47 protein-coding genes and 1 tRNA gene (2 of these 48 running past the window's edge) are annotated in these 57048 nt (G+C 67.7%); 19 read left to right on the top strand and 29 right to left on the bottom strand.

What is annotated here, in order from left to right; translation table 11 throughout:
- The 5 genes from FHS98_RS11830 to FHS98_RS11810 form a co-directional block, all read right to left on the bottom strand.
- Positions 1–150, bottom strand: the 5' end (the start) of a protein-coding gene (locus FHS98_RS11830) for a TlpA family protein disulfide reductase (RefSeq protein ID WP_167104866.1). 345 nt of this gene lie to the left of the window's left edge; only the first 150 of its 495 coding nucleotides appear in the window; the start codon lies at positions 148–150; the stop codon falls past the left edge of the window.
- Between the two features lie 42 nt (positions 151–192).
- Complete coding sequence (gene hslU, locus FHS98_RS11825) at positions 193–1497, bottom strand: ATP-dependent protease ATPase subunit HslU (protein WP_167104863.1); 1305 nt, start codon at positions 1495–1497, stop codon at positions 193–195.
- Positions 1498–1617: 120 nt separating this feature from the next.
- On the bottom strand, positions 1618–2172 hold the full coding sequence (gene hslV / locus FHS98_RS11820; protein ID WP_167104860.1) for an ATP-dependent protease subunit HslV: 555 nt from the start codon (positions 2170–2172) through the stop codon (positions 1618–1620).
- Between the two features lie 206 nt (positions 2173–2378).
- Positions 2379–3050, bottom strand: coding sequence for an SAM-dependent methyltransferase (locus FHS98_RS11815; RefSeq protein WP_167105428.1), 672 nt, complete (start codon positions 3048–3050; stop codon positions 2379–2381).
- Positions 3051–3069: 19 nt separating this feature from the next.
- Positions 3070–4119, bottom strand: a complete 1050-nt coding sequence (locus FHS98_RS11810; RefSeq protein ID WP_167104857.1) for a Ppx/GppA phosphatase family protein — start codon at positions 4117–4119, stop codon at positions 3070–3072.
- A gap of 153 nt (positions 4120–4272) precedes the next feature.
- On the opposite strand from FHS98_RS11810, the gene FHS98_RS11805 reads away from it, so the two are divergent.
- Both FHS98_RS11805 and FHS98_RS11800 read left to right on the top strand, forming a co-directional pair.
- Positions 4273–4346, top strand: a tRNA-Gln gene (locus FHS98_RS11805).
- Positions 4347–4443: 97 nt separating this feature from the next.
- On the top strand, positions 4444–5157 hold the full coding sequence (locus tag FHS98_RS11800; RefSeq protein ID WP_208402219.1) for an EI24 domain-containing protein: 714 nt from the start codon (positions 4444–4446) through the stop codon (positions 5155–5157).
- 9 nt (positions 5158–5166) lie between these two features.
- Here the strand turns inward: FHS98_RS11800 and FHS98_RS11795 are convergent, their stop codons facing one another.
- From FHS98_RS11795 to FHS98_RS11785, 3 genes are all read right to left on the bottom strand, one after another.
- Positions 5167–5889 carry a hypothetical protein gene (locus FHS98_RS11795; protein ID WP_243847991.1) on the bottom strand — a complete coding sequence of 241 codons (723 nt, stop codon included), beginning with the start codon at positions 5887–5889 and terminating at the stop codon, positions 5167–5169.
- Positions 5886–7088: a toxic anion resistance protein gene (locus FHS98_RS11790; protein ID WP_167104854.1), complete on the bottom strand. Its 1203-nt coding sequence runs from the start codon at positions 7086–7088 to the stop codon at positions 5886–5888. Before FHS98_RS11790 ends, FHS98_RS11795 begins: the two co-directional genes overlap by 4 nt.
- Before the next feature lie 184 nt (positions 7089–7272).
- Entirely contained in the window at positions 7273–8832 is a 1560-nt protein-coding gene (locus tag FHS98_RS11785; protein ID WP_167104851.1) for an alkaline phosphatase D family protein, read from the bottom strand.
- A 154-nt stretch (positions 8833–8986) separates the two neighbouring features.
- Between FHS98_RS11785 and FHS98_RS11780 the strand changes: the two genes are divergently transcribed.
- The 5 genes from FHS98_RS11780 to typA all read left to right on the top strand — a co-directional run bounded on the left by FHS98_RS11780 (position 8987) and on the right by typA (position 14020).
- Positions 8987–10387, top strand: a complete 1401-nt coding sequence (locus tag FHS98_RS11780) for a cytochrome ubiquinol oxidase subunit I (RefSeq protein WP_167104848.1) — start codon at positions 8987–8989, stop codon at positions 10385–10387.
- The gene (cydB, locus tag FHS98_RS11775; RefSeq protein ID WP_167104845.1) at positions 10384–11394 is read left to right on the top strand and encodes a cytochrome d ubiquinol oxidase subunit II; all 1011 of its coding nucleotides are present in this window, start codon (positions 10384–10386) and stop codon (positions 11392–11394) included. Before FHS98_RS11780 ends, cydB begins: the two co-directional genes overlap by 4 nt.
- A 1-nt stretch (position 11395) precedes the next feature.
- Complete coding sequence (locus tag FHS98_RS11770) at positions 11396–11497, top strand: DUF2474 family protein (protein ID WP_167104842.1); 102 nt, start codon at positions 11396–11398, stop codon at positions 11495–11497.
- Positions 11494–12129 carry a LysE family translocator gene (locus tag FHS98_RS11765; RefSeq protein ID WP_167104839.1) on the top strand — a complete coding sequence of 212 codons (636 nt, stop codon included), beginning with the start codon at positions 11494–11496 and terminating at the stop codon, positions 12127–12129. The genes FHS98_RS11770 and FHS98_RS11765 overlap by 4 nt, the downstream gene beginning before the upstream one ends.
- Positions 12130–12202: 73 nt before the next feature.
- Positions 12203–14020 (top strand): translational GTPase TypA, encoded by a 1818-nt coding sequence (gene typA, locus FHS98_RS11760; RefSeq protein WP_167104836.1) that lies wholly within the window; start codon positions 12203–12205, stop codon positions 14018–14020.
- Positions 14021–14126: 106 nt separating this feature from the next.
- On the opposite strand, the gene FHS98_RS11755 is transcribed toward typA, so the two are convergent.
- The 3 genes from FHS98_RS11755 to FHS98_RS11745 are packed head-to-tail and all read right to left on the bottom strand — an operon-like array spanning position 14127 to position 15395.
- Positions 14127–14528, bottom strand: a complete 402-nt coding sequence (locus FHS98_RS11755) for an EVE domain-containing protein (protein ID WP_167104833.1) — start codon at positions 14526–14528, stop codon at positions 14127–14129.
- Between the two features lies 1 nt (position 14529).
- Positions 14530–14940, bottom strand: a complete 411-nt coding sequence (locus tag FHS98_RS11750; RefSeq protein ID WP_167104830.1) for a PaaI family thioesterase — start codon at positions 14938–14940, stop codon at positions 14530–14532.
- 5 nt (positions 14941–14945) lie between these two features.
- Positions 14946–15395, bottom strand: a complete 450-nt coding sequence (locus FHS98_RS11745; protein ID WP_167104827.1) for a PaaI family thioesterase — start codon at positions 15393–15395, stop codon at positions 14946–14948.
- A 163-nt stretch (positions 15396–15558) separates the two neighbouring features.
- On the opposite strand from FHS98_RS11745, the gene FHS98_RS11740 reads away from it, so the two are divergent.
- Positions 15559–17298, top strand: coding sequence for a DUF885 domain-containing protein (locus tag FHS98_RS11740; RefSeq protein ID WP_167104824.1), 1740 nt, complete (start codon positions 15559–15561; stop codon positions 17296–17298).
- 19 nt (positions 17299–17317) lie between these two features.
- Entirely contained in the window at positions 17318–18724 is a 1407-nt protein-coding gene (locus FHS98_RS11735; protein ID WP_167104821.1) for an amino acid permease, read from the top strand.
- A 19-nt stretch (positions 18725–18743) separates the two neighbouring features.
- Here FHS98_RS11735 and eda read toward each other — a convergent pair whose 3' ends face one another.
- Complete coding sequence (gene eda / locus FHS98_RS11730; protein ID WP_167104818.1) at positions 18744–19358, bottom strand: bifunctional 4-hydroxy-2-oxoglutarate aldolase/2-dehydro-3-deoxy-phosphogluconate aldolase; 615 nt, start codon at positions 19356–19358, stop codon at positions 18744–18746.
- 276 nt (positions 19359–19634) lie between these two features.
- Here eda and FHS98_RS11725 point away from each other — a divergent pair, with 276 nt between their 5' ends.
- The 6 genes from FHS98_RS11725 (at position 19635) to FHS98_RS11700 (ending at position 29237) form a co-directional block, all read left to right on the top strand.
- Positions 19635–20804, top strand: a complete 1170-nt coding sequence (locus FHS98_RS11725) for an efflux RND transporter periplasmic adaptor subunit (protein ID WP_243847990.1) — start codon at positions 19635–19637, stop codon at positions 20802–20804.
- A gap of 10 nt (positions 20805–20814) precedes the next feature.
- Positions 20815–24012: an efflux RND transporter permease subunit gene (locus tag FHS98_RS11720; protein WP_167104812.1), complete on the top strand. Its 3198-nt coding sequence runs from the start codon at positions 20815–20817 to the stop codon at positions 24010–24012.
- Positions 24009–25541, top strand: coding sequence for an efflux transporter outer membrane subunit (locus FHS98_RS11715; RefSeq protein WP_167104809.1), 1533 nt, complete (start codon positions 24009–24011; stop codon positions 25539–25541). Before FHS98_RS11720 ends, FHS98_RS11715 begins: the two co-directional genes overlap by 4 nt.
- A 122-nt stretch (positions 25542–25663) precedes the next feature.
- A complete protein-coding gene (locus FHS98_RS11710) occupies positions 25664–26935 on the top strand; it encodes a thiamine pyrophosphate-dependent enzyme (protein WP_167104806.1) in 1272 nt (423 codons plus the stop codon).
- Positions 26936–26940: 5 nt separating this feature from the next.
- Positions 26941–27945 carry an alpha-ketoacid dehydrogenase subunit beta gene (locus FHS98_RS11705; RefSeq protein WP_167104803.1) on the top strand — a complete coding sequence of 335 codons (1005 nt, stop codon included), beginning with the start codon at positions 26941–26943 and terminating at the stop codon, positions 27943–27945.
- Between the two features lie 5 nt (positions 27946–27950).
- Positions 27951–29237 carry a dihydrolipoamide acetyltransferase family protein gene (locus FHS98_RS11700; protein ID WP_167104800.1) on the top strand — a complete coding sequence of 429 codons (1287 nt, stop codon included), beginning with the start codon at positions 27951–27953 and terminating at the stop codon, positions 29235–29237.
- Between the two features lie 50 nt (positions 29238–29287).
- On the opposite strand, the gene FHS98_RS11695 is transcribed toward FHS98_RS11700, so the two are convergent.
- Positions 29288–30550 carry a multidrug effflux MFS transporter gene (locus FHS98_RS11695; protein ID WP_167104798.1) on the bottom strand — a complete coding sequence of 421 codons (1263 nt, stop codon included), beginning with the start codon at positions 30548–30550 and terminating at the stop codon, positions 29288–29290.
- 74 nt (positions 30551–30624) lie between these two features.
- Positions 30625–31599, bottom strand: a complete 975-nt coding sequence (gene glk / locus FHS98_RS11690) for a glucokinase (RefSeq protein ID WP_167104795.1) — start codon at positions 31597–31599, stop codon at positions 30625–30627.
- 178 nt (positions 31600–31777) lie between these two features.
- Here glk and FHS98_RS11685 point away from each other — a divergent pair, with 178 nt between their 5' ends.
- Positions 31778–34249 carry a glycoside hydrolase family 3 protein gene (locus FHS98_RS11685; protein ID WP_167104792.1) on the top strand — a complete coding sequence of 824 codons (2472 nt, stop codon included), beginning with the start codon at positions 31778–31780 and terminating at the stop codon, positions 34247–34249.
- A gap of 48 nt (positions 34250–34297) precedes the next feature.
- Here the strand turns inward: FHS98_RS11685 and FHS98_RS11680 are convergent, their stop codons facing one another.
- From FHS98_RS11680 to FHS98_RS11670, 3 genes are read right to left on the bottom strand one after another with little or no spacing between them, the layout of a single operon-like run.
- Positions 34298–35038: a FadR/GntR family transcriptional regulator gene (locus FHS98_RS11680; protein WP_167104790.1), complete on the bottom strand. Its 741-nt coding sequence runs from the start codon at positions 35036–35038 to the stop codon at positions 34298–34300.
- A 46-nt stretch (positions 35039–35084) separates the two neighbouring features.
- On the bottom strand, positions 35085–36206 hold the full coding sequence (locus FHS98_RS11675) for a glycerophosphodiester phosphodiesterase (RefSeq protein WP_167104787.1): 1122 nt from the start codon (positions 36204–36206) through the stop codon (positions 35085–35087).
- A 17-nt stretch (positions 36207–36223) separates the two neighbouring features.
- Positions 36224–38683: a TonB-dependent receptor gene (locus tag FHS98_RS11670; protein ID WP_167104784.1), complete on the bottom strand. Its 2460-nt coding sequence runs from the start codon at positions 38681–38683 to the stop codon at positions 36224–36226.
- A gap of 233 nt (positions 38684–38916) precedes the next feature.
- Between FHS98_RS11670 and FHS98_RS11665 the strand changes: the two genes are divergently transcribed.
- Complete coding sequence (locus FHS98_RS11665; protein ID WP_167105419.1) at positions 38917–39600, top strand: Fe2+-dependent dioxygenase; 684 nt, start codon at positions 38917–38919, stop codon at positions 39598–39600.
- A gap of 27 nt (positions 39601–39627) precedes the next feature.
- On the opposite strand, the gene FHS98_RS11660 is transcribed toward FHS98_RS11665, so the two are convergent.
- Together FHS98_RS11660 and FHS98_RS11655 are read right to left on the bottom strand one after the other, a co-directional pair.
- The gene (locus FHS98_RS11660; protein WP_167104781.1) at positions 39628–40395 is read right to left on the bottom strand and encodes a VOC family protein; all 768 of its coding nucleotides are present in this window, start codon (positions 40393–40395) and stop codon (positions 39628–39630) included.
- 41 nt (positions 40396–40436) lie between these two features.
- On the bottom strand, positions 40437–41189 hold the full coding sequence (locus tag FHS98_RS11655; RefSeq protein WP_167104778.1) for a DUF899 domain-containing protein: 753 nt from the start codon (positions 41187–41189) through the stop codon (positions 40437–40439).
- Between the two features lie 74 nt (positions 41190–41263).
- Between FHS98_RS11655 and FHS98_RS11650 the strand changes: the two genes are divergently transcribed.
- Positions 41264–41698 carry a MarR family winged helix-turn-helix transcriptional regulator gene (locus tag FHS98_RS11650; protein ID WP_167105416.1) on the top strand — a complete coding sequence of 145 codons (435 nt, stop codon included), beginning with the start codon at positions 41264–41266 and terminating at the stop codon, positions 41696–41698.
- 3 nt (positions 41699–41701) lie between these two features.
- Here the strand turns inward: FHS98_RS11650 and FHS98_RS11645 are convergent, their stop codons facing one another.
- The 7 genes from FHS98_RS11645 to FHS98_RS11615 all read right to left on the bottom strand — a co-directional run bounded on the left by FHS98_RS11645 (position 41702) and on the right by FHS98_RS11615 (position 51170).
- A complete protein-coding gene (locus FHS98_RS11645) occupies positions 41702–42526 on the bottom strand; it encodes an HAD family hydrolase (protein ID WP_167104775.1) in 825 nt (274 codons plus the stop codon).
- 14 nt (positions 42527–42540) lie between these two features.
- Entirely contained in the window at positions 42541–44019 is a 1479-nt protein-coding gene (zwf, locus tag FHS98_RS11640; RefSeq protein WP_167104772.1) for a glucose-6-phosphate dehydrogenase, read from the bottom strand.
- The gene (gnd, locus tag FHS98_RS11635) at positions 44019–44996 is read right to left on the bottom strand and encodes a phosphogluconate dehydrogenase (NAD(+)-dependent, decarboxylating) (RefSeq protein ID WP_167104769.1); all 978 of its coding nucleotides are present in this window, start codon (positions 44994–44996) and stop codon (positions 44019–44021) included. Before gnd ends, zwf begins: the two co-directional genes overlap by 1 nt.
- Positions 44997–45011: 15 nt before the next feature.
- On the bottom strand, positions 45012–47813 hold the full coding sequence (locus FHS98_RS11630) for a bifunctional transaldolase/phosoglucose isomerase (protein ID WP_167104765.1): 2802 nt from the start codon (positions 47811–47813) through the stop codon (positions 45012–45014).
- Between the two features lie 4 nt (positions 47814–47817).
- Entirely contained in the window at positions 47818–49899 is a 2082-nt protein-coding gene (tkt, locus tag FHS98_RS11625) for a transketolase (RefSeq protein WP_167104762.1), read from the bottom strand.
- Positions 49900–49977: 78 nt separating this feature from the next.
- On the bottom strand, positions 49978–50670 hold the full coding sequence (gene rpiA, locus FHS98_RS11620) for a ribose-5-phosphate isomerase RpiA (RefSeq protein ID WP_167104759.1): 693 nt from the start codon (positions 50668–50670) through the stop codon (positions 49978–49980).
- A gap of 14 nt (positions 50671–50684) precedes the next feature.
- Positions 50685–51170: a Ros/MucR family transcriptional regulator gene (locus FHS98_RS11615; RefSeq protein ID WP_167104756.1), complete on the bottom strand. Its 486-nt coding sequence runs from the start codon at positions 51168–51170 to the stop codon at positions 50685–50687.
- A gap of 288 nt (positions 51171–51458) precedes the next feature.
- On the opposite strand from FHS98_RS11615, the gene FHS98_RS11610 reads away from it, so the two are divergent.
- On the top strand, positions 51459–52568 hold the full coding sequence (locus FHS98_RS11610; RefSeq protein ID WP_167104753.1) for an aldose epimerase family protein: 1110 nt from the start codon (positions 51459–51461) through the stop codon (positions 52566–52568).
- A 52-nt stretch (positions 52569–52620) separates the two neighbouring features.
- On the opposite strand, the gene FHS98_RS11605 is transcribed toward FHS98_RS11610, so the two are convergent.
- The 3 genes from FHS98_RS11605 to FHS98_RS11595 form a co-directional block, all read right to left on the bottom strand.
- The gene (locus FHS98_RS11605) at positions 52621–53844 is read right to left on the bottom strand and encodes an SGNH/GDSL hydrolase family protein (protein ID WP_167104750.1); all 1224 of its coding nucleotides are present in this window, start codon (positions 53842–53844) and stop codon (positions 52621–52623) included.
- Positions 53841–55115, bottom strand: coding sequence for an MFS transporter (locus FHS98_RS11600; protein WP_341786056.1), 1275 nt, complete (start codon positions 55113–55115; stop codon positions 53841–53843). Before FHS98_RS11600 ends, FHS98_RS11605 begins: the two co-directional genes overlap by 4 nt.
- Before the next feature lie 91 nt (positions 55116–55206).
- Positions 55207–57048, bottom strand: the 3' portion of a protein-coding gene (locus tag FHS98_RS11595; protein WP_167104747.1) for a glycoside hydrolase family 3 N-terminal domain-containing protein. It continues 573 nt past the right edge of the window; only the last 1842 of its 2415 coding nucleotides appear in the window; the start codon falls outside the window, past its right edge; its stop codon occupies positions 55207–55209.

The raw sequence follows: 57048 nt of genomic DNA, 5'->3' as shown, positions 1-57048 counted from the left end.
GAGCTGCTCCGAGCCGATCTTCGTCTTGTCGAAGGCGGTGAGCGTATAGGCCGGCGCCGGCTGGCCGGGCCTGACCCGCGCCGCGGCAACGGGCGCGGCGAACAGCAGGCCGATGGCCGCAACGGCGGCCGCGCGACGCGACAGGATCATGCCTCGTATCCCCGTCGCGTCGGCGGCCGCATCCTCACGTCGTTACAGGATGTAGCGGCTGAGATCGGTGTTCTTCGCGACGCCCGAAAGCTGCGCCTCGACATAGGCGCCGTCAATTGTGAGCGTCTCGCCCTTGCGATCCTCGGCGTCGAAGCTGACGTCTTCGAGCAGCTTCTCCATCACGGTCTGGAGGCGGCGGGCGCCGATATTCTCGACCGTCTCGTTCACCTGGGCGGCGATGCGTGCGATGGCGCGGATGCCTTCGTCGGTGAAGCGGATGGTGACGCCTTCGGTGCCGATCAGACCGACATATTGCTGCGTCAGGCTGGCGCGCGTGTCGGTGAGGATCGAGACGAAATCCTCCTCGGTCAGCGCCTTCAGCTCGACGCGGATCGGCAGGCGGCCCTGAAGCTCGGGCAGCAGGTCGGCGGGCTTGGCGACATGGAAGGCGCCCGATGCGATGAAGAGCACATGGTCCGTCTTCATCGGGCCGTATTTGGTGGCGACCGTGGTCCCCTCGATCAGCGGCAGCAGGTCGCGCTGCACGCCCTCGCGGGAGACGGAGCCGCCGCGCACGTCGGAAACGGCGATCTTGTCGATCTCGTCGAGGAAGACGATGCCGTTGCCCTCGGCATCGGCCAGCGCGGCGCGGTTGAGATCGTCGGTGTCGAGCCGCTTGTCGCTCTCCTCCTCGACCAGCTTGGCCCAGGCGGCGCTGACGGCGAGCTTGCGGCGCTTGACCGGCTTGTTGCCGCCGAACGCCTTGCCCATCATGTCGGACAGGTTAATCATGCCGACCTGACCGCCCATGCCGGGAATCTCGAACGGCGTCTGCGGCGTGTCCTCCACCTCGATCTCGATCTCCTTGTCGTCGAGCTGGCCGTCGTGGAAACGCTGCTGGAAGGCGATGCGCGTCGCCTCCGACGCATCCTTGCCGACGAGCGCGTCGAGCAGGCGGGCGAGCGCGGCCTCCTCGGCCTTGTCCTTGACGGCGGTGCGGCGGCGCTCGCGCTCCAGACGGATCGCCTCCTCGACGAGATCGCGGGCGATCTGCTCGACGTCGCGGCCGACATAGCCGACCTCGGTGAACTTGGTGGCTTCCACCTTCACGAACGGCGCGTCGGCGAGCTTGGCCAGACGGCGGCTGATCTCGGTCTTGCCGCAGCCGGTGGGGCCGATCATCAGGATGTTCTTGGGGGAAACCTCGTCGCGCAGGTCCGCGCCGAGGCGCTGGCGGCGCCAGCGGTTGCGCAGCGCCACCGCGACGGCGCGCTTGGCGTCGGCCTGGCCGATGATGTGCTCGTCCAGCGCGCGGACGATGGCTTTCGGGGTGAGGGCGTCGTTCATGTCAGTCCTTCTCCCCTCCCGGAAAGGGAGGGGCCGGGGGTGGGTTTATGTGGGGCGGGTGCCGGGGTATCGGCCAGGAACCCACCCCAACCCCTCCCTTTCCGGGAGGGGCTTTCCAGATCAGTTCGCGGAATCCAGCGTTTCGATCGTCAGGCGATCGTTGGTGAAGACGCAGACCTCGGCCGCGATCGCCATCGCCTTGCGGCAGATGGTCTCGGCGTCGGGCTCGTAATCGACCAGCGCGCGGGCGGCGGAGAGGGCGTAGTTGCCGCCCGATCCGATCGCCGCGACGCCATGCTCCGGCTCCAGCACGTCGCCGTTTCCGGTGAGGATGAGGGTCACGTCCTTGTCCGCGACGATCATCAGCGCTTCGAGGTTGCGCAGATATTTGTCGGTGCGCCAGTCCTTCGCCAGCTCGACGGCGGCGCGCATGAGCTGGCCCGAATGCCGCTCCAGCTTGGCTTCCAGCCGCTCGAACAAAGTGAAGGCGTCGGCGGTGGCGCCGGCGAAGCCGCCGATGACGCTGCCGTCGTGGAGGCGCCGCACCTTGCGCGCATTGGGCTTCATCACGGTGTTGCCCATGGAGACCTGGCCATCGCCGACGATCACCACCTTGCCGCCCCGCCGCACCGAGAGAATCGTGGTGCCGTGCCAGCCGATCTTGTCTTCGCTCATGAAAGTCCCGCTACTCAGGTTACGAGCCGGGATATGGGGCGCGGGCCGAGGAGCGCAACTCCCGCGTCGCGATCGTCTGGACGTCCTGTCTCGTCACCCCGGCGAATGCCGGGGTCCAGAGCCGCAGGCGCTCCGCTCTCGGTCCTGGACCCCGGATCAAGTCCGGGATGACGAAGAGGGGGCAGGCGATGTGAAGGACTGGAGCCTCAGCCCTCCGCATGGCCCTTGAAGCCCTGCGCGATGACGTACCATTCGGAGGATTCCTTGCGGCTCGCCGGTGGCTTGGCGTGCTTCACGCTGGTGAAGTTGCGCTTCAGCTCCGCGACCAGGCCATGGTCGGCGCCGCCCGCCAGCACTTTCGCCACATAGGTGCCGCCGGGGCGGAGCACTTCGGTCGCGAACAGGCCGCCGGCCTCGACCAGCGCCATGGTGCGCAGATGGTCGGTCTGCTGGTGGCCGACGGTGTTGGCCGCCATGTCCGACAGAACGAGATCGGCGGGGCCGCCCAGCGCCTCGGCGAGCAGGCCGGGGGCGGCATCGTCCATGAAGTCCATCTGGAAGATGGTGACGTCCTCGATCGGGTCGACGGGCAGCAGGTCGATGCCGGCCACCTTCGCCTTGGGGCATTTCTTGCGCACCACCTGCGTCCAGCCGCCCGGCGCGATGCCGAGATCGACCACCCGCTGCGCGCCGCGCAGGAAGCCGAAGCGCTCGTCCAGCTCGATCAGCTTGTAGGCCGCGCGGCTGCGATAGCCCTCGGACTTGGCCATGCGGACATAGGGATCGTTCAACTGGCGCTCCAGCCAGCGAACGGAGGCGTTGGTGCGGCCCTTGGCGGTCTTGACCCTCTGGCGGCCGCCGGGGCCGGTGCGTCGTATCGTCATGGCGCGCGCCCTATCACGCCCGCAGGTCGCGCGCGATCAGGGACCGCAGGATGCCCTCCCGGATGCCGCGATCGGCGACGCCGAGGCGCGCGGCCGGCCAGATGTCCATGATCGCCTCGAGGATCGCGCAGCCCGCCACGACGAGATCGGCGCGCTCGTTGCCGATGCACGGCACGCGCGACCGTTCGGCCACCGTCATGTGCGACAGCCGCGTGCCGATGTCCCGCATCGCATCGACCGGCACGACCAGCCCGTCGACCGCCCGGCGGTCATAGGCGGGGAGCCCCAGATGCAGGCTGGCGAGGGTCGTCACCGTGCCGGACGTGCCGAGCAGGCGCGGCGGCGCCTCGGGCTTGGGCAGCGTGGCGGCGAAATCCGCGAAGGCACCGGAGACACGGGCCTTCATCCGCTGATAGGCGGCGAGCGCCTGCGCCGAATCGTCGGAGCGCCGGCCACCCTCGGCTTCGGTCAGCGACACGACCCCCCATGGCGCCGAGAACCAGTCGAGGATGCGGCATCCTTCGGGTGTCGTCTCGACCAGCACCAGCTCGGTCGATCCTCCGCCGATATCGAAGATCAGCGCCGGCCCTTCGCCCTGCGGCAGCAGCGCCTGGCAGCCGAGCACGGCGAGCCGTGCCTCCTCGCCGGGGTTGATGACATCCAGCCGGATGCCCGTCTCGGCATGGACGCGCTGCACGAAGTCGCGCCCGTTGGCCGCCTGGCGGCAGGCCTCGGTCGCCACCGAGCGGACGAGCGTGACGTGGCGACGCTTCAGCTTCTCCGCGCAGATCGTCAGCGCCGCGATGGCGCGTTCGATCGCCGCATCGGACAGCCGTCCGCTCGTCGCGAGCCCTTCGCCCAGACGGACGATTCGGGAAAAGGCATCGATAATCACGAACCCCTCGGGCGAGGGCCTTGCGATCAGCAGCCTGCAATTGTTCGTGCCCAGATCGAGCGCGGCATAGGTGCGCCGCTCGATATCCCGCCGTGGCGGGGGCTTTCGGCCCTGCGTGCCGGGTGCTCCCCCGGCTCGCGGCCTGACGGTGGCGGCTTCTTGCGCCATCGGCCGCATCCTTCAAGTTCAACGTCTCGGCGGACCATCCCGCCGTTGCTTGAGAAGGAAGGTATAGTCGCTTTGTCCTCCCCGCAAGGTGGACACGGAAAAGGGCCGTTGACAGGCCGGGATGGTGATTCTAGATGGCGCGCCTGCCGTCGGTGCCCCGTCGTCTAAAGGTAAGACTACGGACTCTGACTCCGTCAATTGAGGTTCGAATCCTCACGGGGCATCCAGCGGCTTCTTCCCCTCACCATCGCTGCAATCGCTTCGGAAGCCGCCCGGATTCGGAAGGCGGGGAACCAGCCGGCGCTTCCGTCCGTAGGAGGCGTCATGGTGATGCGCGCTTTCCTGCTGGCGATCGGCGATCTCGGCGACCGCCGGGTGCTGGCCATCCTCGGCCGATCGCTGCTGATGACCTTGTTGATCTTCGCCGGCATCGGCGTTGCGCTGGGCTTCGCGCTGGACGGCGCGGACCCCTGTTCGCTCTGGTCGGACGATAGCTGCCCGCTGGGGCCGTCGGCGAGCGGGTTCGGGGCTTTCCTGCTGACCGCGATCGGGCTGTGGTTCCTGTTTCCCGCGATCGCGATCGGGGTGATCTCGGCCTATATGGACCGCATCGTCGCGGCGGTGGAGGCGCGGCATTATCCGGCGGCGCTGGCCTCGGCACGGCCGCTCGGCTGGGCGGGCGGGGCGCTGCTGGGATTGCGATCGTCGCTGCGCGTGATCCTCTACAATCTGATCGCGCTGCCCTTCTACATCCTGCTGCTGGTGACGGGCGTGGGGACGGTGCTGCTGTTCGTCGCGGTGAACGGCGTCGCTTTCGGGCGCGACCTCGGCGAGATGGTGGCGGCGCGGCATCTTGACCGGGCGGGGCGGCGTGCCTGGCTCCGGGAGACGCGCGGCGAGCGGGCGTTGATGGGGGCGATCACGACGGGCGTGTTCGTGCTGCCGGTGGTGAACCTGCTGGCGCCGGTGCTGGGCGCGGCGATGGCGACGCATCTGCTCCAGCTCAGCCGGCGCCCCGAGGCGCCGCCCGCCGCCTGAGGGGAGGGCTCAGCCCTCGCCCATCTCCCCGTCGCCCTTATACTTGATTTCGAGGAAACGGTTCTGCGTGGCGAGCGCTTTCAGATCGCCGTCCGCGAGCCGCGCGTTCATGCGGGCGATCTCCTCGCCGATCGTGCCGAGCCCTTCGGCGAGCTGCTTGTCGGGGGAGGGGCCGCCGTTCATCGGCTGGCGGCGGAGCGACGGCGGCACGCGCTGATAGCCGCGCACCAGCTCGGGCAGCTCGTCGCCGATCAGCCGGCGCGCCTCGATCGCCTCGGGCTGGCGCGGGTCGAGCGCCGCGAGTTGCGGCCCGATCGCCTCCAGGCTGAGCGCAAGCGCGTCCAACTGGCGCTGCGCGGGCGCGGGGAGGGCGGGGCGCTGCTTCTCCAGCCAGTCCTCCGTCTGCGCGGGGAGCTGGGCGAGGTCGCTGGTGGCGAGGCGCTCGGGGGTGGGCTCGGGCGAGCGCGACCACATCAGGATCGCGGCCCACGCCAGCACCATCGCGAGGATGACCGCGAGCAGCCCGTTGATCCCGATCGGGCCGATGATGATCCCCGTCGCCAGCGCCGCGCCGAGAATGACCACGGAGGCCAGCACCAGCCGCCTGGCGATGCGCCGGAACGCCGCCTGCCGCCGCTCGCGCCGCCGCCGGGCCGCGGCGCGTCCCTCGGGCGAGATGCGGCGGAGGAAGTCGGCCGCGTGTTCGATGATGTCGTCGGAGGTGGGCATCATTCGATCCGAAACGGCTCCTCTCGCGACGCGGAGGCCTGCGCCTGCGCGGCGCCCTCGGCCCGAGCGATATAGCCGCGCGACTTCTCGACCTCGTCGGTCAGCACGTTGACCGTGGTCTTCATATTGTCGAGCGCCTGAAGCTTGAACGTGTCGATCGCGTCCATCGTCTGATAGATGTTCTGGAAGGCGCGCTTCAGCGTATCGATCGGGATGGTCGAGGCGGCCGCCTGCTGGTGGATCACGCCGGTCTGCGTGCGCAGTAGCTCGCCGGTCGAATCGATCATGTTCGCGGTCGTGGTGTTGAGCGCGGTGATCTGGTCGAGCACCAGCTTCTGGTTGGTGAGCGCCTGCGCCACCGTCACCGCCGTGCGCAGCGCCGAGACGGTGGTGGTGGACGCGCGATCGACGCCCTTCACCAGCTCGACATTGTTCTTCTTGACCAGATCGAGCGCCAGATAGCCCTGCACCGTCACCGCCATCTGGGTCAGCAGATCCTGCGTGCGCTGGCGGACGTAGAAGAGCGCGCTCTCGCGGATCGCCTTGGCCTTGGCCGGATCGGTCGCGTCGAGATCGAGCGCCTTCTGCTCCAGCCCGGCGTCGAGCGCCTTGGCGACATGGATCATCTGCTCCAGCCGGCCCATCGAGGCCCACAGCCCCTGCCGCTCGACATCGATCGCCGCATTGTCCTTCAGAAGCTCATCCTTGCCGCCGGCGAGGCGGGCGAGGATCGTCGAGATATGGCTCTGGGCGGATTTATAGCCGTCGAAATAGTCGCGCAGCTTGCTGCCGAAGGGGAGGACGCCGAACAGCTTCTTGGGCGCCAGCAGGTTGCCCCGTTTGGCGGGGTCGAGATCCTCGATCGTGCGGCGGAGCGCGGCGAGATCGGTGCCGACATTGCTGTCCTTGTCCATCGCCTTGGTCGGGCGATCGAGGAAGCGGTTGGAGTGGCCGGCGGCCTCGGCGATCTCGCGCCGGCCCATGTTGGTGATCTGGTCGACCTTCTTGCCGAACTCGGGCGAGTTGCTGTCGGCGGCGACCAGTTCGGCGATGAAGCCGTCCACGCGCTCGTCGAGTTTGCTCTTCTGGCCGTCGTCGAGCGGCACGAGCCCGGCGGCGCGCTCGGGCGAGATGGCCGCCACGGGCGTGGGCGGCGTCAACTCGATCGGAGTGTCGGTCGCAGTCTGCGTCGTCGTCGCCATCCGGTGATCCTGCCCTCTCTGTTCAGACAGGAAGATAGGACGGCGACGCTGTTTTATTCAAGTGATACGGTTGCGATCGCATCTTCAGCGTCATCCTGACGAAGGTCAGGATCCATTCGCGCTCCGACGAATGGGAAGCGCTGCGCGAATGGACCCTGAACCAAGTTCAGGGTGACGAAATGCGCTATCCCTGCACCAGCCCCGCCTTGCCCGCCTGCACCGCCCAGCGCGAGGCCGTGCGGATCGGCGCGCCCTTGACGCTCACCGCGTCGACCGCCCGGAAATGGCAGGTCCACGCCTCGCGCGTCACCTCGCTCAGCGCATAGCCGCGGCGATCGCCCGTCCATTTGAGGCAGGGGTTGCGGCGCATCCATGCCTCGTTGCCGGGACGCGTCTCATGGCCGTCGCCGCCCGAGCTGATCGAGGTCGAGACGAACTCGCTTGCCACCACCTTGTCGTGATGGATGAGGTCGTTCGCGAAATTCTGGTGCTCGTCGCCGGTGACGACGACGATGTTGCCGCCTTTATGGGCCGCGAACTGGTCGAACAGGCGGGTGCGGGGGCCTTGGTAACCGGCCCAGCTATCCATGTTGTAGACGGGCTGCGGCTCGTCATGCTCGCGCCGGTCGAGCGGGCAGATCATCACCTGCTGCGCGATGAGCTGCCAGCGCTGGTGGCCGGAGGCGAGGCCTTCGCCGAGCCAATGTTCCTGCTGGGCGCCCAGGATCTGGGCGTCGGCCGCGCTGACGCCGGCGCAGGCGGGCTTGTAGTCGTCGCCGCAGGGCTGGTCGGTGCGATAGAGGCGGGTGTTGAGGAAATGCCCGCGCAGCAGGTCGCCATAATCGGCGCGGCGGCGGAACTCGACCGCGCCGTCCGCCTGGGGGAAAGAGGCGCGGCGCACCGGCATATGCTCATACCATGCCTGCAACGCCTGACGGCGGCGGAGCAGGAAGAGCGCCGGATCGGTGCCGTCCTGATCGCGGTCGGACACCCAGTTGTTGTCCACCTCATGGTCGTCATAGGTGCAGAACCACGGGTGCGCGGCGCGGGCGGCCATCAGGTCGGTGTCCAGCGTCTCCTGTGCGTAGCGGATGCGATAGTCGCCGAGCGTATAGGGCTCGCCGCCGACATAGAGGCGGACCGGATCGATCGGCTGGTGCCGCTCGTTCGTCACCGTTCCGGGATGATATTCGTAGATATAATCGCCGTAATGGAACACGAAATCGAGTTCCTCCTCGGCGACATGGCGATAGGCGGTGTACCAGCCTGCCTCGAAATGCTGGCAGCCGACGGCGGCGAAGCGCACCTTGTCGACGATGGCCCCGATCGCGGGGAGGGTGCGGGCCATGCCGGTGAGGCTCTTCTCGCCCGCGCATTTGAAGCGATACCAGTAAGGCCGGCCGGGCTTCAGCCCCGACACCTCGACATGGACCGAGTGGGCGAGTTCGGGATGCGCCGTCTCGCTGCCTCTGGCGACGACGGTCCTGAAGCCGTCATCCTCCGCCACCTCCCAGTCCACCGCGACCGGGCGGATCGGCATTCCGCCCTGCGGCTCGAGAGGCTTCGGCGCGAGGCGGGTCCAGATCACGAAACCGTCGGGCAGCGCGTCGCCCGACGCGACGCCCAGCGTGAAGGGATAATCCACGAATCCCAGCGTCTGCGCGCGAAGGCCGGCGGGCAGGACGAAGGGGGCGGCGACGAGGCCGCCGATCACGGCGCGGCGCGACGGGGTCAGGAGAGTCATGGCCGCCGACTAACGCGTCCGCGTGACGCATTTGTTGCGCTTCTTGAAGGAAAAGCGCGGAAAAATCGCGTTTCGGACGTGCAATAAACCGGGGTCTGGCCTAAGGCATGAGCAAGGTTGAAATCCGCATCGATACGCGCGGGGGTATACCATCATGCACGATCAGGCCGCGTTGCTGCTCGCGCGAACGCAATTCGCTTTCACCCTGTCCTTTCACTTCATCTTCCCGAGCTTCACGATCGGGCTGGCCAGCTATCTGATGGTGCTGGAGGGGCTGTGGCTGAAGACGAAGCAGGCCGTCTATCTCGACCTCTTCCGCTACTGGACCAAGATCTTCGCGATCAACTTCGCGATGGGCGTCGTCTCCGGTATCGTCATGTCCTACCAGTTCGGCACCAACTGGTCGGTCTTTTCCGATCGCGCCGGGCCGATCGTCGGGCCGCTGATGGCCTATGAGGTGCTGACCGCTTTCTTCCTCGAAGCCGGTTTCCTCGGCGTGATGATCTTCGGGATGAAGAAGGTGGGGCCGGGGCTCCATTATGTCGCGACCTGCGCGGTGGCGCTGGGCACCTGCATCTCGGCCTTCTGGATCATCTCGGCCAATAGCTGGATGCAGACGCCGCAGGGCTGGACGCTCAATTCCGCGCATCAGTTCGTGCCGGCGGGAAGCTGGTGGCCGGTGATCTTCACGCCGAGCTTCCCCTATCGCCTGATCCACACGCTGATCGCCTCCTATCTCACCACCGCGCTGGTGGTGGGGGCGGTGGGCGCGTGGCACCTGATCCGCGGCCACGCCACGCCGCAGGTGAAGAAGATGTTCTCGATGGCGATGTGGATGGCGGCGCTGGTGGCGCCGGTGCAGATCCTCGTCGGCGACCAGCACGGCCTCAACACGCTGGAGCATCAGCCGGCCAAGGTGCTGGCGATGGAGGGCGACTACCGCCCGAGCCCCGACGGCGCGCCGCTGATCCTGTTCGGCCTGCCCGACAGCCGGTCCGCCGAGGTGAAGGCGAAGATCGAAATTCCGCACGCGGGCTCCCTGATCCTGCGCCACGATCCCCATGCTCCGCTTCAGGGCCTGACCGATTTCCCGCGCGACGAATGGCCGCCGGTGCCGATCGTCTTCTGGTCGTTCCGCATCATGGTGGGCCTTGCCTCGCTGATGCTGCTGCTCGGGCTGTCGAGCCTCGCGGCGCGGGCGCGCAGGGGGCTCTATGAGTGGGGCTGGCTGCACCGCTTCGCGCTGGTGATGGGGCCGGCGGGCTTCGTCGCCACCACGGCGGGCTGGATCACCACCGAGGTGGGGCGGCAACCTTACACCATCTTCCACGTCCTGCGTACCGCGGACAGCGTCTCGCCGATCGCGGCGCCGGGCGTCGGCTGGTCGCTGGCGGCCTTCGCCATCGTCTATCTCGCGGCCTTCTCGGCGGGCATCTGGTACATCCTGCGCCTGATGGCGAAGCCTCCGGCGACCGGCGAGCCCGACCACCCCGACCAGCCGACCCACGCCGCCGGCATCACGCCCGCCCCCGCGATCGAAGGAGGCCGCGCATGATCGAGCCCGATCCCACGCTGGCGCTGATCTGGGCCGGCATCATCGCCTTCGCCATCGCCGCCTATGTGTTCATGGACGGCTTCGACCTCGGCATCGGCATCCTCTTCCCGCTGTTCAAGGTCGGCAAGGAGCGCGATCAGGCGATGAACGCGGTCGCCCCCGTATGGGATGGCAACGAGACATGGCTGGTGATGGGCGGCGGAGGCCTGCTGGCGGCCTTCCCGCTGGCCTATTCGATCATCCTGCCGGCGCTCTATCCGCCGATCATCGCAATGCTGCTCGGCCTCGTCTTCCGGGGCGTGGCGTTCGAGTTCCGCTGGCGCGACCCGCGGCATCGCCCGGTGTGGGACTTCGCCTTCTTCTCGGGTTCCGCCGTGACGGCGCTGGCGCAGGGCATCACGCTCGGCGCGCTGTTGCAGGGCATCCATGTCGAGGGCCGCGCCTATGCCGGCGGCTGGTGGGACTGGCTGACGCCTTTCTCGATGCTGACCGGGGTGAGCCTGCTGATCGGCTATGCGCTGCTCGGCGCCTGCTTCCTGCTGTGGAAGACCGAGGGGCTGGTGCATGAGGATGCCCGCAAGCTGGCGAAGATGCTCGCGCCGCTCCTCGTGCTGGCGATCGCGGCGGTGAGCCTCGCGACGCCTTTCCTCTCGGGGCAATATTACAAGCGCTGGTTCGCATGGCCGAGCGTGCTGGCGACGGCGCAGGTGCCGCTGCTGGTCGCGATCGTGGCGGCGCTGCTGCTCTGGACGCTGGCCAAGGGGCGCGAGCGGGCGCCCTTCTTCCTGACGGTCGCGCTGTTCCTGCTGTCGATGGCGGGGCTGGCGGTGTCGATCTTCCCGGATGTGATCCCCGGCCGCGTCTCGATCTATCAGGCGGCGGCGCCCGGCGTCAGTCAGGCGTTCATGCTGGTCGGCGCGATGTTCCTCATACCGATCATCCTTGGCTATACCGGCTGGGCCTATTGGGTCTTCCGGGGCAAGGTGGGCGAAGGGGGATATCATTGATATGTGGGGGCGCCGCCTCGGCTGGTTCGTGGGGCTGTGGGCGCTGGGCGTGGCGACGCTCGGCCTCGTCGCGCTGATACTGGAAATGTGGATCAAGGGATGAGCTGGGATCGCTGGTGGCTGTTCGTGGTGACGGTGTTTCTCATCTCGGGGACGCCGGGGCCGAACATGCTCCATGTCATGACGCGATCGGTGCGCTACGGCTTCGGCCGCTCGGTCTGGGCGATGGCGGGGTGCATGACCGCCGTGCTGATCGCGCTGGCCGCCTCGGCCGCCGGCGTCGGGGCGCTGCTGCTCGCCTCGCCGCGCCTGTTCGACGTGCTGCGCTATGCAGGCGCCGCCTATCTGGCGTGGCTCGGCATCAAGGCGTGGCGCGGGGCGGGCAAGGGCGCGGCGGGGATGGACCCGGACGTGCCCGTGGCGCCCGGCATCTCCACCTTCGCGCTCTATCGGGATGCGCTGCTCACCGGGCTCTCCAACCCCAAGCTGATCCTGTTCGCCGCGGCCCTCTTCCCGCAGTTCATCTCGCAGAAGGCTTATTGGGCGCCGCAGTTCGCGATCCTCGTGGTGACGTTCGCGGCGATCGAGACGAGTTGGTATGTCGCCTATGCGGCCGGCGGACGGCGGCTTTCCGGCTGGCTGGCGGACGGCCGGCGGCAGCGCGCCTTCGATCGTGGCACCGGGGCGCTCTTCTTCATGTTCGGCGCAGGGCTGATCGCCGCGCGCACGGCCTGACCCGCCCGCCCTTGTTGCAGCGCGCCATATCGGCTATGGGCGCGCGCTGAAACTCCTGCAGGATCATAATCTCATGGCGCTCCGCAACGTGGCGATCATCGCCCACGTCGATCACGGCAAGACCACGCTCGTCGACCAGCTCTTCCGTCAGTCCGGTACCTTCCGTGACAACCAGCGCGTCGAAGAGCGCGCCATGGACTCGAACGACCTCGAAAAGGAGCGTGGCATCACGATCCTGGCCAAGCCCACCTCGATCGAGTGGGAAGGCACGCGCATCAACATCGTCGACACCCCCGGCCACGCCGATTTCGGCGGCGAGGTGGAGCGCATCCTCTCGATGGTCGACGGCGTGATCCTGCTGGTGGACTCGTCCGAAGGCGCGATGCCGCAGACCAAGTTCGTGACCGGCAAGGCGCTCGCGCTCGGCCTCAAGCCGATCGTCGTCGTCAACAAGATCGACCGCCCGGATTCGCGCGTGCAGGAAGTGCTGGACGAGGTGTTCGACCTCTTCGTCAGCCTCGACGCGTCCGAAGAGCAGCTCGACTTCCCGGTGCTCTACGCCTCGGGCCGCAACGGCTATGCCTCGACCGACGAGAATGCCCGCGAGGGCACGCTGCGTCCGCTGTTCGAGAAGATCGTCAGCCATGTGCCGGCGCCGTCGGTCGATCTCGAAGCGCCGTTCACCTTCCTGGTGACGCTGCTCGATCGCGACAATTTCATGGGCCGCATCCTCACCGGCCGCGTCAACTCGGGCGTGGTGAAGATCAACCAGCCGATCCACGCGCTCGACGGCGAGGGCAATGTGATCGAAGCGGGCCGCGCGTCCAAGATCATGACCTTCCGCGGCCTCGACCGCGTGCCGGTCGACGAGGCGAAGGCGGGCGACATCATCTCGCTGGCCGGCCTCACCGTCGCGACCGTGGCGAACACCATCGCCGACACCTCGGTCAACACGCCGATCGTCGCGCAGCCGATCGATCCGCCGACGCTGTCCATGCGTTTCGCGGTGAACGATTCGCCCTTCGCCGGACGTGAAGGCTCGAAGGTGACGTCGCGCATGATCCGCGACCGCCTGTTCCGCGAGGCGGAATCGAACGTCGCCGTGAAGGTGACCGAGAGCGCCGACAAGGACAGCTTCGAGGTGGCCGGCCGTGGCGAGCTCCAGCTCGGCGTGCTGATCGAGACGATGCGCCGCGAGGGCTTCGAGCTTGGCATCTCGCGTCCGCGCGTGCTGTTCGGCGAGGACGAGACCGGTGGCCGTACCGAGCCCTACGAGACCGTCGTGATCGACGTGGACGAGGAATTCTCGGGCACGGTCGTCGACAAGATGAACCAGCGCAAGGCCGAGATGACCGACATGCGCCCGTCGGGCGGCGGCAAGACGCGCATCACCTTCTCCGCGCCGTCGCGCGGCCTGATCGGCTATCATGGCGAGTTCCTGTCGGACACCCGCGGCACCGGCATCATGAACCGGCTGTTCGAGAAGTACGGCCCGCACAAGGGCTCGATCGACGGCCGCAAGAACGGCGTTCTGATCTCGAACGGTTCGGGCGAGGCCAACAGCTATGCGCTCGGCCCGCTTGAGGAGCGCGGCATCCTGTTCGTCGGCCATGGCGAGGCGCTCTACGAGGGCATGATCGTCGGCCAGAACGCCAAGGATGACGACCTCGAAGTCAACCCGATGAAGGCGAAGCAGCTCACCAACTTCCGCGCTTCGGGCGGCAAGGACGACGCGATCCGCCTCACCCCGCCGAAGCGGATGACGCTGGAGCAGGCGATCGCCTACATCGACGATGACGAGCTGGTGGAAGTGACGCCGAAGACGATCCGTCTGCGCAAGCGCCACCTCGATCCGCACGAGCGCAAGCGCGCCAAGCGCGCCGCGGCGTAAGCGACTTTATCGGGCCGTCACTCGCTGGAGTGGCGGCCCGAATTGTATCCGGGGATTGCGGGCGGCGAATGCGCCCCTCATCCTCCCCATGCAATGGGGAGGATGTTTAGGCTTCGGCCATCTTCAGCAGCAGCTTCCATTCCTCCGGCTCGACCTTCGACACCGACAGGCGGGACTGCTTCAGCATCATCAGTTCGGCGAGCTTCGGCTCGGCCTTGATCGCGGCCAGCGTCACCGGATGCGCGAGCGGCCGCACCGGCTTCACCGCGACGCTCGCCCATTTGCCGTCGTCGCCGTCCGGCTGCCAGGCGCGCGTCACCTCCATGATGCCGACGGCGGCCTTCTCGGTGTTCGAGTGGTAGAACAGCGCCTGATCGCCGATCGCCATCTCCTTGAGGAAATTGCGCGCGGTGTAGTTGCGCACGCCGTTCCACTCGGTGCCGCCGTCGCGGACGAGATCGTCCCACGAATAGGCATCGGGTTCGGAACGCAGCACCCAGTAGGCCATCTCATTCTCCCTGAGGCGCGCGGCGCAGCATCAGCGTCATGCGCGCGGCCGCGATCGGGCGGCTGCGGTCGTCCTGCCAGGCGAAGGCCTCGACATTGGCGATGCGGTTGCCCAGCCGCGCGATGGTGGCGGCGGCGAAGGTCAGCCGTTCGCGCCCGCCGCGCATGAAGTCGACGGTGACGTTGATCGGCTTGACGCCGACGCCCGCCTCGCCGGCCAGCGCGTCGAGCACCGTGCCGACGGCGGCGATCTCCAGCAGCCCGGCGATGGCGCCGCCGTGGAGGAAGTGCGGGCGGCCGACCACGCGCGTCTCGAACGGCATCTGGAAGAGCGGCCCGCGATCGCCGTCCCGCTCGACCGTGATGCCGAGGAAATGCGCGTAGGGCGGCAGCTTCGTCTCGCACACGGTCATGCCCGTCAGGCCTCGTCCGTCATCATGAAGGTGCCGGCGACGTGCGCGATCGGGTCGTCCGGGTCGCCGTCATGCGCCATGCCGCGCACGAAGGCGACGCGGCGTGTGAGGCGATAGCATTCGCCATGGCCGATGACGGTCCGCCCCGGCGTCGCGGCGCGCAGATAGTCGATGCGCAGGTCCAGCGTCGCCTGCGGCTTGAACGCGCCGCGCCTGATCCAGACGGCGATGCTGGTCGCCATGTCCATCAGCGCGATGATCGGGCCGGAGGCGAGCACACCGGACGCCTCGTCGCCGATCAGGTCCGCGCGATAGTCGAGCGCCAGCTCCGACCAGTCCTCGCCATGCGCCACGAAGCGGGCGCCGAGCGCGCCATTATGACCGAAGGCCGCGACCATGCGGGCGGCGGCGGCGGGGTCGAAGCCCTGGGAGGCGGGATGGGCGGGATCGGCCATGCCCCCGCATGGATAGCGGGCGTCCGCGCACCCCGCAATCGCGCGGGAGGGGAGGGTGGCACTTATGTGACGCTGCCGGAGCGATCGTCCGACGGGTGGTTGCGGCGGGCGAGGCCGGGCGGCAGGGTGCCGGCCGACCTGCCTTGCTGACCGGAGTTGTCCCATGCGTCGCGCTGCCCTGCTGTTGCTCCCCCTGCTCGTCGCCGCCGCGCCGCAGGACTGGAACGCCCGCTTCAAGGCGATCTATTCGGACGAATATGCCTGGCGCCTGCACAGCTTCGCCCAGCCCGAGGGGCCGCGCGGCCAGCGCATCATGAGCGCGCATCTCCCCGACGTGTCTCCGCAGGCGCAGGCGGAGCGTACCGCCATGTGGGAGAAGGTGGAGGGCCAGCTCGCCACCGTCCCGCAGGACAGGCTGACGGCGGAGAACCGCGTCAACTTCGCGGTCTATAAGGGGCAGATCGACGCGTTGCTCGCCGCCCAGCGCTTCCATGAATGGGAGAAGCCCGCCAATTCGGATTCGAGCTTCTGGGGCGATCTTTCCAGCGTCGACGACAAACCGCTGCGTTCGGCGCAGGAATATCGCAACTTCATCGGTCAGCTCACCGAAGTGCCGCGCTATTTCGATCAGCAGATCGTCAACATGAAGGTGGGCGAGGCGCGCGGCTTCACGCCCCCCAAGGTGACGCTGGCCGGCCGTGACGGTTCGATCGCGATGGTGGCCAACGCCAAGTCGGCCGAGGAGACGGGCTTCTGGGCACCGTTCAAGACGATGCCGGCCAACATCCCGGCGGCCGAGCAGGAAACGCTCCGCGCCGAGGCACGCAAGGCGATCATGACGAGCGTGGTGCCTTCCTATGCGAAGCTGCTGACTTACTGGCAGGGCGATTATGTGCCCCACGCCAACCCCGAGCTGGCGGCGGAGAAGCAGCCCGGCGGCGCGGCCTATTACCGCTCCAAGATCCGCGAGTTCACCACGCTCGACCTGACGCCAGACCAGATCCACGCGATCGGCCTTCAGGAAGTCGCCTCGATCCATGCCGAGATGCTGGCGGTGATGAAGCAGGTCGGCTTCAAGGGCGATTTCCCGGCCTTCCTGACCTTCCTGCGCACCGATCCGCGCTTCTACGCCAAGACGCCGGACGAGCTTCTCAAGGACGCGGCGTGGATCGCCAAGACGTTCGACGGCAAGGCCGCCACCTGGTTCGGCCATCTGCCGCGCCGCCGCTTCGCGATCATCCCGGTTCCGGCGGCGATCGCGCCCTTCTACACGGCGGGACGTGGCGGCGACGGCGTCTATCTGGTCAACACCCAGAACCTGCCGAGCCGCCCGCTCTACCAGCTCACCGCGCTGACGCTGCACGAGAGCGCGCCGGGCCACGCCTTCCAGATCCCGCTCGCGGCCGAGGCGAAGGACCAGCCCGAATTCCGCTCGGCCGGCTATATCTCGGCCTATGGGGAGGGTTGGGCGCTCTATTGCGAGCGGCTGGGCGACGAGATGGGCATGTACCAGACGCCTTATGACCGTTTCGGGATGCTGAGCTATCAGATGTGGCGCGCCTCGCGGCTGGTGGTGGACACCGGCGTCCATCATCTCGGCTGGACGCGCGCGCAGGCCATCGCCTTCCTCCACGACAACACCGCGCTCTCCGATCATGAGATCGAGACGGAGGTCGATCGCTACATCTCGTGGCCGGGGCAGGCGCTCAGCTATTATCTCGGCGAGAAGACGATCCGCGACGATCGCGCCAAGGCCGAGAAGGCGCTGGGGCCGAAGTTCAACATCCGCGCTTTCCACGACACGATCCTGGCGCTCGGATCGGTGCCGATGAGCGCGCTCAACGCCCGTGTGGACCAGTTCATTGCCGAAGGCGGCAAGGGGCCGTATCCGGACGAGGAATAAGAGAAGCGAGAGGATAAGAATGTCGTTCTGGGGTCCGTTGAAGTCGATCGAGGCGCCGCCCGCCGACGCCGTGCACAAGCTGCACCGCACGCTCGGCTGGCCGCATCTGGTGGCGCTGGGCGTCGGCGCGATCGTCGGCACCGGCATCCTGACGCTGACCGGCGTCGGCGCCGCGCTGGCGGGGCCGGGCGTCATCCTCTCCTTCCTGATCGCGGGCGCGGTCTGCGCGGCGGCGGCGCTTGCCTATGCCGAGCTCGCGGCGATGATCCCGCAATCCGGCAGCGCCTACACCTATTCCTATGTCGCCGTGGGCGAGACGATCGCCTGGATCGTCGGCTGGAGCCTGATCCTCGAATATTCGGTGGTCTGCTCGACGGTGGCGGTCGGCTGGTCGGGCTATTTCACCGGCTTCATGGACGGCATCGGCTGGACCATCCCCAAGGCGCTGGCGGGCGGGCCGGACGCGGGCGGCCTCGTCAACCTGCCGGCGGTGGGCATCATCGCCGTGGTGGCCGGGCTGCTGCTGGTCGGCACGCGCGAATCGGCGACGCTGAACGCCGCGCTGGTGGCGCTGAAGATCGCGGCGCTGGCGATGTTCGTGGCCGTGACGCTGCCGCATTTCGACGCGGCGAACTTCCATCCCTTCATGCCCTTCGGTTTCTTCCAGTCGCTCGGGCCGGACGGCGCCAAGCATGGCGTGATGGCGGCGGCGTCGATCATCTTCTTCGCCTTCTACGGCTTCGACGCGGTGTCGACGGCGGCCGAGGAGGCCAAGAATCCCGGCCGGGACATGACCATCGGCATCGTCGGATCGATGCTCGCCTGCGTGGTGATCTACATGGGCGTCGCGGCCTGCGCGATCGGCGCGGTGCCGGTGGCGAGCTTCGCCAACTCGGCCGAGCCGCTGGCGCTGGTGCTGCGCACGGTCGGCTCGGCGACCACCGCCAAGATATTCGGTGCAGTGGCCGTGGTGGCGCTGCCGACCGTGATCCTCGCCTTCCTGTTCGGCCAGACCCGCATCTTCTTCGTGATGGCGCGCGACCGGCTGCTTCCCGAGCGGCTCGGCCGCGTCCATCCCAGGAGCGGCGTGCCGGTGGCGGTCACGATCGGGACGGCGATCATCGTCGCGATCATCGCGGCCTTCCTGCCGCTCGCCGAGATCGCGGCGCTGGCCAATGCGGGGACGCTCTGCGCCTTCGTGGCGGTGGGCGCGTCGATGCTGATCCTGAGGAGACGCGAGCCGAACCGCGAGCGCGCCTTCCGCACGCCGCTGGCGCCGCTGGTCGGCGCGGTGGCGATTCTCGGCTGCCTCTATCTGTTCTGGAACCTGCCGTTCGGCACGCAGGTGCGGTTCTTCGCGTGGAACGGGCTCGGGCTGATCGTCTACTTCGCCTATGCGCGGCGGCGCAGCGTGGCGGTGGCCTGAGCCACCGCCCGCCGGTCCGTCAGGCGCGGAGCTTCGAGGCGGCTTCCGCGCGCTGACGGATCGCCGCCTCGTCGATCGTGCCCGAGGGCACCAGCCACGAGCCGCCGACGCACAGCACCGCCTCTTCGGCGAGCCAGCTCGGCGCGCTCTCCAGCGTGATGCCGCCGGTCGGGCAGAAGCGCGCGTCGCGGAACACGCTCGCATAGGCCTTGAGCGCCTTCAGCCCGCCGACCGCCTCGGCCGGGAAGAACTTGAAGCGATTGAGGCCGAGATCCATGCCGGTCATGATATCGGCCGGGTTGGCGACGCCAGGCAGGAAATCGATGTTCGCGGTCTGCGCGGCCCTGGTGAGCGGCACGGTCAGGCCTGGCGAGACGATGAAGGTGGCGCCGGCTTCCTGCGCGGCGTGGAGCTGGCGCTCGTTGAGCACGGTGCCCGCGCCGACGATCGCGCCCGGCACCTTGGACATCGCGCGGATCGCATCGAGAGCGACCGGCGTGCGCAGCGTCACTTCGAGAAGCGGCAGGCCGCCCGCCACCAGCGCCTCGGCGATCGGGGCGGCATCCTCCAGCCGGTCGATCACCAGAACGGGGATCACGGGCGCCTTGCGCATCAGGGCATCGACATCGGCCATCGGGCACTTCCTCAACAAGAATATGGGGCGCCGCCTGCCTAGCGATCTCACCCCCGGAGCGAAAGAGGGGGTGGCTAGGCAAGGCGACGGAGGGAGGGTAGGTTACGGCACCGGCTCATTCCGGGAGGGGAGCGAACGGCCTCTCCGGGAGGCGTCATGCCGAATCCAGGCTTTCGTACTGGTCGGTAACATTTGACTTGCGTGTGGGAAGCGACGGGCTAACGTTGCACCGCAATAAAGGGGATATGGATGATCCGCACATCCACCGCGTTGGTCATGATCGCTCTCCTGGCCGGATGCTCAAAGGGGAATCAGGCGCCGAAAGGCCCGCCGGTTCCGCATGTTTCCGTCGCCCAGCCGCTTCAGCGCGACGTGGTCGACTGGGATGAGTATATCGGCCGCTTCGAGGCGCCGCAGTCGGTCGATCTGCGCGCCCGCGTCACGGGGGTGGTGACGCAGATCCTGTTCCGCAACGGGCAGGATGTGAAAGAGGGCCAGCCGCTCTTCATCATCGATCCGCGCCCCTATCGCGCCGCGCTGGATCAGGCGCTGGCGCAGGTGGCGAGCGCGAAGGCGACGCTCATCAACGCGAAATCCGTCGCCAGCCGCTCGACCGAGCTGGTCAAGGTGCAGGCGGTCAGCAAGGAAGAGCTGGAGAATAACGAAGCCGCCGTGCGCACCGCCGCGGCCAATCTCCAGGCGGCCGAGGCCAATGCCTATAATGCCCGGCTGAACATCGGCTTCACGACGGTGCGCGCGCCGGTGTCGGGCCGCGTGTCGGACAAGCGCGTGTCGCTCGGCGATCAGGTCATCAACGGGCAGACGCTGCTGACCACGGTGGTGTCGCTCGATCCGATCTGGTTCACCTTCGACGGGGCCGAGAGCTTCTATCTCAAATATCTGCGCGAGGCGCAGAAGGGCCAGCGCGATTCCTCGCGGAGCAAGGCCAACCCGGTCGACATCCAGCTTTCCGACGAGACGGGCTATAACTGGCACGGCCGGATGCAGTTCGTGGACAACGCCCTCGATCCGCAGACCGGCACGATTCGCGCTCATGCGGTGGTGGCGAACCCGAATCATTTCCTGACGCCCGGCATGTTCGGCCGCGCCCGTCTGCTCGGTTCGGGCACCTACAAGGCGCTGCTGGTGCCGGACGAGGCGATCACCGCCGATCAGGCCCGCAAGCTCGTCTTCGTGATGGGCCGCGACGGCACCGCCGTGCAGCGCGAGGTGGAGACGGGACCGGAAGTGGAGGGCCTGCGCGCCATCCGCAGCGGCATCGCGCCGACCGATCTCGTGCTGCTCGACGGCATCGCCCAGCTCGCGCCCGGCGCGAAGGTGGATGCGAAGAAGACGGTCATCAAGCCGCGCGCACCCGATACCGGGCCGCAAATGCCGACGGTCACCACGCCGCAGCCGTCCTTCGCCACACCGTCGGCCGGCTGAGGGCGCGGCGATGCGCTTCCCGCATTTCTTCATCGAGCGGCCGATCTTCGCGGCGGTCGTCTCGATCCTCATCGTCATCATCGGCGCGATCGCCTATCCGACGCTGCCGGTCGGCCAATATCCCGAGATCGCGCCGCCGACGGTGACGGTGAACGCCAGCTATCCGGGCGCCACCGCCGAGACGATGGCCGAGACGGTCGCCGTGCCGCTGGAACAGCAGATCAACGGCGTGGAGAACATGATCTACATGTCCTCCTCGTCGATCGGCGACGGATCGCTGACGATCACGATCAGCTTCGCGCTGGGCACGGACATCAACGAGGCGCAGGTTCTGGTGCAGAACCGCGTGTCGGAAGCCGAGCCCCGCCTGCCCGACGAAACGCGATCGATCGGCGTGACGGTGCGCAAGGCGTCGCCCGACATCCTGATGGGCGTGGCCTTCTATTCGCCCGACAAGTCGCTGAGTCAGCAATATATTTCCAACTATATTACGCTTCAGGTCAATGACCGGATCAAGCGCATCCAGGGCGTGGGCGACACGCGCCTCGTCGGCGGCCGTGATTTCTCCATGCGAATCTGGATCGACCCCGATCTCGCCGCGACGCGCGACCTGACGGTGGACGAGGTGGTGGCCGCGATCCGGGCGCAGAATGCGCAGGTCGCCGCCGGCTCGATCGGATCGCCGCCCTTCGGCATCAAGGGCAATGCCTTCCAGCTCGGCGTGCAGACGCTGGGCCGGCTGACCTCGCCCGAGCAGTTCGGCGACATCATCCTCAAGCGCCGTGCCGATGGCGGGCTCACGCGGTTGCGCGACATCGCCCGCATCGAGCTGGGCGCGCAGGACTACACCACCAACGGCATCTTCAATGGCCAGGACGCGACCGTCCTGATCGTGACGCAGCTCCCCGGCTCCAACGCGCTGGCGACCGCGGACAAGGTGAAGGCGGCGCTGGCGGAAGCGTCCACGAGCTTCCCGCCGGGCATGGCCTATAATATCGGCTACCACCCGACCGACTATATCTCGGCCTCGATCAACGAGGTGGAGCACACGCTCTACATCGCGTTGGTTCTCGTGGCGCTGGTGGTGCTGCTGTTCCTCCAGAGCTGGCGGGCGGCGATCGTGCCGCTGATCGCGATTCCGATCTCGCTGGTGGGCAGCTTCGCCTTCATGGCGGGCTTCGGCTTCTCGCTGAACAACCTGTCGCTGTTCGGGCTCGTGCTTGCGATCGGCATCGTCGTCGACGACGCCATCGTGGTGATCGAGAATATCGAACGCCTGATGGAGGAGGAGGGGCTTTCCCCCCGCGAGGCGGCGCACAAGACGATGGACGAGGTGTCCGGCGCGCTGATCGCGATCTGCCTCGTGCTGTGCGGCGTGTTCATCCCTACCGCCTTCATCCCCGGCATCTCGGGCCAGTTCTACAAGCAGTTCGCGCTGACCATCGTGTCGGCGACGGCAATCTCGGCCTTCGTGTCGCTCACCTTGTCGCCCTCGCTGGCGGCGCTGCTGCTCAAGCATCGTCTCGACGAGGATCGGCAGGTGCGCGAGGGCTGGCGCGGCTGGCCGGCGCGCTTCGCCAACGGCTTCAACCATGGCTTCGAGCGCTTGTCCGACCGCTATGGCAAGCTGACCGGGCGGCTGGTGCGCAAGCTGGCGTTGGTCGGCATCGTCTATGTCGGGCTGATCCTGTTCGCGGTGTGGCGCTTCAACGCGACGCCGACCGGCTTCATCCCCGCGCAGGATCAGGGCTATCTCATCAGCGCGGTGCAGATGCCGCCGGGCACCTCGCTCGAGCGGACCACACAGGTCATGCGTCGGGCGATCAAGATCGCGATGAGCCTGCCCGAGGCGCGCGACACCGTGGCCTTCGCGGGCTTCGACGGCGCGACCTTCACCAACGCGCCCAACACCGGCGTGATCTTCGTGCTGATGAAGGAGCAGAAGGACCGCAAGCTCACCGCCGACGAGTTCGCGGTGAAGCTGCGCAAGGCCTATGGCCAGATCACCGCCGGCAACATCCTCGTCATCCCGCCGCCGCCCGTGCGCGGCATCGGCACCGGCGGCGGCTGGAAGATGGAGATCGAGGATCGCACCGGCGAGGGCTATGCCGCGCTCCAGAAGGCCGCGTTCGGCATGATGATGGCGGCCAACAAGGCCGAGGGCATCCAGGCGACCTTCACCACCTTCAACATCCGCACGCCGCGCCTCTACGCCGATATCGACCGCGAGAAGGCCGAGCAGATCGGCGTGCCGGTGCAGAACATCTTCTCCACGCTCGGCACCTATCTGGGCTCGACCTATATCAACGACTTCAACTATCTCGGCCGCACCTGGCGCGTGACGGCGCAGGCGGACGCGCCCTATCGCCAGCAGACTTCCGACGTCGAGCAGTTGCGCACCCGCGCCAGCGGCGGCGGCATGGTGCCGCTGGGCGCGGTGCTGACGATGAAGAATGATTCCGGCCCCTATCGCGTGGTTCGCTACAATCTCTATCCGGCGGCCGAGCTTCAGGGCGATACGGCGCGCGGCTATTCGTCGGGCCAGTCGCTGAAGACGATGGCCGGGCTGGCGGCGAAGCTCCTGCCCAAGGGCATGACCTACGAATGGACCGATCTCGCCTTCCAGCAGGAGCAGGCGGGCAATACCGGCATCTTCGTGTTCGGCCTGGCCGTGCTGTTCGTCTTCCTGCTGCTGGCGGCGCAATATGAGAGCGTGGTCCTGCCGCTGGCGGTGATCCTGATCGTGCCGATGTGCCTGCTGGCCGCGATCCTCGGCGTCGAGCTGATGGGGATGGACAACAACGTTCTCACCCAGATCGGCCTTGTCGTGCTGGTCGGCCTGGCGGCGAAGAACGCGATCCTGATCGTCGAGTTCGCGCGGCAGGGCGAGGATGACGGCCTGTCCCACAGGGACGCGGCGGAGCGGGCGGCGCATCAGCGCCTGCGGCCGATCCTGATGACCTCGATCGCCTTCATTCTCGGCGTGCTGCCGCTGGTGATCTCCAACGGTCCGGGTTCGGAGATGCGCAAGGCGCTGGGCGTGGCGGTGTTCTTCGGGATGATCGGCGTGACGCTGTTCGGCCTGCTCTTCACGCCGAGCTTCTATGTCATCAGCAAGATGCTGGGCGAGCGTGTGTCGGACTGGGCGAAGGGCCTGCGCTCGGGCCGCCGGAGCGGCGGGGCGGCGGCGGAAGGAGGCCTGTCATGAGCCGGATGACGGCGCTGCGCGCGGCCGGCGCGCTGATCCCGGCGATGGCGCTGGCGGGGTGCGCGGTCGGGCCGAACTATCATCGGCCGCAGGTGGCGGCGGATGCGACCCAGCCCTTCATGGAATCGCATTCCGGCCCGATGCTGTCGGGCGGTCCGCTGCCGGCCAAATGGTGGGAGATGTTTCAGGATCCGGTGCTCGACCGGCTGATCCAGGATGCCTTCACCTACAACACCGACATCCGGCAGGCGGCGGGCAATCTCCGCAAGGCGCGCGGCTATCTGTCCGAGGCGCGGGCCGGCCGGCTGCCCAGCACCGATCTTTCGGCGGGCTATCAGCGCGAGCGGATCGGCGCGGACACGGTGCAGAGCCGTACCGGGGCCGGAGCGGATGCGGCCGGCGGGCCGAGCCATTATGATTTCAACTTCTATCAGGCCGGTTTCGACGCGAGCTACGAGGTCGACATTTTCGGCCGCGTGACGCGCTCGATCCAGGCGGCGCATCGCGACGCCGAGGCCGCTGCCGCCGAGCTCGACGGCGCGCGCATCTCGATCGCCGCGCAGGTGGCGCAGAGCTATGCCGACGCCTGCGGCTTCGCGGCGCAGGCTGACGTGGCGCGCGAGACGGCCAAGCTCGAAGGCAATACCCGCGACCTGACGCAGCGCCTGCTCGACGCCGGCCGTGGCACGCGGCGCGACGTCGATCAGGCGACGGTGCTGGTCGAGCAGGCCAATGCGCAGGTGCCGCAACTCGAAGCCGAACGCCGCGCGCAGCTTTACGCGCTCGCGGCGCTGACCGGGCGCCCGCCCGCCGAACTCGATGCCGATGCCGCCCAATGCCGCACCGTGCCCAAGGTGGCGACGGTGATCCCGGTGGGCGACGGCGCGACGCTGCTCGCCCGCCGCCCGGACGTCCGCGCGGCGGAGCGCACGCTCGCCGCCGACACGGCGCGGATCGGCATCGCGACGGCGGCGCTCTTCCCGTCGGTGACGCTCGCCGGCTCGGCCACGCTTGGCGCACCGCATATCGGCGATGTCGGCAAGTCGGCGTCCTTCGGCTATTCGCTCGGGCCGCTGATCTCGTGGACCTTCCCCAACATCGCGGTCGCGCGCGCCCGCATCCGGCAGGCGAAGGGGCAGACCGACGCCTCGCTCGCCGCCTTCCAGGGGACGATCCTGACCGCGCTCAAGGAGACCGAGCAGGCGCTGGCGCGCTATTCGGCGGCGCTGGAGCGCAACGACGCGCTGGCGCGCGCGTCCGCTGCGGCGGACGATGCGGCCAAGCTCTCGCGCATCCGCTTCGACACCGGCCGCGACAATTTTCTCGACCTGCTGGTGGCGGAGCAGAATCGCGCCGAGGCGCGGCAGGCGCTGGCCCAGTCGGAGACCAATGTCGCCGATTCGCAGGTGTCGCTGTTCAAGGCGCTGGGCGGCGGCTGGGAAGGGGCTCCGCCGGTCGCGGCACCGCCCGGCACTCCGCCGCGACAGGCTCTCACCTCACCGCAGGATATTTCGCAGCGCAGCAACTAGCATTCACTGACATGTAATATAATTACGAAACCTCTTTCCACGCTCCTCGCCTGACGCTAGGGAGCGGACAGGCCATCGCGGCGTTCATGCTGAACATGCGAGGGGGCCTGAGGAGGATGAGGATGGCCGACGAGGCGGGCCGCAATCTGCGGTCGCTGACGCTCCATGTGCCCGAGCCGAAGTTCCGGCCGGGCGATGCCGTGTCGTTCGACGACATGGTGTTTCCCGAGGCCGGCAGCGTCGCGCGCCCCTCGGTCGATGCCGATCCGGCCACCATGCGCGATCTGCCCTTCACGCTGATCCGCGTGCTGGACAAGGACGGCAAGGCCGTCGGCCCGTGGAACCCGCGCCTGCCGGTCGAGCGGGTCAAGCGCATCCTGCGCGGCATGATGCTGACGCGCGCCTATGACGACCGCATGTTCCGCGCGCAGCGTCAGGGCAAGACCAGCTTCTACATGAAATGTACGGGCGAAGAGGCCGTCGCGATCGGCGCCGTCGAGGCGCTGCATCGCGATGACATGTGCTTCCCGTCCTATCGCCAGCAGGGCCTGCTGATCGGGCGCGACTGGCCGCTAGTCGACATGATGTGCCAGGTCTATTCCAATGCCGGCGACCGGCTGAAGGGCCGCCAGTTGCCGATCATGTATTCGGCCAAGGAAGCGGGCTTCTTCTCGATCTCGGGCAACCTCGCCACGCAATATCCGCAGGCGGTGGGCTGGGCGATGGCGAGCGCCGCCAAGGGCGACACGCGCATCGCCGTGAGCTGGGTGGGCGAGGGCTCGACCGCCGAGGGCGACTTCCACGCCGCCTGCACTTTCGCGAGCGTATACCGCGCGCCGGTGATCCTGAACGTCGTCAACAACCAGTGGGCGATCTCGTCCTTCGCGGGCTTCGCGGGCGGCGAGTCGACCACGTTCGCAGCCAGGGGCCTCGGCTATGGCATCGCGGCGCTGCGCATCGACGGCAATGATCCGCTGGCGGTCTTCGCGGCGACCGAGTGGGCCGCCGAGCGCGCGCGCACCAATGCCGGCCCGACGCTGATCGAGCATTTCACCTATCGCGTCGAGGCGCATTCCACGTCGGACGATCCTTCGGCCTATCGCTCGGCGGAAGAGGCGAAGAACTTCCCGCTCGGCGACCCCATCGAGCGGTTGAAGCAGCATCTCATCGGCCTCGGCGAATGGGACGAGGCGAGCCATGACGCGCTCCAGGCCGAGCTGACCGACATGGTCCGCGATGCCGGCCGCGAGGCGGAGAAGCTGGGCGTGCTTTCGGGCACCGGCTTCGTCCACAGCTTCGAGACGATGTTCGAGGACGTGTTCGCCGAGATGCCCGCGCACATCAAGGAACAGAGCGAGCAGATGGCCGAAGAGCGGAGGGCCGCCGGCGTATGACGACCATGAACATGATCCAGGCGATCAACTCCGCCATGGACGTCGCGATGGAGCGCGACTCCGGCGTGATGGTGATGGGCGAGGATGTCGGCTATTTCGGCGGCGTCTTCCGCGCCACCGCCGGCCTCCAGAAGAAATATGGCAAGACGCGCGTGTTCGACGCGCCGATCAACGAATGCGGCATCATCGGCGTCGCGGTGGGCATGGCGGCCTATGGCCTGCGCCCGGTGCCGGAGATCCAGTTCGCCGATTATATCTATCCAGGCATGGACCAGCTCATCTCCGAGGCGGCGCGCCTGCGCTATCGCTCGGCGGGCGAGTTCACCTGCCCGATCACGGTGCGCTCGCCGTTTGGCGGCGGCATCTTCGGCGGCCAGACCCACTCGCAGTCGCCCGAGGGCATCTTCACCCATGTCGCGGGCCTGAAGACGGTGATCCCGTCCAATCCCTATGACGCCAAGGGCCTGCTGATCGCGGCGATCGAAGACCCGGACCCGGTGATCTTCTTCGAGCCCAAACGCATCTATAACGGCCCGTTCGACGGCCATTATGACCGTCCGGTGCAGCCCTGGTCCAAGCACGCATCCTCGGAGGTGCCGGAGGGGCACTACACCGTGCCGCTCGGCAAGGCCGCCGTGGTGCGCGAGGGGGAGGCGGTGACGATCCTCTCCTATGGCACGATGGTCCATGTCGCGCTGGGCGTGGTGGCGGAGAACGGCATCGATGCCGAGGTGATCGACCTGCGCACGCTGCTGCCGCTCGATATCGAGACGATCGCCGCCTCGGTCGAGAAGACCGGCCGCTGCGTGATCGTTCATGAGGCGACGCGCACCTCCGGCTTCGGCGCGGAGCTGTCGGCGCAGGTGCAGGAGCGCTGCTTCCATGTCCTCGAAGCGCCGATCGAGCGCGTCACGGGGTGGGACACGCCTTATCCCCACTCGCTGGAGTGGGCCTATTTTCCGGGGCCGGTGCGGCTCGGTGAAGCGCTCAAGCGCGTGATGAAGGATTGATCGGCATGGCACGCGTCCCTTTCCGTTTGCCCGATATCGGCGAAGGCATTGCCGAGGCCGAGATCGTCACCTGGCATGTCAAGATCGGCGACATGGTCGAGGAGGACCAGCCGGTCGCCGACATGATGACCGACAAGGCGACGGTCGAGATGGCCGCGCCCGTCTCGGGCAAGGTGGTCGAGCTGGCCGGCGCGGTCGGCGACCAGATCGCCATCGGCTCGACGCTGATCGTGTTCGAGACCGAGGGCGGCGAGGCGGCTGCTCCGGTTGTGGTGGAGGCGCCCAAGGCGGAAGCCGCTCCCCTCCCTGAAAGGGAGGGGCCGGGGGAGGGTTCCCCGAAGGAAACCGCTGCGCCCGCCCCGAGCGAACCCACCCCCAACCCCTCCCTTTCGGGGAGGGGAGTCACGGCGCGCAAGGTGCTGGCCTCTCCGGCCGTCCGCCAGCGCGCCAGGGAACTGGGCGTCGATCTCGCCGACGTGCATCCGTCGGCGGGCGATCGGGTGAAGCACTCCGATCTCGATGCTTACCTCAAATATCAGGGCGGTGGTTCGTCGCCGAAGGCCGCGCCGCGCTACGCCCCGGTCGCGGCCGGCCATGACGATGTCGAGGAGATCAAGGTCACCGGCCTGCGCCGCCGCATCGCGGAGAATATGGCCGAGGCCAAGCGCCGCATCCCGCACTTCGCCTATGTCGAGGAAGTCGACGTCACCGCCGTCGAGGCGCTGCGTCAGGCGATGAACGGCACGCGGGGCGAGCGCCCGAAGCTCACCATGCTGCCCTTCCTCATCCGCGCGATGGCGAAGGCGGCGGCGGACTTCCCGATGGTCAACGCGCGCTTCGACGACGAGGCGGGCGTGGTCAGCCGCCACTCGGCGATGCATCTCGGCATGGCGACGCAGACCGACGCGGGCCTCTCCGTGCCGGTGATCCGCGACGCGCAGGCCTATGACGTGTGGGGCCTGGCCTCCGAGATCGTCCGCCTCGCTGACGCCACCCGCCGCGGCAAGGCGAAGCGCGAGGAGCTGTCGGGCTCGACCATCACGCTCACCTCGCTGGGCGCGCTGGGCGGCATCGTCTCGACGCCGGTCATCAATCGCCCGGAGGTCGCCATCGTCGGCGTCAACCGCATGGTGGAGCGTGCCGTGGTGATCGAGGGCCGCATCGAGGTCCGCAAGATGATGAACCTGTCCTCCTCCTTCGACCATCGCGTGGTCGACGGCATGGACGCGGCCAAGTTCATCCAGGCGGTGCGCAGGCTGCTGGAAGTGCCGGCGCTGCTGTTCGCCGACTGACCCTGTCTTCCCGCCATCCCGGATGCCGGTCCGGGATGGCGGACGGGGCCTTACGAGCCCATGCGCGGGTGGAACAGGCGCCCGCCTTCGGTGGCGAACACGATCCCGAGCCCGACGACCCCCGCCACCGCGAAGCCCGCCGTCATCGGCAGGCTGGTTCCGTCGAAGCTCTGGCCGATTCCGAAGCCCAGCAGCGCGCCGCCCACGGTGGTGACGAAGCCCTGTACCGAGGCCGCCGTCCCCGCCACCTCGGCCAGCGGCTCCATCGCCATCGCGCCGAAATTGGCCATCGACAGGCCGAAGCAGAACATCGCCGTCGCCTGGAACAGGGCGAAGCTCAGCAGCGTCTCATGGCCCGTCCAGGCGATCAGGAAATGCCCCAGCTCGATCGCCACGAAGCCGAGCAGCGCGCTGTGCGACACGCGGCGCGTGCCCAGCTTCTCGACGATGCGCGAGTTGATGAGCGAGGCGAGCGCCATCATCCCCGCGATCGCGGCGAACACCAGCGGCATCAGCCTGGGCGCGTGGAAGGCGTCTGCGAAGATCTGCTGCACCGAATTGATGAAACCGTAGAGCGCGCCCGAAATCACCGTCTGGGCGAGCATATAGCCGACCGCCTGCCGCGCGGTGAGCGAGCGGCGGATGGCCGAGAAAATCGATGCGACGTCGACCGGCCGGCGATATTCGGGATGCAGCGTCTCGGGCAGGCGGGTGGTGAGCCAGGTCAGCACGAACAGCCCATAGGCCGCCAGCACCCAGAACAGCCCCCGCCACGGCAGGAACAGCAGGAAGAATTGCCCGATCGACGGCGCCATCACCGGGATGGCCAGGAACACCATGAAGGCGAGGCTCATCACGCGGGCCATCTGCCGCCCGCCATAGCAGTCGCGCACCACCGAGATGGTGACGACGCGGGTGGCGGCCACCGACATGCCCTGAAGCAGGCGGAAAGCCAGCAGCACGCCGAAGCTCGGCGCCAGCGCCACGCCGATGCTGAAGAGGACATAGGCGCCCGTGCCGAACAGGAGCAGCGGGCGGCGCCCGAATCGATCCGACAGCGGGCCATAGATAAGCTGCGCCGAGCCGAGGCCGAGCAGGAAGGCGGTGACGATGAGCTGCCGCTCATTCTCCTGCACGATGCCGAGCGAAGTGCCGATCGCGGGCAGCGCCGGCAGCATCGTGTCGATCGCCAGCGCCACCATCGCCATCATCGAGGCGACGATCCCCACAAATTCCCGGAAACCTATCCCCGCATGAGGCCCCGGCTTCGCGACGGCGGGGTTCATCTGCTCGGCGTGGCTGGTTCCATCCATGCCGCACCTCTACGCCCTTGGTGCAGTGAGGAAAAGCCTCATGCTGCAAGTGCGAAGAGATGCGGCGGGACGGTTCAGCGGCAGTGCTTTTCCGCGAAGGCCGCGGCGGCGCCGAGCAGGCCGGGCTGCTCGTGCGTGATGAGCTTCACCGGGATGCGGGCCATGCGGGCTTCGAAGCGGCCCTTGGCCATATAGCGGCCGGCAAAGCCCGAGATCGGCAGATGATCCGCCACGCGCGCGCCGACGCCGCCGGCGATCACGGTGCCGCTCCACGCGCCATGGGCAAGGGCGAGGTCGCCCGCTACCGCCCCCAATGTCAGGCAGAAGCGGTCGAGCGCCGCCGCCGCGAGGATGTCCTCGCCGCTCAGCGCCAGCTTCCACAGCTCCTTGTCGTCGCCGACGGGGACGATGCGGCCCTCGATCGCGGCCAGCGCCTCATAGATGTTGGAGAGGCCGGGGCCGGAGACGAGGCGCTCGATCGAGACGCGGCGATAACGCTGGCGCAGCCGCTCGAGAATCTGGTCCTCCAGCTTGTCGAGCGGGGCGAAGTCGATATGGCCGCCCTCGGTCTCCACGACCGTGATCCGGCCGTTCTGGCGATGGAGCTGCGCCACGCCGAGCCCGGTGCCGGGGCCGACGACGCTGATCGTGCCCTCCTTGCCGAGCGGCTCGTCCGGGCCGCACAGATGGCGCAGATCCTTGTCCTGCACCCGGCTCACCGCATAGGCGACCGCGCCGAAATCGTTGATGAGGGTGTAGCGCTCCAGCCCCAGCACCGACGGGATCAGCGACGGGCGGATCACCCATGGGCTGTTGGTGAGCTTGATGACGGAGCCATCCACCGGCGCGGCGATGGCGATCGCCCCCGCATCGGGCAGGGGGCGACCGATCTTCTCGGCGAACGCCTCCCACGCGCTGCGCAGGCTGGCATAGGCGTGGGTGTGGAGCGTTACCACTTCGCCCAGATCGATCGAACCATCGTCGCGCACGGTGGCGATGGTGAAACGTGCATTGGTCCCGCCGATATCGACGGCGACGAGTTCGGTCATCCAGCCTCTCCCAGTCGGTCCGCCAGCAGCCCCTCGCCGGCTATGACCGCATGAATGGCACGGCTGTAGCATCCCCGTTCGCGAGATGACAGCGCTTGTCATCCATGCCCTCCTCGAAATAGGGTGGTGGATCGACCGAGGTGCGGCCGCTGATCGCACAGTCCAGGAGAGGTTTCCCATGCGCGCACTCATCACCGCGAGCCTGATCGCGATCGCTGCTGCTTCGTCCGTGCCCGTGCTGGCAGCGCCGGCTTTCGTGCCGTTGCCGGCGAACGCGACCGCGCACCCGGCGCTCTGGCCGGCGGCGCACAGCGTCGGCCTGGTCGACGCGAAGACCGAGGCCTTCGTGACGTCGCTGATGAAGCAGATGAGCCTGCGTGAGAAGGTCGGCCAGATGATCCAGGGCGACATCGCCTCGGTGAAGCCGAAGGAGCTGCGCGAATATCCGCTGGGCTCGGTGCTGGGCGGCGGCAACTCCCCGCCGCTTTCCGGCAATGATCGCGGTCCGGTGGGCGACTGGATCAAGACGGCGGAGGCCTTCCGTCAGGTCTCGATCGAGAAGCGCCCCGGCCATGTGCCGATCCCGACGATCTTCGGCATGGATTCGGTCCACGGCAATTCCAACGTCTTCGGCGCGACCATCTTCCCGCACAATATCGGCCTCGGCGCGATGCGCGATCCGGCGCTGATGGAGAAGATCGGGGCTGCGACGGCGCAGGAGAGCGCGGCGTCGGGCTTCGACTGGGCGTTCGGCCCGACGGTGACGGTGCCGCAGGACGATCGCTGGGGCCGCACCTATGAGGGCTATTCGGAGCGCCCGGACATCACGAAGCTCTATTCCGCCGCGATGGTGCGCGGGCTTCAGGGCGCGCCGGGCACGGGCCGCATCCAGAACGGCAAGGTCGCGGCCTCGATCAAGCATTTCCTCGCCGATGGCGGCACCCACAATGGCATCGATCAGGGTGACGCCCAGATCGACGAGAAGACGCTGATCGAGACGCACGCCCCCGGCTACATCTCCGGCATCGACGCCGGCGCGATGACCGTGATGGCGAGCTTCTCCTCGTGGAACGGCGTCAAGAATCACGGCAACAAGTCACTGCTGACCGATGTGCTGAAGGGCAGGCTCGGCTTCGAGGGCTTCGTGGTCGGCGACTGGAACGCGCATGGTCAGGTGCCGGGCTGCACCACCGCCGACTGCCCGCAGAGCTTCAACGCCGGGCTCGACATGGCGATGGTGCCGTCCGACTGGAAGGCGCTGTTCGACAACACGCTGAAGGAGGTGCAGGACGGCACCATCCCGATGGCCCGCGTCGACGATGCGGTGCGCCGCATCCTGCGCGTGAAGGTGAAGCTCGGCCTGTTCGATCCGGCGCGGCCTTATGAGCAGAAGAATATCCTCGGCTCGCCCGAGCATCGCGCGATCGCACGTCAGGCGGTCGCGGAATCGCTGGTGCTGCTCAAGAACAACAACGCGCTGCTGCCGATCCGGCCGGGCCAGAAGGTGCTCGTCACCGGCACGCACGCCGACGATATCGGGATGCAGACGGGCGGCTGGACGCTCTCGTGGCAGGGCACGGGCAACACCAATGCCGACTTCCCCGGTGCGACCTCGATCTGGGGCGGGCTCAAGTCCGCGATCGAGGCGGCGGGCGGCACCGCGACGCTGAGCCGCGACGGCAAGGTGACGGGTGCCAAGCCGGACGTTGCCGTCGTCGTGTTCGGCGAGACGCCCTATGCCGAGATGGTCGGCGACATTTCGACGCTGGAGTTCCAGCCCGGCGACAAGCAGGCGCTGGCGGAGTTGAAAGCGCTGAAGGCGCAGGGCATCCCGGTCGTCTCGGTGTTCATCTCGGGCCGCCCGCTGTGGGTGAACCCGGAGCTGAACCAGTCCGACGCGTTCGTCGCGGCCTTCCTGCCGGGCTCGGAGGGCGAGGGCGTCGCCGACGTGCTGGTGGCGAAGAAGGACGGCACGCCGAACAAGGATTTCCGGGGCAAGCTCAGCTATAGCTGGCCGAAGACCGCCGGGCAGTTCGCCAACAATGTCGGCCAGCCGGGCTACGATCCGCTCTTCGCTTATGGCTATGGCCTGACCTATGCCGATCACAAGACGATCCCGCAGCTCAGCGAAGTGGCGGGCGTGGATGCCTCGCTCGCCAACATCTCGGTCTATTATGTGCCGGGCAAGGCGGTGGCGCCGTGGAAGCTCGGCAGCGACGGCGCGGTCACGGAGAAGAATGTCGACGGCGGCGGCAAGCAGGAGGGCGCGCGCCAATATGCCTTCACCGGCGCCGGCCATGTCCGCGTCTCCGGTCCGTCGATCGACCTGACGCGCCAGACCAACGCACAGCTCAGCCTCCGCATCGACTATCGCGTCGACACCGCGCCCAAGGGCAAGGTGACGCTGAGCGTCGGCGATCAGGCGACGCCGGTGGATGCCACCAGCCTGTTCGCCGCCGCCACCCCCGGCCAGTGGACGAGCGTGAAGCTGCCGCTCGCCTGCTTCAAGGCGGCGGGCGCGGATGTCGGCCATGTCACCCAGCCCTTCGTGCTGGGCGGTGACGCGGGCTTCACCGTGTCGATCGTGGGCGTGAAGCTCGATACCGATCCGGCGGGCGCGGTCTGCCCCGGCGCACCGGCGGCAAAGTAAGCCGTTCGACTGCCCCGTTCGCGCCGATACGCGAACGGGGCGAGGGGCTCAGACGGTGGCGTTGGCGTCCTGCTGCTCGGCGGCGTCGATCAGCACCAGCACGTCGCGGATGATGTAATCCATCGCGGCCTGCGCCGCCTCGGGATCGCGCGCCTCGATCGCGTCCTTCACGGCGCGATGGGCGGGCAGGCTCGCGGTGCGGCCCTTGAAGCGGTTGGTGAACAGGATCGACGTGCGCAGCGCCGTCACCACCACGTCGCGGAACTGGGCGTAGAAGGGGTTGCCCGACGCCTGAAGGATCGAGACGTGGAAGGCGATGTCCGCGTCCAGCGCGTCATCGCGCCCTTCCTCGGCGGCGACCATGCGGCGATAGCCCGCCTCGATCAGCGCGAGCCCTTCCGGCGTGCCGGCACGGGCGGCGAGCGCGGCGGCGCCCGGTTCGATGGTGACGCGCAACTCGCTGAACTGGCGCAGCAGCACCAGCGAGAATTTCCGCTCCAGCAGCCAGCGCAGAACGTCCGGGTCGAACAGATTCCACGCGGATTCGGGCCGCACCACCGTGCCCTGGCGCGGACGGGCGGAGAGCAGCCCCTTGGCGGTGAGCATCTTCACCGCCTCGCGCGTCACCGAGCGGCTGACGCTGTAATGCTTGGCCAGATCCGCCTCGGTGGGGAAGGGCGTATCGGTGAACGCGCCGGTGACGATCGCCCGGCCCAGCTCGTCGAGCAGGCCATAGGTGAGGTTGCGCCCGGAGAGCGCGCGATTGGTGGGCAGACCCTGTTCCGTCATGGCCCTGTCGTCGCGCATCTGCGGCGACAGGGCAAGATTTGTCAGATCAGGAATGCGTCGATTGCTGGTCGATCGCCTGCCGGCCGATCGCGGGATCGTCGGTGAAGAAGCCGTCGATGCCGGCGGCGAGATAGGCGCGAATCTCCGCCACCGATCCCGCGACATTGCGGGCGGCCGGGCCGTTGGCGTCCTGGAAATCCCTGGCGAGGAAATAGTTTTCCGGCCGGAAGGTCCAGGGCTGGACGAGCAGACCGGCCTTGTGCGCGTCCGCCGTCACCGGCGAAGGCTTGGCGAGACGGCCGTCTGGCCCAAGCGGGATGATGGTCCGCGTGTCGGGCGCGAGGATGTCGGCATAGCGCGCGATCCCGGCGAGGCCCTCGGGCTTCATCAGATCGTTGTAGCTGGTCTTGCCGCCGGCCTTGGCGATGTCGGCGGGGGGCACGTCCTCGCCGGCGGTGAGCTGCATGAGCTGGATGTTCGTGGGGCGGCCGAGCTTCTGGCGGAGATATTTCAGGTTCGCCGTCTCGAACGACTGGATCACCACCGGCGCGGTGCGCGTGTAGTGATGGGCGGCGAGGCTGGCGAGGAAGCGGTCCTCCATCGGCAGGCCGATCGAGGCGAAATAGGTGCTATGCTTGATCTCGGGCACCAGCCCGATGGTGCGGCCGCGCGCGAGCGATTCGGCGGCGGCGAAGTCGATCATCTCGGCCCAGGTCACCAGATCGAACCAGCCGTCCATCGCGGCGTTCTGCGGGCGGAGCTGGCCGAGCCGCTCCTTGGCGCGCAGCCTCTTCAGCTCGGCGAGCGTGAAGTCCTCGGTGAACCAGCCGACCTGCTTCTGCCCGTCGATCACCTTCTCGGTCTTGCGATCCGCGAACTCGGGGTGGCTGGCGATGTCGGTCGTCTCGGCGATGTTGTTCTCGTGCCGGACGATCAGCACGCCGTCCTTGGTGGGGACGAGATCGGGCTCGATGAAGTCCGCCCCGTCGGCGATCGCCTTGGCGTAAGAGGCGAGCGTATGTTCGGGCCGAAGCGCGGAGGCGCCCCGATGGCCGTAGATCGGGATCTTCTTCGCTTCCGCCGCCGCCGCGCGCCCCGCGACGGTGGTGGAGGCGAGGAGGGCGGCGCCGGAAGCCGTCAGCGCTTCGCGTCGTGTCATGCGGATCATCTCCCGGCGCCTTCCTATCAGAACTTGAAGCCGATGGTGCCGAACACTTCGCGCGGCGCCACGGGGAAATAATTGTAGGTGCCGGACGCCGCGCCGATCGACAGCGTGGAAGCCGCCTTCTTGTCGGTGAGGTTGGTCACGTTCAGGCTGAGGTTGAGCTCGTGGATGACGCTGTTGGCGCCCAGCGGCACCTTCGCGCCGAGGCGGGCCGACATGGTGAAATAGCCCGGAACGTGCAGATCGTTGGTGTAGGTGGCGTAGCGCTTGCCCATATAGTCGCCGACGAGCTGCACATCGAAGATGCCGTAATTGGCGGACGCGATGAACTTGTTCAGCCAATCCGGCGAACCCGGCACCTTCTTGCCCTTGGTGAGCACGGTGGTCTGGCTGGCGCCCGAGCCGGTGACGTAGTTATCGTCGAACGCCGAGTTGTTGTACGACAGCGCGTCGTAGAACGAGAAGTGCGGGCCGAAGTGCAGCGTGCCGGCGATGTCGACGCCGTCGGTGGTCACCCCGCCGACATTGTTGATGATCGTGGCGCCGCTGACGATCGCGGTGATCGTCTGGGTCGGGCTGACGGCCAGCAGGCGGTTCTGGAAGTTGACGTGATAATAGCTGAGCTGGCCCTCGAAGCCGGTGATCGGGCCGAGATGCAGCTCATGCTGGGTGCGCGCGCCGAACTCGTAGGTCCAGCTCGTCTCCGGCTTGGTGTTGGCCTTGAAGGCGTCGAACAGCGTCTGGCTGCCCAGCGCGAAGGGCGAGAGGCCGGCCGCGGCGCTCGTCTGGAACTGGCGCATATTCTTCTGGATGTTGAAGAAGAGCTGGTCGTGGCCGGTCACGTCCCAGGTGCCGCCGACCTGCGGCAGGAAGCCGCGGTTGGTCTTGATGCTGCCGTTGGGAAGCTCACGCGAGCCGGAGAAGGAGCCGGGGATCGGCTGCACGGTCACGCGCTGGTTGGCATCCTGGAACTCGCCCTTGAAGCCCGCCTGGAGCGTGATGTTCGGGCGGATGTGCCAGGCGTCCTGCACATGGTACTGATATTCGTTGACCCGCACTTCGCTGCCATATTGCGTGATGAGCGGGTTCGCGAGGTTGAGCGGGCGCTGATAGGGCGTCGTCGGGTTGTCGATATCGAACGCGTACCAGCGGCGATAGGCGGACGTGCTCTGGCGTTCGTACCAGCCGCCGATCTCGATCTCATGATTGCCGAGCGAGGCGCGCAGCGTGGAGATCACGCCGCCGCGATCGATGCGATATTCGGTGGTGCGGGTCGCCATGCCGGAATTGCCGAAGTTCTTCGACAGCCCGGCGAGGTTGGCCGGATCGGTCGCCGGAGCGCCGGGGTTCGGCAGCGGGAAGTAGAAGGAGAAGAGCTGCGGCAGGCCGGCCGCGCCGATCGGGCCGGCGACCACGCCCACGCCGTCGTCATGGTGGAAATAGCCCTGGTTGCTCCAGTGGATCCTGTCGCTGACGTTCCAGTCATATTTGGCGTAGGTCAGATAGTCGGTGCGCTGGGCGTCGCTGTAATAGTTGCGGTAGTTGTCGCCCGCGGCCTGATAGGCGGCCGATCCCTTGAAGCCGTTGGCGGCCGATGGATAATAGGCCTCGGCGGCGGCGAGGTCGCCGTAGAAGAAGGGGCGCGTGTAGGGGGCCTTGGCGACGGTTTCGCCCTTGGCCGGGTTGATGACGGTGGCGTCCTCGTTCGGTTCGGTCTTGTCCGAATAGGCGAAATAATAGGTCAGCTTGCCGGTCGAGTCGTCATGGACGAACTTGACGTCGGCCTGATAGCCGCCCTGCTTGCCGTTGAAGTCCCACGCCTTCGCGTCCTGGCGGACGGCCGAGAAATAGAGCTTGTTGCCGTTGCCGAACGTGCCGGTGTCGATCCGGCCATAGGTGCGGAACGTGTCGTAGCTGCCGAAGGTCTGCTGGATCGTGGTGGTCTGCTCGTCGCGCGGATCGCTGGAGAAGGTGTCGATCGTGCCGCCGAGATTGCTGGTCGACGCGGTACCGAGATCGCCCGCGCCCGACGCCAGCGTCACGCGGCCCACATCTTCCGAGATGATCGCGCGCTGCGGCGAGAGGCCGTTGAAATTGCCGTAGGTCTGGTCGCCGAGCGGCACGCCGTCGAGCGTGTAGCCGAGCTGCTGCGCGTTGAAGCCGTGGACGAAGAGCGAGATGTTCTGCTCGTTATTGCCCCACGGATCGGCCGTCAGGAAGGTGACGCCCGGCAGCGTCTGGATTGCCTTCAGCGGGCTGATGCCGGGCAGGATCTTCTGGATTTCGGGGCCTTCCATCGCGACCACCGAGTGCGTGCGGCGCGAGGTGACGATGATCGAATTGCTGTTGTCCGTGTCGCCGTCGTCGGTGGAGGCGGCCGCCGCGGCAGATCCGTCGCCCGCACGGGCGGCCTGGATCGGCAGGCCGAAAGCGAAGCTCGCCGACAGGGCGAGGAGGGCGGTGTGACGGAACGAACGCATGGAAACCCCTTTTGCTGCGATGCAGTGCAGGGGGCGGGTAGGCCGGCTGTCTGACAGCCCCATGACGTTTGCGTATCGATTTTATGGCTATCCGAAGTTTAATCCCGCCATGCGGGCCGAGCGGCACCGAGGGCCGGAGCGATTGACATCGTTGCGAACCATTATCACTAGCGGTTCCGGCGACAGGGCATGGTCTTTCCCGACCGGCCGCGATGGAAAAGGAATGGCGGGCGATGATGATCGAGATACCGGGCCTACTCGCCGCCGCTGATGTGGCGCGGCTGCGCTCGGTGATCGACGCGGGCGAATGGGCGGACGGCAACGCCACCTCCGGCCCGCAGTCCGCGCTCGCCAAGCGTAACGAACAACTCGCCGAGGACAGTCCCGCCGCCCGCGAAGGGGGCGCGATGGTGATGGATGCGCTCGGCCGCGCCCCGTTGTTCATCGCCGCCGCGCTGCCCGCCAAGGTCTTCCCGCCGCTCTTCAACCGCTATGCCGGCGGGCAGGGCTTCGGCCTGCATATCGACAACGCCATCCGCATGAAGCGCGGCACCGATTTTCGTATCCGCAGCGACTTGTCGGCGACGCTCTTCCTCTCCGATCCCGAGAGCTATGACGGCGGGGAACTGGTGATCGAAGGCGCGTTCGGCGCGCAGGCGGTGAAGCTGCCGGCCGGGCACATGATCCTCTATCCCGCCTCCAGCCTCCACCGGGTCGAGCCGGTGACGCGCGGGGTGCGGGTGGCGAGCTTCTTCTGGCTCCAGTCGATGGTGCGCGACGGCGAGGCGCGGCGGCACCTGTTCGAGCTGGACGAGGCGATCCAGACGCTCGCCGCCGATCGCGGGCAGGGTGATCCGGCGATCATCCAGCTCACCGGGGTCTATCACAATCTGCTGCGCCGCTGGGCCGACGCCTGAACCCGGCGCCGGCCCGTCGGCGAGGCGTCAGCCGGCCTTGCGCGGGCCGACCATGCCGAAGATCGCGCCCTGCGCGTCGAAGGCCTGGATGATCCACATGTCGCCGGGCACCGGCATCGGCCCGTTGAGCAGCTTGCCGCCGGCGTCGGTGAGGCGCTGGTGCGCGGCGTCGATATCGTCGACCACGAAATAATAGAGCCAGAAGGGGCGCGGCGCCTGCGGGTTGTTCATCACCCCCCCGATCGACTGCCCGCCGAGCGCGAAGATCTGGTAACGGCCCTGCGGCCCCATGTCGTAGCTTTCGGCCTGCGTCCAGCCGAACAGCCCGGTGTAGAAAGCGAAACCCGCCTCCCAGTCGGTGGAGTGCAGTTCATGCCAGGCGGGGCGGCCGGGCGTGTTCGGGGCGATCTCGGCGGGCGGCGGGCCGTCGCCGCGGAACAGCATGAACACCGCGCCCTGAGGATCGGCGACGACCGCGAAGCGGCCGACGGTCGGGATGTCGGCGGGCTCGCGATAGATGGCGCCGCCAAAATCCTTCACGCGGCCCGTCATGGCGTCGACATCGTCGACATGGACATAGCCGAGCCATGCGGGCTGCGGATCGGGCATGTCGGGCGGATAGCCCATCATCCCCGCCACCGGCCGGTCGCCCACCTTGGCGAGCGTGTAGCGGATATCGGGCATACCGGAATCGGCCGTCGTCCAGCCGATGACCCCCGAATAGAAATCCTCGGCTGCCGCCGGATCGGCGGTGACCAGCTCATACCAGACGAACGCGCCATGGCCTGTCGTCATGATCCTCTCCTCGGTCGTCGATGGCTGTGGGGCTTGAAGGATCAGGCCGGCTCCGCATGGCAGCAGGCGGCCTTCCGTGCGTCCTCATATTCGTCGTGGCGGCGGACGAAATCCATCGTCCCTTCCTCGTTGCGGCCCCTGGGCGCGCGGTCGAGGATCATCAGCGTGCCGATCAGCGGTTCCGGCCCGCGCGCATAGCTCGAATAGGTGTGGAAGATGCGGCCGGATGTGTCCTGATAGAAGGCGCTCAAGCCCGGCAACTCGTCGAAGCCGTCCTGCGCGGGGATTTGGGTGAAGTTGTAATCGATCGTCTCGGCCGAGAGCTGATCCTCGGTGAAGGAGGCGTGGAAGTCGTAATTGAAGTCGCTGCCCGCCGACGACACCCACGGGAAATGCCAGCCCATGCGGCGCTTGTACGCCTCGATCCTGTCGAGCGGCGCGCGGCTGACGGCCACGAGTGTCACGTCATGATGGTTGAGATGCGGCAGCGTGCCGTCGAGATGATCGGCGAGGAAGGAGCAGCCGGGGCAGCCAGCCTCCCAGTCCGGCCCGAGCATGAAATGATAGACGATGAGCTGGCTGCGCCCGTCGAACAGCCCGGCGAGCGATTTGCCGCCGGCCGGCGTCTCGAAGCGATAGGCCTTGTCCACCTCAACCCACGGCAACGCCAGCCGCTCGGCATTCACCGCATCACGCAGATGCGTCTCCTCCTTCTCGCGCTGGAGCAGCGCGCGGCGGGCCTCGATCCATGCGGAACGCGATACGACGGGATGCTGGTCGGCAAGGTTCGGCATCTGCCCTCTCCCAAGAGACTCGGAACCATCTTGACGTGAAATGTTGGTATCAACATAATTGGGCCGTGTCAAAGATGCCCGTCCCGTTCGAGACAACGCTGGAGGTGCGCGATAGCTGCCTGTGCCTCCATGCCCAGCGGGCCGCGCGCGCGCTGGCGCGCCGGTTCGACGAGGTTTTGCGGCCGGTGGGGCTGACCAACGGGCAATTCTCGCTGCTGATGTCGCTGAACCGGCCGGAGCCTCCGCCGATGAAGCCGGTGGCGGACCTGCTGGCGATGGACCGCACGACGCTCACCGCCGCGTTGAAGCCGCTCGAACGGCGCGGTCTGGTGTCGATCGAAGTGGGGCAGGAGGACCGGCGCAGCCGCCGCCTGAGGCTCACCGATCGGGGCAGGGAAGTGCTGGCCTCGGCCGTGCCGATCTGGCGCGAGACGCACCGCGCGATCGAGGCGGGGTTGCCCGGCCTCGACGCGGATGGCCTGCGCGCGGCGCTGGTGGCGCTCTCCTGACGCCTAGAGGCGGTGGCGGGCGACCTCGGGGAGGAGGACGCGCTCGATCGCCCTGGCGACGCCGTCCTCATCGTTGGTGGCGCTGATCCAGTCCGCCTCGGCCTTCACCGTGGCCGGCGCCTGACCCATGGCGATGGCCATGCCCGCCTGCCGCAGCATCGGGATGTCGTTGGGCATGTCGCCGATCGCCGCCGTCTCTTCCAGCGGGATGTCGAGCGCGGCGGAGAGCGCGGCGATGCCGTGGCCCTTATTGGCCTCCGGGTGGGTGATGTCGCAATAATAGGTCTGCGAGCAGGAGACCTCGGCGCTGCCGCCCAGCGCCGCCTTGCAGTCCGCCTCCAGCTTCGCGACCAGCGGTTCGTCGTCGCTGACGCCGACGAGCTTGTCGATGCGCCCATGGAGGGATTCGAAATCGTCGCGGACGACGGGGGCGACCATCGACGAGCGCTCCTCGCGCGCGAGGTGGGGATTGTCGCCGTCCGAGATGTACCATTGCCCGTCCGCGAAGGCCCAGAGCGAGGCGCCGCTCGCCCGGATCAGCGCAACCGCCGTGCGACTGGCGTCGGCATCGATATGGCGCGCGACGAGAATCTCGCCGTCGGGCGACACCAGCGTGCCGCCGTTGAACGCCGCCAGCGTGCTCGTCAGCCCCAGCGCCCTGGCGAGGGGAAGGATGCCCGAGGGCGGCCGTGCGCTGATGAGCGTCATCGTCACCTGCGCATGGGCGAGGCGATGGGCGGCCTCGATCGTCGCATCGGACAGGCTCTTGTCGCGGCGGACCAGCGTGCCGTCGACATCGGACACGAAGAGACGGATCGGGTGCTTCATCGGTGTCCTGGTCCTCAGTCGACGGGATGCCATTCGCGGCCGTCGCGCTCCATCAGCGCGGCGGCGCCGGCGGGGCCTTGCGAGCCCGCCTTATAGTCCTCGGGATCGCCGTCCTTGGCCCACTGGCGCAGGATCGGCTGCACGATCGCCCAGCCGCGTTCGACCATGTCGGCCCGCTGGAACAGCGCCTGATCGCCGATCAGCACGTCGTAGAGCAAAGTCTCATATCCCGTGCGGTGGCCGAGATCGAAGGCGTCCTTGTAGCGGAAATCCATCATCACCTGACGCGTATCGACCACCGGCCCCGGCTTCTTGGCGTTGAAGTGGAGGTCGATGCCCTCATTGGGCTGAATCTGGATGATGAGCTTGTTGGGCGGGATCTTCGAGATGTCGGCGTTGCGGAACATCGCCAGCGCGATCGGCTTGAACTGGATCACGATCTCGGTGTCGCGGGCGGCCATCGCCTTGCCGGTGCGCAGATAGAAGGGCACGCCCGCCCAGCGCCAGCTATCGATCGCGAGCTTCAAGGCGGCATAGGTCTCGGTCTTGCTGCCCTTCGCGATGTCGCCCGCCTTGAGATAGGGCGTGACCTTCTTCCCGGCGATCGTGCCGCCGGTGTAGCGGCCGCGCACGGCATCGCGCTTGGCCTCGCCCGCCGTCGGGATGCGCACCGCGTCGAGAAGCTTCGCCTTCTCATTGCGGATCGCCTCGGCGCCGAAGCTGTTGGGCGGCTCCATGCCGACCATCGCGAGAATCTGGAAGAGATGGTTGGGCACCATGTCCCTGAGTGCGCCGGTCGCGTCGTAGAAGGCGCCGCGCGTGCCGACGTCGACCGTCTCGGCCGCCGTGATCTGGACATGGTCGATATAGCGGTTGTTCCACACCGCTTCGAGGAAGGCGTTGCCGAAGCGCGCCACCATGATGTTCTGCACCGTTTCCTTGCCGAGGAAATGGTCGATGCGGAAAATCTGGCTCTCCTCCATCACGCCGAGCAAAGTCTTGTTGAGCGCGCGGGCGGTCTTGAGATCGTGGCCGAAGGGCTTCTCCACCACGACGCGGCGAAAACCGTGTGTCTCGCTCAGCAGGCCGACCTTGGCGAGCGCCTCGCAGATCGGCCCGAAGAAGCTCGCCGCCGTGGCGAGGTAGAAGGCGACGTTGCCGCTGTCCTTCAGCCGGTCGGCGAGGCCCGCATAGGTGGCGGGATCGTCGAACTCGCCCTGGAAATAGACGACGCGCTTGCGACGGATCGCCCAGGCAGCCTTGGTCGCCCTGTCGGTGAGATCGAGATGTTCGGCGAGCTGGTCCTGAATCCCCTCGTCGGGGCCTCGGCTGACGACGAGGATGTCCAGCTCGTCCCCGATCAGTCCATCACGGGTCAGATTGACCAGCGCCGGAGTCAAAAGGCGGCGCGAGAGGTCTCCCGCGCCGCCGAAAATGACCAGCGTGGCCGGCGGCGCAGGATCACCGGGGGCGATCTTGGCCGTCCGCGCCATTATTGCGGCATCTCGACATGGCCACCGAAGCCGTGGCGCATGGCGGAGAGCAGCTTGTCCCCGAAGGTGTTGTCCGACCGCGAGCGGTAGCGGGCGAAGAGCGCGGCGGAGAGGACATAGGCGGGCACCGCTTCCTCCATCGCCGCGTCGATCGTCCACTGGCCTTCGCCCGAATCCGCGACCTTGCCGCTATACTGGCTGAGCTCGTGGTTCTCGGTGAGCGCCTGCGCCGACAGATCGAGCAGCCATGACGAGATCACCGAGCCGCGCCGCCAGACCTCGGCGACGTCGGTGAGGTTCAGCTCGAAGCGCTCGTCTTCCGGCAGGCGATCCGAGGCCTTGCTCTTGAGGACGTCGAAGCCCTCGGCGAAGGCCGCCATCAGGCCATATTCGATGCCGTTGTGGACCATCTTCACGAAGTGGCCCGAGCCCGCCGGCCCGGCATGGATATAGCCCTTCTCGGCGCGCGGATCGGCGCCGTTGCGGCCCTTGGTGCGCGGGATGGTGCCGATGCCGGGCGCCAGCGCCTCGAAGATCGGATCGAGCCGGGTGACCGCCTCGTCCGGTCCGCCGATCATCATGCAATAGCCGCGCTCGAGGCCCCAGACGCCGCCGGACGTGCCGACGTCGACATAGTGCAGGCCCTTGGCGGAGAGCGTCTTCGCGCGGCGGATGTCGTCCTTGTAGAAGGTGTTGCCGCCGTCGATGATCGTGTCACCGGCGGAGAGCAGGCCCGACAGCGCCTCGATCGTCTGCTCGGTGGGCGCACCCGCCGGCAGCATCACCCAGACGGTGCGTGGCGCGTCGAGCTTCTGCACCACCTCCGCGAGCGAAGCGGCCCCCGTGGCGCCTTCGCCCACCAGACCGGCGACCGCCGGTTCGTTGCGGTCGAACACGACGGCCTCATGCCCATTCCGCATCAGACGGCGGGCGATGTTCGCCCCCATCCGACCCAGTCCGACGATCCCGATCTGCATAGTCTGCCTTCCCGATTAAGCCGCGAGGGCCGCCTTCAACGCCCGGGCCAATACATCCAGCCCGGTCTTCTCATTCTTCAGATGCACGCGCAGCACACGCTGTCCGCGCGCGTGGAGCACGTCGAGATCGCCGCGCGCCTGTGCGAGCTGCACGGTGCCGAAGCTCGCGCGGTTGCCCGGAATGGCGATATCGGCCGCTGGCTCGCGGGTGATCTCCAGGAACAGCCCGGTCTTGGGGCCGCCCTTATAGGCCTGCCCGGTCGAGTGGAGGAAGCGCGGGCCGAAGCCGGCGACGGTCGCCACCTTCTTCGCGTCGCGCACGGCGACGCGCATCTGCTCGACCACGGCCTCGTCCGCGGCGTTGCGCTCGCAATAGACGAGGAAGCCCGCATAATCGCCGGCCTTGGCCGAGGCGAAATGCGCCTTCAGGATCGCGGCGGCATCGCCGCCCTCGACCTCCGACGGCGCGAAGAAGGCGAAGTCGCCATCCTCGAAGAAGGCCGTCTCGGGCGAGAGCTGGCCTTCCTTCTCATAGGCCTCGATGAGCTGGCGCGTCTGGATCTTGGCGTCCTCGACGTCGGGCTGGTCGAACGGATCGATGCCGATCACCGCGCCTGCAATGGCGGTGGCGACCTCCCAGCGGACGAACTCCTGTCCGATGTCATCCTTGCTCGCGAGATGGATGTGGACGATCGGCTGGCCCGCCGCCTTCAGCGCATCGAGCTTGGCGTGATCGGCCGACATCTCGTCGCCGTCGAGATGGAGATGCACGAACAGGCGATCGTCGCCATAGTCGGCCGGATCGCCGAGCGGCTCCAGATCGACCGGCACGATGCCCTTGCCATGCTTGCCGGTGCTCTCGGCGAGGAGCTGCTCCAGCCACGAGCCGAAGGACTTGAGGCTGGGCGAGGGAACGAGCGTGAGCTTGTCGCGCCCCTTCACCGCCGCGGTGCCGATCAGGACGCCGAGCTTCACGCCGGGGTTGGAAGCGGGCGGCGCGTCGGGGCCGACCGAATTGACCATCGCCTTGGTCGTCTCGAAGAAGCCCGCGACATCGGTGCCGATCGCGGCGGCCGGCACCATGCCGAACACCGAGAGCACCGAGTAACGGCCGCCAATCGCCTTGTCGCCGAGGAAGACGTGGGCGTAGCCGTCCTTCTTCGCCAGCGCTTCGAGCTTCGAGCCCGGATCGGTGACGGCGACGAAGTGCTTGCCGGCCTCGCCCTTGCCGACGGCCTGTTCGCAGCGATCGAAGAAGTAAGCGCGCAGCAGTTCCGGCTCCATCGTCGAGCCCGACTTGGAGGCGACGATGAACAGCGTCCTGGCGAAATCGATCGCGTTCGCGACCGTCGCGACCTGACCCGGATCGGTGCTGTCGAGCGCGTGCAGCTTGGGCGAACCCTGAGCGGCACCGAGGATCTCGCCGATCACCTCCGGCCCGAGGCTGGAGCCGCCCATGCCAAGCAGGACGACATGGCTGTAGGCCTTGGCTTCCTTCGACAGCGCGGCAAGCGCGCCGAAATCGACCTGCTCGCCCTTGGCAGCGGCGAGCCAGCCGAGCCACTTGGCCTCTTCGCCATTGGTCCAGAGCGAGGCGTCCTGCGCCCAGAGCTTGCGCGACCAGCCGCCGGCGCGGGCTTTCTCCAGCCCGTCCTTCACCGCCGCCTCGAGATCGGCGGGGAGGTCGGCCTTCAGGCTGTCGAGCTTCTTGCCGAGGAAGGCGATGCGCTTGTCCGCCACCGCGCCGTAGAGCGTGTCGGCCGCATCGGCGAACAGGCGCACGCCGTCTTCGACCAGCTTGGCGGTCACGCCGTCGAGATCGAGGCCGAGGCGCTCGGCTTCGGCGAGGACATGCTTCGCCTCGTCGATGTCGGCGGTCAGCGTCTCGGCCACCTCACCATGATCGCGGAAGGCGTCCATGGTCTTGGGCGGCATGGTGTTGACCGTGTCGCGGCCGATCAGCGTGTCGACATAGAGCACGTCCGAATAAGACGGGTTCTTGGTGCCGGTCGACGCCCAGAGCAGGCGCTGCGGGCGCGCGCCCTTGGCGACGAGCGCCTGCCAGCGCGGCGAGGCGAGCACCTCCAGATAATGCTGGTAGGCGAGCTTGGCGTTGGCGATGGCGACCTTGCCGGCCAGCGCCTTGGCTTCCGCCGTGCCGAGCTTCTCGATCTTGCCGTCGATCACGGCGTCGATGCGGCTGACGAAGAAGCTCGCCACCGATGCGATGCGGTCGATCGGCAGCCCCTTGGCCACGCGCGCCTCAAGGGCGGTGATGTACGCCTCCAGCACCGCCTTGTAGGCATCGAGCGCGAACAGCAGCGTGACGTTGATGTTGACGCCCGCCGTCAGCGCTTCCTGGATGGCGGGGGTGCCGGGCGCGGTGCCGGGGATCTTCACCATCAGGTTGGGCTTGTCGATCGTCGCCCACAGGCGCTTGGCGGCGGCGATGGTCGCTTCCGTTTCCATCGCCAGATAGGGCGAGACCTCGATCGAGACGAAGCCGTCATGGCCGCCGGTGCGATCATAGACGGCGCGCAGCGTGTCGCAGGCGTCCGAGATGTCCTTGATGGCGAGCGCTTCGTAGGCGGTCTCGACCGGCGCGTCGGCCTTGGCGAGATCGGCCTGGAGCTGATCGTCATAGGTGTTGGACTGGGCGATCGCCTTCTCGAAGATCGAGGGGTTGGAGGTGACGCCGGTCAGGCCATCCTCCTCCACCAGCTTCTTGAGCCCGCCCTCGTTCAGGAACTTGCGATCGACGAAATCGAGCCAGACGGCCTGACCGGCCTCACCCAGTGTCTTCAGACGATTGGCCATGATCTTACTTTCCCATCACTTCGCGGGCGACCTTGACGACATTGTCGACGGTGAAACCGAACTTCTGCTGGAGCTTCGGCAGCGGGGCCGATGCGCCGAAGCTGGACATGGTGACGGTCCCGCCGTCAGGGCCGACATAGCGATCCCAGCCGATCGGGCCGGCCTGCTCGACGGCGACGCGCGCCTTGACCGATGGCGGCAGCACGCTGTCGCGATAGGCCTTGTCCTGCTTCTCGAAGAGATACCAGCTCGGCATCGAGACGACGCGGACCTTGGTGCCGTCCTTGGCGAGCGCATCCGCCGCATCGACCGCGAGGCTCAGTTCCGAGCCCGTGGCGATCAGGATCAGATCGGGCGTGCCCTCGTCCTTGGTCAGCACATAGGCGCCCCTGGCGACGCCCTCGGCCGAATTGAACCTGGTGCGGTCCAGCGTCGGCAGCGCCTGACGCGAGAAGATCAGGCAGGTCGGCGTCTCGTGCGACGAGGCCGCGATCTTCCACGCCTGCGTCACTTCATTGGCGTCGCCCGGGCGGATCGTGTCGAGGCCCGGAATGGCGCGCAGCGAGGCGAGATGCTCGATCGGCTGGTGGGTCGGGCCGTCCTCGCCGACGCCGATCGAGTCGTGCGTGAAGACGAAGATCGACGGCAGCTCCATGATCGCCGCCAGGCGGATCGGCGGGCGCATATAGTCGGAGAAGACGAGGAAGGTCGCCCCGAAGCTGCGCAGATAGGAGAGCGCCATGCCGTTGACGATCGCGCCCATCGCGTGCTCGCGCACGCCGAAGTGCATGTTGCGGCCGCCATAGCTGCCCGGCTGAAAGCCTTCCGTGCCGGCGATCAGCGTCTTGGTGGAAGGCGCGAGATCGGCCGAGCCGCCGACCAGCCACGGCACGGTGGCGGCGATGGCGTTCTCCGCCTGGCCGCCCGAGTCACGGCTGGCGAGGCCCTTGGGATCGGCGTCGAACACAGGCAGCTTGTCCGCCCAGCCTTCCGGCAGCTTGCCGGCGAGCATGGTGTCCAGCTCGGCGGCGAGTTCCGGGTGCGCGGTGCGATACTTCGCGACCATCGCTTCCCACGCCTCACGGAGCGGCTGCGCGCGCTTCGTCATCGCGCCCGAGAAGCGCTCGGTCACGCCCTCGGGGACGTAGAAGTCCTTCTGCGGCCAGCCATAGGCTTCCTTGGTGGCCTTGATCGCGTCGACTCCGAGCGGCTCGCCATGGGCCTTCTCGCTGTTCGCCTTGGGGCTGCCCCAGCCGATGATCGACTTGACGAGGATGAAGGTCGGGCGGTCCTGCTCGGCCTTGAACGCCTCGATCGCGCGGCCCAGGGCCGCGGTGTCGTTGGCGTCCTCGACGATGTGCGTCGCCCAGCCATAGGCCTTGAAGCGCGCCGCGACATCCTCGGTGAAGGCGATGTCGGTATGGCCCTCGATCGAGATGGTGTTGCTGTCGTAGATCCAGCAGAGGTTGGAGAGGCCGAGGTGGCCGGCGGTGGACGCCGCCTCGCCCGAGATGCCCTCCATCATGTCGCCGTCGCCGCACAGCGCGTAGACGTCATGCTCGAAGACCGGGAAGCCCTCGCGGTTGAAGTGCGCGGCGAGCCAGCGCTCGGCGACCGCCATGCCGACCGAGTTGCCGCAGCCGGCGCCCAGCGGGCCGGTGGTCGTCTCGACGCCGGTCGTCCAGCGATATTCCGGGTGGCCCGGCGTCTTGCTGTCGAGCTGGCGGAAATGCTCGATGTCGTCGAGGGTGACGGCGAGCCGGCCGGTCGGCTTGCCCGACTTGTCGAACTCCTTCACCTGCGCGAGGTGGAGCAGCGAATAGAGCAGCATCGAGGCATGGCCGACCGACAGCACGAAGCGGTCGCGGTTCGGCCAGAGCGGCTGCGCGGGGTCATAGCGGAGGAACCTGGTCCAAAGCTCGTGGCCGACGGGCGCGAGCGCCATCGGCGTGCCGGGATGGCCGCTGTTCGCCTTCTGGACGGCGTCCATCGACAGCGTGCGGATGGTGTCGATCGCAAGGCGGTCGGGAGAGCCGTCCTCCGCCACGGACGTGGAGGGGCGGAAGGCGGTGTCGGTGTCGTTCATCAGACGAGTCCCCGGAAGCGCAGAATGTGCGCGCGCTCTGCCCCCTCGAACGGCGAGACGCAAGGGTCGGTTCCGGTCTCAGCGCACGGTCGTGCTTCTTTCGCGTCGTTCGATGCCGTTCGGGCCGCCGATCACCAGCGCGTCGATCTCCCGCAGAAACAGCCCGTGGCCCAGCATTCCGGGGATGTCGGAGAGGGCGGCGGCGAGGGCTTCGGGGTCGGCGATCGGGCCGAAGACGCAATCGATCAGGAGATTGCCCTGATCGCTCCGCGCCGGTTCGCCGGTTGGCCCGAGACGGAGTCGGGGCTCCCCGCCGAGTCCGCGCACCGCCTCCGAAACGAAGCTGCGCGCGAAGGGCAGCACCTCGATGGGAAGGGGATGGGCGCCGAGCTGGCGGACCGTCTTGCTCGCGTCGACGATGCAGATCATCCGCCGGGCGGACGCGGCGACGATCTTCTCCCGCAATAGCGCGCCGCCGCCGCCCTTGATGGCGCGGAAGGCGGGATCGATCTCGTCGGCGCCATCGATCGCGATATCGACCTGCGAGACGTCCTCGAAGGGGAGGAGGGGGATGCCCGCCGCCCGCGCCGCCGTCTCGGTGGCGAGCGACGTGGCGACGGCGGACATGCGAAGGCCGCCGGCGATGCGGCGGCCCAGCCCCGCGATCGCATAAGCGGCGGTGCTTCCGGTGCCGAGGCCCACGAGCATGTCGTCGCGGACCTCGGCGATGGCGGCTTCGGCTGCCGCCCGCTTTGCATCATTCTCGGCCATGGCGGCCGGGCATATCAGGCTTCGGTCGCGCCGTCCTGCGTCTTGGTGCGACGCGCGCGGGGCTTGGCCGGGGCCTTCTTCGGCGCGGCAGCGTCTGCCTCGTCCTTCTTGCGGCCGAGGCCGATGGCGCGGGCGAGGCCGCGGCGCTGCTCGGCATAGGCGGGCGCCACCATCGGATAGTCGCGCGGCAGCTTCCATTTGGCGCGATATTCTTCCGGCGTCATGTTGTAGTTGGTGCGCAGATAGCGCTTCAGCATCTTCAGCTTTTTGCCGTCTTCCAGGCACACGATATAGTCGTGCTTGATCGACGAACGGACCGGAACTGCCGGCTGCGGCTCGGGCTCGTCCGCCTTCTTCGGCTCGGTGAGGCCGGCGAGCGCGGCATGAACCTGCGCGATGAGATCCGACACCTCATTTGTCGCGACGCGATTGTTGGCAACATGCGCTGCGACGATATCGGCCGTCAGGCTAAGCAGCTCTGTATTCGTTTCTTCGGACATGGCGCGATCCTCCTGCACCCAGTGTTCGGCAACGACTGACAATACGCGCCGTTGAGCGGGGTGTATCTACGCATTCGCGCTGATGGATCAAGTTCCGTCTACTTAAGAATTAGAAACTTTCCTCGAAACATCGCGAAGGCGAATATGAACAACTGTTCATAACTTATCAGGCGGTAATCGAGATCATTGCGCCGACGGAATAAATTTCCTTGCTGAGGCCCATGCGGAGCGGCTATCGGCTTGCACCCCCTTGCCCGGCGACGGCTGGCATGACATTCGGCCCCCCGCATGACGACGCTCGCGATTTTGCCCGCCAAACCTGTTCCGTGGCCTGCGACGGCGAGGCTCCATCCCTTCGGCGGGACGCCCTCGGGCGAGGCGGTGGGCGCGATCGAGCTGGACAACGGGCGGGGCATCCGCGCGCGCATCCTGACGCTGGGCGCGACGCTCCAGTCCCTCGGCCTGCCGGATCGGGACGGGCGCGTGGCGGATGTGGTGCTCGGCTTCGACGAGGGCGGGCGCTACGCCAGCGAAGGCCATTATCTGGGCTCGACCATCGGTCGTTACGCCAACCGGATCGCCGGCGGGCGCTTCACGCTCGACGGAGTGGAGCATCGCCTGCCGATGAACGACGGCGCGCATCATCTCCATGGCGGGCCGGATGGCTTCCACCGGCGGATGTGGACGGTGGAAGAGATCGGCGGAGGCGAGGCGACGTTCGTGCGGCTGTCGCTGGTGAGCGTCGACGGCGATTCGGGCTATCCGGGGACACTGCGCGCCGAGGCCATCTACAGCCTGTCGGCCGACGGGCTGGCCCTCACCTATCGCGCCACCACCGATCGGCCGACGGTCGTGGGCATGACCAACCATAGCTATTTCAACCTTGCCGGCGCGGGCGGGGACGAGACTGTACTCGGCCATAAGCTGACGATCGCGGCGGATCGCTATCTGCCGGTGGCGCCGGGTGTCATTCCCACGGGAGAGCGTCGCCCGGTGGCGGGGGGCGCCTTCGATTTCCGAGAGAGTGCAATAGTCGGCGCGCGCATCCGCGAGGCCGGCGCGGAGGAGCAGCTCCTGCTCGGCCGCGGCTACGATCATAATTTCATCCTGCGCGACGCCGACGGCAGCTTGCGCCATGCCGCGACGCTGGAGCATCCGGGCTCGGGCCGCGTGCTGGAACTGCACAGCACCGCGCCGGGCGTGCAATTCTATTCCGGCAATTTCCTCGACGGCACGATGACCGGCAAGGGCGGCCGCGCCTATCGCCGTTCGGATGGGCTATGCCTCGAGCCGCAGCCCTTCCCGGACACGCCCAACCGGCCGGACTTCCCCTCGGCCCGGCTCGATCCGGGCGAGGTCTATGAACACCGCATCCTCTGGCGCTTCCGCACCGCCTAGAGCGATTCCGAAGCGGGTGGATGGCCCGTCGGCCCGGAAATCGCGGTAGGCCCTAGCGCAGCAGCGCCAGCGGCACCGCGTCGGCCATCGCCTTGTAGCCCTTGGGCGAGGGGTGGAGATGATCGCCCGAATCGAAGTCCGGGCGGAGATGGTCGGGATGTGCCGGGTCGCGCGTCACCCGGTCGAAATCGACAACGCCGTCGAAATGGCCGGGTTCGCGAATCCAGCGATTGATCGCCTGACGATCGGCCTCGTTGGCGGTATCGGGATGATAATAGCTGTTGCCGCCGTAAGGCAGGATGGTCGCGCCGATTACCTTCACGCCCTGCGCATGGGCGCGCTCGACGATCTGGCGGTAGGCGCCGATGAGCTGCGCCACCAGCGCGGCGTGGCCCTCCGGCGAGGCGGGCGCGTCGCGGGTGAAGGTGCCGAGATCGTTGACGCCTTCGAGCACCACCACCGTTCGCACGCCGGGCTGGGCGAGGATGTCGCGATCGAAGCGGGCGAGCGCGTTGGGGCCGAGCCCGTCGAGCAGCAGCCGATTGCCGCCAATCCCCTGATTGAGCACCGATAGGCCACGCGTCGCGGGCGTCGCCTGGAGCCGCTCGGCGAGCCTGTCGGGCCAGCGATCATTGCCGTTGGTGGTGGCGCCATGGCCGTCGGTGATCGAATCGCCCAGCGTCACGACCGCGCCGGCGGCGGCGGGCGCCTCCACCTCGATGCCGGCGAGCTGATACCAATGATCGACCTTTTGTGCGTTCGCGAGATCGGCGGCGGCGCTCTGGTTGCCGTGGACGAGATAGGAGGTGCTGCGCGATCCGGGATGGCCGGTCTGCCGGTCGGGCGCCTCGGGAAGATGGAGGCTGACGGCGAGCACGGCGAGCGGCGCGGCGGCCATCGCGACAGGATCGGAGAGATAGGAGGCACCCGCCGGAATGGTCACGCTGGCGAGGCCGTTGAACGTCACCGGCCTGTCGCTGGCCTGATCGATCCTCGCTCCAGCGGACGACAGGGCGTGGGCGACATGGACGTTGTCGATCACCAGCGGCTGCGTGCCGAACGCATTGGAGAGGCGCAGCCGGATGCGGTTCCCCCCGGCGCTGAGGCGGATCACCTGCCGCAGCGTCGCGTCGTGGAGGTCGGCGGGGGCGAGCGCGTTCTGCGGCTCGGGCACCTGCTGCGAGGCCGCCCAGCTTCCGACCCAGTGAGGTGGCGCGGCCATGGCCGGCAGCGGGGTGAGCGCGATGAGGGCGGCGACGCAGGCAGTGCGGATCATGCAAGTTGCTCCGGTTCGACGGGCGTATAGTTCGGTACAAGCAGATGGACGACGCCGAGCGCCACGAGATAGGCGCAGGCGGCGACGGCGAAGATCGGCTCGTAGCTGCCCAGCGTCTCCAGGATGACACCCGCGAATTTGGCCATCAGCATCCCTCCGATCGCGCCCGACAGGCCGCCGAGCCCGATGACCGATCCCGCCATGCCGCGCGGGAAGAGATCGCCCGGCAGCGCATAGACATTCGCGGAAAAGCCCTGATGGCAGGCGCAGGCCAGCCCGATCAGCAGCACCGCCCACCACATGCCGGGCACATGGCCCGCCACCGTGATGGGGAGCGCGAAAAGCGCGCAGACGAACATCGCCGTCTTGCGCGCGCGGTTGACGCTCATGCCCCGGCCCAGCAGCCGCGAGGAAAACCAGCCGCCCGCCACCGAGCCCACGTCGGCGAGGATGTAGACCGCAACCAGAGGCGGGCCGAAATCCAGCATCTTCACATGATATTGACGGTTGAAGAAGTCCGGCAGCCAGAACAGGAAGGTCCACCACACCGGATCGATCAGGAAGCGCCCGGCCATATAGGCCCATGTCTGGCGCAGGCGGAGCAGGGTGCGCCACTTGACCGGGCGCTGCGCCTCCATGGGCTCGCTCTCGATCCACGCAAGTTCTTCCGTCGTGACGCGGGGATGCTCCCGCGGGCGGCGATAGAAGCCGAGCCACGCCACGATCCACAGCGCGGTCAGCGCGCCGGTCGCGACGAAGGCCCAGCGCCAGCCGAAGGTGACGGCGATGATCGGCACCACCAGCGGCGTCACGATCGCCCCGACGTTGGAGCCGGCGTTGAAGATGCCGATGGCGAGCGCCCGCTCGCGCTTGGGGAACCATTCGTTGGTGGCGGCGAGCGCGGAGGGGAAGGTGCCCGCCTCGCCGATCGCCATCGGTATGCGCGCGATCAGCATTCCCGTGGTCGAGGTGAACAGCGCATGGGCGATATGGCCGATCGTCCACAGCGTCACCGACACCGCATAGCCGATCCGCGCGCCGACCCGGTCGACCAGCCGCCCGAACAGCACATAAGCGAGGCCGTAGGCGCCCTGGAACCAGATGGCGAGATCGGCATAGCCCGTCTCGCTCCAGCCGTATCGGGCCTGCAATTCAGGCTTGAGCGTGGGCAGCACGAGCCGGTCGATATAGCTCAGCACCACCGCCGCGAAGAGCAGCGAGCACACGATCCAGCGGACCCGCCCCGCTGGTTTGGAAAGAGGCAGGTTCACACGATCACCAGGGGCAAGGGGACGCCGCTCGCACGGCCCCCGAGGAAAGCACGGGGGCCGTCATGATGTCGCACTGGCGAGGCGGGCGCAATCAGCCCGCCACCGTCAGCGTCGTCGTCTGGAGATCGACCGAGTTGGGGCCGACCATGACGTCGAAATCGCCGGGTTCCACCACGCGCTTCATGTCGATGTTCCACATTTCGAGGCTGTGGGGCGTGAGCGTGAAGGTGAGCGTGCGGCTCTCGCCCGGCTGGAGCGTGACGCGCTGGAAGCCCTTCAGCTCCTTCACCGGCCGCGTGACCGACGACACCTTGTCGTGGATGTAGAGCTGCACCGTCTCGTCGCCGGCGCGCTGGCCGGTGTTCTTCACGTCCACCGACACCTGCACCGATCCGGCGATGCCGATCGTCTTTTGCGACAGGCGCGGCGGTGAGATCGCGAAGCTGGTGTAGCTCAAGCCCCAGCCGAACGGGAACAGCGGCTTGGTGGTATCGAACAGATAACCGCGATGGGCGCTGGGCTTGTGGTTGTAGAACATCGGCAACTGGCCGACCGAGCGCGGGATGGTGACGGGCAGCTTGCCGCCGGGGTTCACGTCGCCGAACAGCACGTCGGCCATGGCGTTGCCGCCCTGCTCGCCCAGATACCAGCCTTCGATCAGCGCATCGGCCTCGTCCGCGATCTTCACGGTGGAGGCGGGGCGGCCGTTCAGCAGCACCACCGTCACCGGCTTGCCGAGCGCCTTGATCGCGTCGAACAGATCCTGCTGCTGGCCGACCAGATCGAGGCTGGTGCGGTCGCCCAGATGATTGTCGGCCCAGCCTTCGCGGCTGGTCTGCTCGGTATCGCCGAGGCAGAGGATGATACGGTCGGCGCCCTTGGCGGCTTCCACCGCCTGCCGGATCAGCTTCGCGTTCTCGGCCGGGCTGGCGAGGGTGACCTTGTCCTCCCACCAGTCGTCATTCTCGGTGATCTTCACGCCCTGCGAGAAGATGATGTTCGCACGGTTGCCGACCTTCGCCCTGATCCCGTCGAGGATCGAGACGGTGTGCGGCGGCTGGCCGTAATAGCCGCCCAGTCGCGCGACGGCGGCGTTGGGGCCGATCACGGCGATAGTGGGCTTGGTGGCCGCGCCCGCGGCGGGCAGCGCCAGCGGCAGCATCCCGTCATTCTTGAGGAGGACGATCGATTCCTGCGCGGCCTTGCGCGCCAGCGCGATCGCCTCGGGTGTGTTGGTGACGGCGACGGCATGATTGGCGTCGGCATAGGGATACTCGAACAGGCCGGCGCGGAACTTCAACTCCAGCATCCGGCGCACCGCGACGTCCACCTGCGCCTCGCTGACCTTGCCTTCGCGCACCTGCTTCGTGAGCGTGGAATAGGACAGCCCCTCGGGCAGATCCGAATCGACGCCGGCATCGAGCGCACGACGCGCCGCGCCTTCGAGGTCGGGCGCGATATGGTGGATGCTCATGAGCTGGTCGATGGCCGAATAGTCGCTGACCACGGCACCCCGGAAGCCCCACTCGCCGCGCAGCACATGGCCGAGCAGCCACTTGTTCGCGTGGGAGGGCACGCCGTCGATCTCGTTGTACGATGCCATCACCGCCTCGATCCCGGTGCGCTTCACCACCTCTTCGAAGGGCGGGAAGAAATTCTCGCGCAGCTCGCGCTCGGAGATCGGGGCGGGGCCGACATTGGTGCCGCTCTCGGGCTGGCCATGGCCGGTGAGATGCTTGAGCGTCGCGAAGACATGGCCCGGCGTCACCTGCCGCACGCGGCCGGGGCCTTGCAGGCCCTCCACCGCCGCGACGCCCATCTCACCGACCAGATAGGGGTCTTCGCCGAACGTCTCCTCGATGCGGCCCCAGCGCGGATCGCGCGCCACGTCGACCACCGGCGAGAGTACGAGGCTGACGCCCCGCGCCGAGGC

Source organism: Sphingomonas oligoaromativorans (assembly GCF_011762195.1).
GTDB classification, from domain to species: Bacteria; Pseudomonadota; Alphaproteobacteria; order Sphingomonadales; family Sphingomonadaceae; genus Solisphingomonas; species Solisphingomonas oligoaromativorans.
This window is presented reverse-complemented; position numbering and strand designations above follow the sequence as displayed.

Coding starts and splice junctions, on each gene's coding strand:
- FHS98_RS11765 (WP_167104839.1), top strand. CDS start 11,494: ATGAGCTGGGATCGCTGGTGGCTGTTCGTGGTGACGGTGTTTCTCATC.
- FHS98_RS11660 (WP_167104781.1), bottom strand. CDS start 40,395: ATGACGACAGGCCATGGCGCGTTCGTCTGGTATGAGCTGGTCACCGCC.
- hslU (WP_167104863.1), bottom strand. CDS start 1,497: ATGAACGACGCCCTCACCCCGAAAGCCATCGTCCGCGCGCTGGACGAG.
- glk (WP_167104795.1), bottom strand. CDS start 31,599: ATGACCGAACTCGTCGCCGTCGATATCGGCGGGACCAATGCACGTTTC.
- FHS98_RS11790 (WP_167104854.1), bottom strand. CDS start 7,088: ATGGCGACGACGACGCAGACTGCGACCGACACTCCGATCGAGTTGACG.
- FHS98_RS11740 (WP_167104824.1), top strand. CDS start 15,559: ATGCGTCGCGCTGCCCTGCTGTTGCTCCCCCTGCTCGTCGCCGCCGCG.
- tkt (WP_167104762.1), bottom strand. CDS start 49,899: ATGAACGACACCGACACCGCCTTCCGCCCCTCCACGTCCGTGGCGGAG.
- FHS98_RS11630 (WP_167104765.1), bottom strand. CDS start 47,813: ATGGCCAATCGTCTGAAGACACTGGGTGAGGCCGGTCAGGCCGTCTGG.
- FHS98_RS11695 (WP_167104798.1), bottom strand. CDS start 30,550: ATGGATGGAACCAGCCACGCCGAGCAGATGAACCCCGCCGTCGCGAAG.
- FHS98_RS11655 (WP_167104778.1), bottom strand. CDS start 41,189: ATGCCGAACCTTGCCGACCAGCATCCCGTCGTATCGCGTTCCGCATGG.
- FHS98_RS11720 (WP_167104812.1), top strand. CDS start 20,815: ATGCGCTTCCCGCATTTCTTCATCGAGCGGCCGATCTTCGCGGCGGTC.
- FHS98_RS11800 (WP_208402219.1), top strand. CDS start 4,444: ATGGTGATGCGCGCTTTCCTGCTGGCGATCGGCGATCTCGGCGACCGC.
- FHS98_RS11665 (WP_167105419.1), top strand. CDS start 38,917: ATGATGATCGAGATACCGGGCCTACTCGCCGCCGCTGATGTGGCGCGG.
- FHS98_RS11750 (WP_167104830.1), bottom strand. CDS start 14,940: ATGACCGTGTGCGAGACGAAGCTGCCGCCCTACGCGCATTTCCTCGGC.
- FHS98_RS11650 (WP_167105416.1), top strand. CDS start 41,264: ATGCCCGTCCCGTTCGAGACAACGCTGGAGGTGCGCGATAGCTGCCTG.
- FHS98_RS11680 (WP_167104790.1), bottom strand. CDS start 35,038: ATGACGGAACAGGGTCTGCCCACCAATCGCGCGCTCTCCGGGCGCAAC.
- FHS98_RS11780 (WP_167104848.1), top strand. CDS start 8,987: ATGCACGATCAGGCCGCGTTGCTGCTCGCGCGAACGCAATTCGCTTTC.
- FHS98_RS11700 (WP_167104800.1), top strand. CDS start 27,951: ATGGCACGCGTCCCTTTCCGTTTGCCCGATATCGGCGAAGGCATTGCC.
- gnd (WP_167104769.1), bottom strand. CDS start 44,996: ATGCAGATCGGGATCGTCGGACTGGGTCGGATGGGGGCGAACATCGCC.
- FHS98_RS11795 (WP_243847991.1), bottom strand. CDS start 5,889: ATGATGCCCACCTCCGACGACATCATCGAACACGCGGCCGACTTCCTC.
- FHS98_RS11770 (WP_167104842.1), top strand. CDS start 11,396: ATGTGGGGGCGCCGCCTCGGCTGGTTCGTGGGGCTGTGGGCGCTGGGC.
- FHS98_RS11810 (WP_167104857.1), bottom strand. CDS start 4,119: ATGGCGCAAGAAGCCGCCACCGTCAGGCCGCGAGCCGGGGGAGCACCC.
- typA (WP_167104836.1), top strand. CDS start 12,203: ATGGCGCTCCGCAACGTGGCGATCATCGCCCACGTCGATCACGGCAAG.
- FHS98_RS11615 (WP_167104756.1), bottom strand. CDS start 51,170: ATGTCCGAAGAAACGAATACAGAGCTGCTTAGCCTGACGGCCGATATC.
- FHS98_RS11755 (WP_167104833.1), bottom strand. CDS start 14,528: ATGGCCTACTGGGTGCTGCGTTCCGAACCCGATGCCTATTCGTGGGAC.
- FHS98_RS11785 (WP_167104851.1), bottom strand. CDS start 8,832: ATGACTCTCCTGACCCCGTCGCGCCGCGCCGTGATCGGCGGCCTCGTC.
- FHS98_RS11735 (WP_167104821.1), top strand. CDS start 17,318: ATGTCGTTCTGGGGTCCGTTGAAGTCGATCGAGGCGCCGCCCGCCGAC.
- FHS98_RS11705 (WP_167104803.1), top strand. CDS start 26,941: ATGAACATGATCCAGGCGATCAACTCCGCCATGGACGTCGCGATGGAG.
- FHS98_RS11710 (WP_167104806.1), top strand. CDS start 25,664: ATGGCCGACGAGGCGGGCCGCAATCTGCGGTCGCTGACGCTCCATGTG.
- FHS98_RS11685 (WP_167104792.1), top strand. CDS start 31,778: ATGCGCGCACTCATCACCGCGAGCCTGATCGCGATCGCTGCTGCTTCG.
- FHS98_RS11725 (WP_243847990.1), top strand. CDS start 19,635: ATGATCGCTCTCCTGGCCGGATGCTCAAAGGGGAATCAGGCGCCGAAA.
- cydB (WP_167104845.1), top strand. CDS start 10,384: ATGATCGAGCCCGATCCCACGCTGGCGCTGATCTGGGCCGGCATCATC.
- FHS98_RS11645 (WP_167104775.1), bottom strand. CDS start 42,526: ATGAAGCACCCGATCCGTCTCTTCGTGTCCGATGTCGACGGCACGCTG.
- zwf (WP_167104772.1), bottom strand. CDS start 44,019: ATGGCGCGGACGGCCAAGATCGCCCCCGGTGATCCTGCGCCGCCGGCC.
- hslV (WP_167104860.1), bottom strand. CDS start 2,172: ATGAGCGAAGACAAGATCGGCTGGCACGGCACCACGATTCTCTCGGTG.
- FHS98_RS11670 (WP_167104784.1), bottom strand. CDS start 38,683: ATGCGTTCGTTCCGTCACACCGCCCTCCTCGCCCTGTCGGCGAGCTTC.
- FHS98_RS11745 (WP_167104827.1), bottom strand. CDS start 15,395: ATGGCCGATCCCGCCCATCCCGCCTCCCAGGGCTTCGACCCCGCCGCC.
- FHS98_RS11610 (WP_167104753.1), top strand. CDS start 51,459: ATGACGACGCTCGCGATTTTGCCCGCCAAACCTGTTCCGTGGCCTGCG.
- eda (WP_167104818.1), bottom strand. CDS start 19,358: ATGGCCGATGTCGATGCCCTGATGCGCAAGGCGCCCGTGATCCCCGTT.
- rpiA (WP_167104759.1), bottom strand. CDS start 50,670: ATGGCCGAGAATGATGCAAAGCGGGCGGCAGCCGAAGCCGCCATCGCC.
- FHS98_RS11605 (WP_167104750.1), bottom strand. CDS start 53,844: ATGATCCGCACTGCCTGCGTCGCCGCCCTCATCGCGCTCACCCCGCTG.
- FHS98_RS11715 (WP_167104809.1), top strand. CDS start 24,009: ATGAGCCGGATGACGGCGCTGCGCGCGGCCGGCGCGCTGATCCCGGCG.
- FHS98_RS11675 (WP_167104787.1), bottom strand. CDS start 36,206: ATGATCCGCATGACACGACGCGAAGCGCTGACGGCTTCCGGCGCCGCC.